Source organism: Phenylobacterium sp. (assembly GCF_044358365.1).
Classification (GTDB): Bacteria; Pseudomonadota; Alphaproteobacteria; order Caulobacterales; family Caulobacteraceae; genus Phenylobacterium.
The window spans coordinates 53375-107597 of the sequence record NZ_JBIKNZ010000001.1 but is presented as its reverse complement, the minus strand read 5'-3'; the positions used below and the strand labels follow the sequence as shown (position 1 = coordinate 107597).

Below are 54223 nucleotides of genomic sequence, written 5' to 3'. Positions count from 1 at the left end.
CAGTCCCCACCATTCCGCCAGCATGGCCGCACTCACTGGCGGCGGCCTGAAGGCCAAACCTGGCGAGGTAAGCCTGGCCCACAATGGCGTGCTGTTTCTCGATGAACTGCCCGAGTTCGGGACCCAGGCGCTGGACAGTCTGCGCCAGCCGCTGGAAACCGGTGAGGTGGTCGTGGCGCGCGCCAATGCTCACGTGCGCTATCCGTCACGGTTCCAGCTGGTGGCGGCCATGAACCCCTGTCGGTGCGGGCACGGCGGTCCAGGCAAGGGCGCCTGCGGCCGCGCGCCCCGCTGCCAGACCGACTACCAGGGCCGCATCTCCGGCCCATTGATGGACCGCATCGACCTGCAGGTTGAAGTGCCGCCCGTCACCGCCGCCGACATGGCTTTGCCGGCGCCGTCCGAAGGCACAGCGGAGGCCGCCGCGCGTGTGGCCCAGGCCCGGCGGTTGCAATCGGATCGCGCCAGGGCGTCAGGGCGCGAGGGTGTCGCAGTGATCAACAGCCTGGCCGAGGGCGACTGGCTGGAAACCATCGCCGACCTGGAGGCTTCTGCCCGGGCGCTGCTGTCCCGCGCCGCCGAGGCCGGGGGGTTGTCAGCGCGCGGCTGGACCCGGACCTTGCGGCTAGCGCGCACCATCGCTGATCTCGAGGGCGTCGAATCGATCCGTCGCGTCCATGTGGCGGAGGCGTTGATCTACCGGAGGGTCGCGCCGGGCGTAGCGTCAGCAGTCACGCCGGCCGCTCTCACGTAAGGCGCGGTCCACGCACCGTAGCCAATCGTGAGGAGGCTGAGGTAGCTCCAGATCAGCATGGCAGTGAGGTAGGCCCACCCGTTGACCCCGGTGTCCAGAGCGTGGGCAATGTGGGTCACGACTATCAACAAAGTAAACCCCGCCGAAAACAGCGGCCAGTAACGGTTGCTGCGCAGCGCCAGGCAGACCATCAGAACCAAAAGTACGGAGTCTACCGCCATCACAGCCCACTGAGTTTCCTCACTCAGCGGCCGGGACAATACAAGTGTGATCGCCCAGTTCGCCAGCGTGGCGGCCGCAGCCAGTCGCTCGTCGTCCTGGCCGCGACACAACGCCAGGCCGCAAACGATCATCATGGCCACAGGCCAGACCCAGACCGGAAGTTGGTTAGCAGGCAAGGAAAATGGCCCCCGGTTTCGCCAAGGGTCGCATTCTGACAGAGGCTGTCGTCAGTTGAAATGATTAGTGCGTCAGGAGGCGATCCTGAGAGCGCGCATGCGGATGCGCTCCGCGTGCACCGCTTGCGCCGGCGGCTTCGCACCGCTAGCGCCACCCATGGTGATGGCGCCGAGGCCAATCTGGCCCTGGACGATGCTGAGTTCCTTGTGGGTTTCGACAATGGCGCGGCGGGCCTCGGCCAGGGCCATCAGAGCCTGACTTGCGTGTTCCAGGGCATCCTGACCGACCGGCGCCGATGCGCCCCGGCCTGGCCTGGCGACGCATCGCGGGCATTGCACCGGCGAGATTTGCGGTTTGGGCGAGGGCGGCATCAATCGAAGCTTCTGCTTCGAACAGGGCCGCAGCGACTTGCTCGGAGACCATGCGGCGTTCTTTGAGCGTGAAGTCTCTCCACTCGCGACAATTCTCTTTCACACGAGAAAAGTCGCAGGGTAGCGTTACCAGCCCGTTCAGGCGCGCGCTAAATCTCGTGCCAAGTCGCTCAAGGCGTGCAAACCGACCAGCATGCCGCCAAACGCGACGGCAGTGATGGCGGCTATTCCCAGAATGGCGCCAAGCCGAACTGACGGCGTCAGTTCATTTCGGCGGAGCCAACCTCGGCTTCGCCCTTGAAGTTCTCGTCCAGGAGAATCCAGGTCAGGCACAGAATTTCCCGAAGCACCATCTCCGGCGGTTTGAAGGGCGCGAGCTTGCGGGTGGCCGAAACCAGGTGCCGCGCCATGTCCGCCTGCGCCGGAGTCGCCGAAAGATCCACCAGCTGCCGTTCCAGTTGGGACCAGGAGAAGCCCGGGAGCAATTCTTCCCGCTTCGCCAGAGCCGGCCACCGGGTTTCGAAGTCGTCGATTTCCCGACGCAGGCGCAGCGCACGACCGATCACCGCTCTGTTCTCGAAGTTCGGTTGCTGACCCATCAGAGCCTCCCGCTGTTGCAGGGGCACCGAGCCAGTTTCCGGAAGGTGCGTCTGTCCTCACTGTGTCGTGTCCCGATTCAATCAGGACAGGATCGAGACCTGCGTCGCGCAGCAATCGGGCGGCGGTGTAGCGATCAGTCACTCCCAGTTTCTTGCGGGCGCGGTCGCAATAGGTGTCAACGGACGTCTTGGACATGCCCAGTTCACGGGCGATCTGCTTGGAGCTGAAATGCCTGTCCACGAGGCTCAGGCATTCCAGTTCGCGCTGAGTCAGAAGCTCCAGAGCCTTCATCCAATCCTCGAGGCACCCTTGCGTAATCTGCCACAGTAAACAGCGCCGGGATCGTTTCGTCTATGGCAAGACGCCATAAGGCTGAGATTTCAGCCGGTTCCGGCTCGCATTTGACCCATCGTTAAGCGATTGGCGGTTAGGCAACGGCCCTATGTCCAGACACTCCATGCGCCCCTTATCGGAACGCCGACCGACTCGCGCCCAGATCGGCGCCGAACAACTGGCCTCGCTCAGCCATGAATTTCGCACGCCGCTGAACGGCGTCCTCGGCATGGCGCGCCTGCTTGAAGGCACCCGACTTACCGCCGAACAGAAGGCCTATGTTCACGCGTTGCACGACAGCGGCCAGCACCTGCTGACCCTGGTCAATGACGTTCTCGATTTCGCCAAGCTAGGGGCGGGGCGTGTGGAACTCCACGCTGACCGCACGAACCTGGAGGGCCTTCTGCAAGGCGTCGCCGAGCTGCTGTCGCCCCGTGCGCGCGAAAAGGACCTGGAGATCGCATGGACGGTGCCGGCCGCACTGAGCACGATCCACGCCGACGAAGGACGCCTGCGACAGATCCTGCTGAACTTCGCCGGAAATGCGGTGAAGTTTACAAGCGCCGGCGGCGTGCTGATCTCGGTCTGCCAGACTGGCGGCGGAACGATCCGCTTTGTCGTGGAAGACACCGGACCCGGCGTCTTGGAGGATGACCGCGATCACATCTTTGAGGCCTTCGCTCAGGCGGACCAGACACATGCAGATCTGGGGGGCACAGGTCTCGGGCTTGCCATCGCCCGGCGGCTTGCACACGCCATGGGCGGGGAAGTGGGAGTGGGTGAGACCTCAACAGGGGGCGCCAGCTTCTGGTTTGAAGCCGCCTTTCCGGAACTCCCGGGGACGCCGCGGGAGCAGCCCTTGAAGGGGCGACGGATCGGCATAGCGTCGCCCAGCCCCATCGTTCGCGAGGCCGCGAAACGTCAGGTCGAAGCTTGCGGCGGCGTGGCTATTGTCACCCACGACTTGCCCGAAGCGATTACGCGAACGCGGCCCGGCGATGTGGTGCTGGTGGATGCGCGACTGGCCGGACCCGGCGCCACGCTGCGCGCGCCGCTGCAGCGCGCAGCCATCGTATTGCTGGCGCCGGAGGAGCGGGACCAGATCGCCCGCTACCGGCGTTCGGGGTTTCAGGGCTATCTGATCAAACCTCTGCGTCGCGCCTCGCTCGCCGAACGCGTGTTGGTGGCGGCAGGATCCGCCCAGGCCGTCGCCACCCCGCGCGAGGATGACCGGATTGCCGCCGCTGCGGCGCCCGGCGCCCGGATCCTGCTCGTGGAGGACAACCCCATCAACGCCTTGCTGGCGCGCGCCCTGTTGACGCGGGAAGGCTGCGACGTTGAGCACGCCATCAGCGGCGAGGAAGCCCTGGTGGCCGCACGGCTGCGCGCCTTCGATCTTGTCCTTATGGATATGCGGATGCCGGGGCTCTCCGGAGAACAGACCGCGCGACAGATGCGCGCCGAGGGTATTGCGACGCCGATTGTCGCCCTGACCGCCAACGCCTTTGAGGACGATCGCCATGCCTGCCTCGCGGCTGGCATGAATGACTTCATGGTCAAGCCGGTCTCGCCCGACACCCTCCGGGCGGCGCTCACCCGTTGGGCAAGGCCGCGCAATACGCCGTTCCGGATGCCCGGCTTTCCAAAGGTCACGCGCACGTCCTGACGCGCCGCCTTTACCGAACCGCCGACACGGGCCAAGTTCGCCGCTCAAGTCGCCGCCGGACAGGAGAGGTCATGAGCGCAGAGGCCTCCGAAACCAAACGAGGTGCGCTGGCGGCCCTGGCGGTGTTCATTGAGCGCCGCGCACTGGTAATGCTGGCGCTTGGCTTTGCCTCCGGGCTTCCAAACCTGTTGATCTTCGACACCCTGTCGCTTTGGCTGCGCGAAGCCGGTTTGTCGCTGAAGGTGATTTCGATCTTCGCGCTGGCGACCCTGTCCTATTCACTGAAGTTTCTCTGGGCGCCACTGATCGACCGCACCCGGGTGCCCGGCCTGACAGGCCTGCTCGGTCACCGACGTAGCTGGATGATTGTGCTTCAAGTGTTGCTGATGATCGGGCTCTGGCTGATCTCAGGGACAGATCCGGCCAGCAATCTGGCCGTGATGGCTGCCTTTGCCGCCTTCGTGGCCTTTGTTTCGGCGACCCAGGACATCGTCATTGACGCCTGGCGGATCGAGGCGGCGGACATCGAGAAGCAGGGCGCCATGGCGGCCGCCTATCAATGGGGCTACCGGGTCGCGATGGTGGTAGCCGGGGCTGCGCCGCTTTTGCTGGCCGAGGCCTATAGCTGGAATTTCTCCTATGCCGTGATGGCCGGACTGATGTTGCTGGGCGTGGCCGGCGTCCTGTTCGCGCCCAGGGAACGGGAGCACGCCATCAGGCCGATCCACGCCGAAGGCGTTCCGAAGCGCCCCGCGCTGGAACTACCCGAGTGGGCCGGGCGCCTGGCGGTCTTTGCTCTGGGGGCGCTATTGCTGGGCTGTGGCCTTGCGGCTGACGCTTCACTTCTGGCGGCGGGCCTGCGAGGTGTCGGGCTGGCAGACGCCGGTGTCGCCATCACCGAGGCATGGGCGTTGAAGCCGGAAGGCATCTACCTTCAGCTTCTGGCCGTCGTCGCCGGGCTGGGGGTTATCGTCCTGGCCGTCTGCCCGATCCCCGGATTCCGGACCCGGCCAGGGGTCTATCTGTTTGCAGCACTGGGCGACCCCTTGCGCGATTTTTTCGTGCGCTATCGGGGGACAGCAGCTTTGATCCTGGCGCTGATCTGCCTCTATCGCCTCTCCGACTTCGTGCTGAACATCATGAACCCATTCTATGCGGACCTGGGCTTCAGCAAGGTCGAGATCGCTGAGGCGCGGAAGGTGTTCGGGGTCGTGATGACTGTGATCGGCGTCGGATTGGGCGGCTACGCGGTGGCGCGGCTAGGCCTGATGCGGGCGCTGCTGATCGGCGCCTTTGCCGGGCCGCTAAGCAATCTCGCTTTTGGCTGGCTGGCGGTGCAGGGGCCGGAACTCTGGGCCCTGTTTGTGGCCATCGGCATCGACAATGTCGCCGGCGGAATCTCGGGGACTTGCCTGATCGCCTACATGTCCAGCCTGACGTCAGCCGGTTTCACCGCCACACAGTACGCGCTGTTTTCATCGCTCTACGCCCTGCCCGGCAAACTGATCGCCTCGCAGTCCGGGCGGCTTGTGGAGGGTTCGGCGGCGGCGGCGGATCAGGGCGGTCCGATGGCGGCGCTCAAGACACTCTTCTCGGGTCTGCCTCCGCAGGCCTATGCAGGCGCCATCGAGAAGTCTCAGGTGACGCCGGCGGCGCTGGGCGCCGGCTATCTGGTGTTCTTCCTTTACTCTGCCGCGCTGGGCGTGGCGGCAGTGTTCCTGGCGTTCCTTGTGGCGCGCCGAACGCCGCCAATGAGCGAATAGGCGATCAGGTTCCGTCGAGACAGACGACCTGGGCGATCTGCAGTTCGCGACGCAGATCGTCGGCGACGTAGAAATAGTTCTGCGGCGTGATGGACTCGCCGATAGCGCCTCTATCCGGGCGGCGGCCGCTGGTGGCGAGGGTAGCGCTCACCACTTCCGGAGCGGTGGTATAGATGCGGCCCCGTCGCGGGCTTTCGGCAATGGTTACGCCCAGTACACGCCCGCTCGCGTCGAGCGCAGGAGCGCCGGACAGGCCGCCAAGCGTGCCCTTCAGGCCCTCGGTGCGTCCGGTCTCGGCCCAGACCAAGACCGGCTCGGTTCGGGCGCCATGGCCGCGCACCACGAGATTTTCGCGCCCCAGCAGCCGTGAGCTGGCCTCACCAGGCTCACCCTGCGGGAAACCCGGATGGAAGGCGCGCTGTCCGCGCCGCAGGGGTTCGCTGAGCGCCAGTGGCAGGGGAGCGGCGCCGCCCTCGGTGTAGAGCATGGCCGCCTCCCCCTTGGGGTCGACCAGCACCTTCACCGCAACCCCGGTTCCCGGGCCAACCACGATCGCTACGCGCTGGCAGCCATCCACGACATGCCGTGCGGTCAGCCAGACACCGGAGCGGGCTATGGAAAAGGCGGTGCCGGCCGAGGGGCCCGCCTTGGCAGGAACGTCCACCACCACAGCCGGATCGAACGGCGAAGCAGGTCCCAACGCCTCGCCCAACGGGTCGCTGCTGCGCGGCGGCGGCGGCGGCGCATCCGTACGCTCGTCGCGGCCGAGCGCTGCGAACAGCAACGCCACGACCACCGCCGCATAGACCACCCAGTCCGGCAGTCGTGGGAAACGCATTTCAGCCCAACGCCATTCTAGCTGCGCGCGGCCGCGATCACGAGCGCGGTGGCCAGCTTCGCACCCACCAGCAGGGCGGCGGCCGAGATCTCACCCTCCTGAATACGTTTAGGCAGACCTCGAAGGATCAGGTCCGTCAGCCGGAAAACAAGGAGCTGCACAACCACCGTGACGGCGCCCCAGAGCCCGATCTCGATGACATTGGTCGAGGCCTTCAGCGAGGCTGAGAGCGGGATCGCCAGGCCCACCAGCACCCCAGCCAGAGAAATCGCTGCCGCAGTATTCCCCTCACGGATCAGGGTGATTTCCTTATGCGGCGTGAGCAACACATAGAGTGCCGCTGCGGCAAACAGGATCACTACGGTAACGCCGGAGTGGGCCAGAAAGACCGGAAAACCGGCGGCAAAGGCCTGTATTTCGGGTGAGGGCGTCGGCATACGGTTTCCCCTTAACGGCGCGGCCAAGCGTTAGCACGGCTCGAATATCGGTGTGAGATCAGGCGTCTGCCACCGGCGCGGCGATCCTGCGTCGCGCGCTGGCGCGTAGTTTCTCACTCTCACTCTTGAGTTGACCGCAGGCGGCGAGGATGTCGCGCCCGCGCGGTGTCCGGATCGGTGAGGCATAGCCACCCCGGTTAAGGATCGCGGCGAACGCCTCGATGGTGGACCAGGATGAACATTCATAGGCCGTGCCCGGCCATGGATTGAACGGGATCAGATTGATCTTGGCCGGAATGCCCTTCAGCAGTTGCACCAACGCCTTAGCCTCGGCCGGGGTATCGTTGACGCCCTTCAGCATAACGTACTCAAACGTCACCCGTCTGGCGTTGGAAAGGCCAGGGTAGGCGCGGATGCCGGCTATCAGCTGCTCCAGCGGGTACTTCTTGTTCAGCGGCACCAGGACGTCACGCAAGGCATCGTTTGTGGCGTGCAGTGAGATAGCCAACATGGCCTGGGTCTTTTCCCCGAGGTCGTGCAACTCGGGCACAACGCCGGAAGTCGAGACGGTGATACGTCGCCGCGAGATCGCAATGCCTTCGTTGTCAGCGATGATGTCTATGGCCGCGGCCACATGGTCCAGATTGTAGAGGGGCTCGCCCATGCCCATGAAGACGATGTTGGTAAGCCGGCGGTCTTCCTTCGGACTTGGCCACTCTTCCAGATCGTCGCGGGCGACCTGGACCTGCGCCACGATCTCGGCGGCGGTCAGGTTGCGCACCAGCGCCTGGGTGCCGGTGTGGCAGAAGGTGCAATTCAGCGTGCAGCCCACCTGGCTGGAAACACAAAGCGCGCCCGCACGGCCCACGTCCGGGATATAGACGGTTTCGACCTCGATACCGGGAGCCAGCCGGATCAGGTATTTCCGGGTGCCGTCCTTTGACACCTGGCGCTCTACGATCTCGGGACGGGCCAGGGTGAAGGCCTCAGCCAGGGTAGTGCGGGTTTCCTTGGCCACGTCGGTCATCCGCTCGAAGTCGGTGACGCCGTAGTGATGGATCCAGCGCCAGAGCTGGGTGGCGCGCATCTTCGCCTTCGCCGCAGGGACGACGTCGGCCGCGACCAGCACCGCCGCCAGCTCAGCGCGCGTCATCCCGCAGAGATTCGGTCGCACGGTCGCCGGCGGTTGGGCCGCCGGGCGGCTGAGATCGAGAGTAACACCCAATGGATAGTCCCTGGCTGGAAGGGCTGCGAATATAGGCGAGCCGGGGCCACACTCCAAATGTCTGGCGTGGCGGCCGCTTTCGCACCCGCCACGCCGTCAGTGCGATCTAGTAGCGGTAGTGGCTCGGCTTGAACGGTCCCTCGGTGGGCACGCCGATGTAGTCGGCCTGCTCCTTGGACAGCACCGTCAGCTTCGCACCCAGCTTTTCCAGGTGCAGCATCGCCACCTTCTCATCGAGGTGCTTGGGCAGGACGTGGACGCCGATCTCGTAGTTGGCTCCATTCTGCCAGAGCTCCATCTGGGCCAGGGTCTGGTTGGTGAAGCTGGCGCTCATGACAAAGCTGGGGTGGCCGGTGGCGTTGCCCAGGTTCACGAGACGACCTTCTGACAGCACGATGATCTTCTTGCCGTCCGGGAATTCCACATGGTGGACCTGGGGCTTGATCTCGTCCCACTTGAAGTTGCGAAGACCGGCGATCTGGATCTCGGAATCGAAGTGGCCGATGTTGCAGACGATGGCATTGTTCTTCATCGCCCGCATGTGGTCGACGGTCAGCACGTCCTTGTTGCCGGTGGCGGTGACGAAGATGTCGCCCTTGCCGGCGACATCGTCCATGGTCTGGACGTCATAGCCTTCCATGGCCGCCTGCAGGGCGCAGATGGGATCGATCTCGGTGACGATGACGCGGGCGCCGCCGTTGCGGAGCGAGGCGGCTGAACCCTTGCCCACGTCGCCGTAGCCCAGGACCACCGCAACCTTGCCTGAGAGCATCACGTCGGTGCCGCGACGGATGGCGTCCACCAGGCTCTCACGGCAGCCGTAGAGGTTGTCGAACTTGGACTTGGTGACGCTGTCGTTGACGTTGATGGCTGTAAACGGCAGTTCGCCGCGCTCATGCATCTGGTACAGGCGATGGACGCCCGTCGTGGTCTCTTCCGACACGCCCTTGATGCTATCGCGGATCGCCGAATAGAAGCCGGGCTTCTCCTTCAGGTAGCGCTTCATCACGGTGTAGAGGGCTTCTTCTTCCTCGTTCTCCGGCCTGTCGAGGATGCTGGCGTCCTTCTCGGCCTTGGGACCCAGCACGCAGAGCAGGGTGGCGTCGCCGCCGTCGTCGAGGATCATGTTCGGATAGCCGCCGTCCGACCACTCGAAGATCTTGTGAGCATATTCCCAGTACTCGATAAGCGTCTCGCCCTTGATGGCGAACACCGGGGTGCCCTTGGCCGCGATGGCGGCGGCGGCGTGATCCTGGGTCGAGAAGATGTTGCACGATGCCCAGCGCACGTCAGCGCCAAGAGCCTGCAGGGTCTCGATCAGCACCGCCGTCTGGATGGTCATGTGCAGGGAGCCCGCGATCCGGGCGCCCTTCAGCGGTTGGGATTTGCCGAACTCGGCGCGCGTGGCCATCAGGCCCGGCATTTCGGTTTCGGCGATATTGATTTCCTTGCGACCGAAATCGGCCAGCGAAAGGTCCTTCACGATATAGTCGGTCATCGTCTGTCCTGAGGTCGAAGGGCTGTGATTGGCGGCCCCTATAGCCGTCGGACCATCTTCTAGCAATCGGATATAAAGAAATCCTTATGTTCCAATTTGGGGCGCGGCAGGCAGTTTTGGTCGCCCAGCCGTCGCAGGATGCTATGACCGCACTGCAGGAGACCCCGTGCCGCCGATCATCACCATCAACGCCCTGTCGAAGACCTATGCGGGCAGATTTCAGGCCCTGAAAGGCGTCGACCTGACCATCGCGCGCGGCGAGATCTTCGCCCTGCTGGGCCCCAACGGCGCCGGCAAGACCACCTTGATCGGCATCGTCTGCGGTCTGGTCAAGCTGACGTCAGGGACCGTGGTCGCCGATGGCCACGACATCCAGACCGACTACCGCGCCGCCCGGGCCAAGATCGGGCTGGTGCCGCAGGAGATTTCCACCGACGCTTTTGAGACGGTGTGGGACACGGTCCGCTTCTCGCGTGGTCTGTTCGGCAAGCCGCGTAACGACAGCTATCTGCAAAAAGTGCTGACCGACCTCAGCCTGTGGGAAAAGAAGGACGCCAAGATCCAGGCCCTGTCCGGCGGCATGAAGCGGCGGGTGATGATCGCCAAGGCCCTCTCCCACGAGCCCACGATCCTGTTCCTGGACGAGCCCACAGCCGGCGTCGACGTCGAGCTGCGGCGGGACATGTGGGAGATGGTTCGCAAGCTGCGCGACGATGGCGTCACCATCATCCTGACCACCCACTACATCGAGGAGGCCGAGGAGATGGCCGATCGGATCGGGGTGATCTCTGGCGGCGAACTCATCCTGGTGGAGGAGAAAGCCGCCCTGATGCGCAAGCTGGGAACCAAGCGGCTGACATTGCATCTTCAGGAACCGCTGGTCGCGTTACCGGGCGAGCTGGCCAGCGAGCCGCTGGAACTGGCGGCGGGCGGAGCGGAGCTGATCTACACTTTCGACGCCCAGGCCGAGCAGACCGGCATAGCCGATCTGATCCGGCAGCTGGCCGGTCACGGCATCGACTTCAAGGATCTGCAGACCCGCGAAAGCAGCCTGGAAGACATCTTCGTCAGCCTGGTGCGGAGCCGGCCATGAACGTCCACGCCATCCGCGCCATCTATCAGTTCGAGATGAACCGCTGGATCCGCACCATTGTGCAGTCGGTGGCCGCGCCGGTGATCTCGACGTCGCTCTATTTCGTGGTGTTCGGCGCTGTGATCGGGGCCCGCATGGCCTCGGTGGACGGCGTGAGCTACGGCGCCTTCATCGTGCCTGGCCTGCTGATGTTGTCGATCCTGACCGAAAGCGTTTCGAACGGTAGCTTCGGCATCTACATGCCGAAGTTTGCGGGTACGATCTATGAGGTGCTTTCGGCGCCGATCTCCTCGGCCGAGTTGGTGCTGGGCTATGTGGGTGCGGCCGCCACCAAGTCGATGGTGCTGGGAATGGTGATCCTGGCGACGGCGCGGATCTTCGTACCCTTTGAGATCAACCACCCGTTCGTGATGCTGGGCTTCCTGGCCCTGACCTCCGTGACTTTCAGCCTGTTCGGCTTCCTTATCGGGATCTGGGCCGACGGCTGGGAGAAGCTGTCGATCATTCCGACACTGGTGATCACGCCCCTGACCTTCCTCGGCGGCAGCTTCTATTCCATCGAGATGCTGCCTGGCGCCTGGAAGACGATCGCCCTGTTCAATCCCGTGGTCTATCTGGTGAGCGGCTTCCGCTGGAGCTTCTACGGCGTGTCGGATGTGGGCGTCGGCGTCAGCCTGGCGGCGACGCTGGGTTTCCTGGTCGTGTGCCTGGCGGCGGTAACCTGGATCTTCCGAACCGGGTGGCGGCTGAAGACGTGAAGGGCTGTTTCTTGCGATGAGCTTGATCGTGGCCGCCCCACCCTGCGCGCCTTTGGCGCGCTGTCCCGCCCCGTTAAGGGAGGGATTTGAGCGCTTGAAGTCCCTCCCTTAATGGGGAGGGACGGACCGCGCAGCGGTCAGGGTGGGGGAGGTGGGGTCAAGCTGGACGCTTGCAATGAGTACAAATCATAAACATACTTCTTCCATGAGACCCGAGATCACCAGAGCCCGTGCAATGCGAGGCCAGATGAGCGACGTGGAGGTGATCCTGTGGAGCCGGCTCAAGCGCCTTCGCGAGCGAGGATTTCACATCCGGCGGCAGGCGCCCTTCATGGGATATTTCCTGGACTTTGTCTGTTACGCGCGCCGGATTGTGATCGAGGTTGATGGCGGGCAACATGCCGATGCGGTCCAGGCCGATCACGACAGGATCAGGGATGCGATCCTTCGCCGTCACGGCTTTCGGACGCTCCGATACTGGGCTTCGGATGTTCGGTATGACACTGATTGGGTGATGGATCAGATCGTTCTGGCGCTTGAGGCGGCGATGCCAGTTGCGCGAGCAGGGCAGGCTTCAGGGAATGAGCTTGATCGTGGCCGCCCCACCCTGACCGCTTCGCGGTCTGTCCCTCCCCATTAAGGTAGGGACTACTCGTCCTCGTCGAACCGTGCGGCGACCAGCTGCACCAGGGCGTCGACAGCCTCTCCGGCCTGGTCGCCCTCGGCCTCGATGTCGATGGTGCAGCCTGTGGCGGCGGCCAGCATCATCAGGCCCATGATAGAGCGGGCGTCGACGGTCTGGCCCTCCCGGGAGACGCGGACTTCTGCATCAAAGGTGGCGGCCAGCTTGACGAACTTGGCAGACGCGCGGGCGTGCAGGCCGCGCTTGTTGACGATCTCGACGGTTCGGGAGGCTTCGCTCACTTCTCTCCGGCCAGAACATAGGACGCGACAGAAATGTACTTTCGCCCGGCTTCCTGAGCGGCGGCAACCGCTTCTTCAAGCGTTACGCGACTTCGCACGCTAGCCAGCTTGATCAGCATGGGCAGGTTAAGCCCGGCAATGACCTCGGCTCTGGTTTGCTCCATCACCGAAATCGCCAGATTGGAGGGCGTGCCGCCGAACATGTCGGTGAGGAGCACGACGCCCTGGCCCTGTTCCACCCGACCGCAGGCGGCCAGGATATCCTGACGGCGACGCTCCATATTGTCGTCAGGACCGATGCAGATGGCCTCGACCGCCAATTGAGGGCCAACCACATGCTCCATCGCGGAGATGAACTCCTGCGCCAGTCGGCCGTGCGTGACAATCACAAGGCCGATCATGCCTTATCTTCCAAGGGGCATCCCCACCCGATGGCGCCAGAACGACAGGCGCGCGCCGAGCTAAATACGCCTCTTGTGCGCCGCGTCAAAGGCCGAGAAAGCGAGAACGATCTTGTGTGGCGCCGATACCGCGAAAGGATCGACCCAAAGTTGCGGGATTTCTACGCCAAGGAGGATCGTGGACTCAGGGTCGGGCAGGCGTTCCGCCGCTCCCAGCCGGACCAGCAGCGTGATCTCGCTGAAGGCCAGCGGGGTGACCCGGGCGATTCCCTGGCCACGCGCCTCGATCTGTCCGGCCAGAATGTCCGGCGCCCTGCCGTAAAGCCGCCCTCCCGCCGACCAGAGCAGCACGCGGTCATCAGCGACCAGCCGGAAGCCGTGGTCCAGTGCGCGGATCGCCAGATCGCTCTTGCCCGCGCCCGATGGGCCCTCGATCAACACACCCCGCCACAGCCCGCCCCGTCGTCGCGCAATGAGGCCCGCGTGCTGGATCATCCGACGGCTTCGGGGAGCACCAGGGTGAAGATCGCCCCCGCAATCCGGCCGCCCGGATCCAACCGATTGGCCGCTGTCAGCCGCCCGCCGTGGGCTTCGGCGATCTGGCGCGCGATGGACAGGCCCAGGCCCGAGTTGCCGCCGAAGGCCGCGCCGCGCGGCCGCGACGTATAGAACCGCTCGAACACAGTCTCCAGGTTCTCCTGCGGTATGCCCGGTCCCTGATCGACCACGGATACCACGACCTCGCTGCGCGCCCGCTCAAGGCTCACCGTCACAGCGCTGCCCGGCGGACTGAAAGACCGCGCGTTGTCGACCAGATTGCGCACGATCTGGCTGAGCGGCCCCTCCCGACCCAGAACAGCGACTACGCCCTGATCGTCTGGAGCCGAGAACACAACGCCCACGTCGGCCGGTTTGGCGGTCGCCTGGTAGAGACCCACGATGTCCCCGATGAGTCGGCCGAAGTCGACCCGCTTCGGCGCATCCCGGGACAACTCGGCATCGAGGCGCGAGGCGTTGGAGATGTCGGTAACCAGTCGGTCCAGCCGCTGGACGTCGTTCTTGAGGATGCCCAGCAGCCGTTCGCGCGCCGGACCGTCTCCCACCAGGTCCAGGGTCTCTACCGCAGAACGGAGCGAGGTCAGGGGATTGCGGATCTCATGAGCCACGTCGGCAGCGAAGGACTCAATGGCGCCCATCCGCTCGCTGAGCGCCTGGGTCATGTCTTCGAGGCTACGGGTCAGGTCGCCGACCTCATCATCGCGACGGGCCAGATCAGGCAGGGAAATCTCACCGGCGCGGTTCTGCCGCACCCGGTCGGCGGCGCGGGCCAGTCGCAGGACGGGCTGGGCCACCAGACTGTTCAGCAGCAACGAAGAGGCAAGGGTCACCAGGATGGCGATCAGGATGAACGGGATCAGGGCGGCGCGTTCGCGCGCGATGATCGCGTCCACATCGCTGGCTTCCAGGGTCACGACCCCCAGCACCGCACGCACATGCTGGATGGGGATCGAGACCGAAACCACCCGCGCCCCACTTTCGCCGCGGCGCATCCCCGCGTGCCGTTTGCCCCGGAGCGCGGTCGCCACCTCGAGGGCCAGCTCCCTGCGTACCTCAGCCGCCGACGGCGGTGTCGGATGAAGCAACCGATCAAGGCCCATGCGAGGATTGTCGCGATCCTTGGCGGGCGGCAAGGAACGGGTTTCGACCTCGTCGGTCATCCAGTCGCTGTCAGCGACCAGGCGGCCCCGCGCATCGAACAGCCGGGCGCGCTGGGCCTTCGGGTTCGATAGGGTCTGCAGCAGTTCAGTGGCCAGCGCCGCGTCCATCTGCGGCTCTGGCTCGCCCACCGTGGCGGCCTGGTTCAGGATACTGGCGATCAGCTCGCCCTGGGTTGTCAGGCTGTCGATCCGGGCGTTCACCAGACCTCGGCGCAACTCATTGAGCACCAGGGCGCCGGAGATCAGGATCGCCAAGCCCAGCAGGTTCAACGCCAGGATCAGCCGCCCGAGGCGCGACCCCGGCAGACTGCGCAGACGCGACCGCCGGGCCGCCGGTTCAGGACTCGCGGTATCGGTAGCCGACGCCATAGAGGGTTTCGATCGCGTCGAACTCAGGGTCCACCTCGCGGAACTTTTTCCGCATGCGCTTGATGTGACTGTCGATCGTACGGTCATCGACATAGACCTGATCGTCGTAGGCCGCATCCATCAGGTTGTCGCGGCTCTTCACGAACCCCGGACGCTGGGCCAGCGACTGGAGCAACAGGAACTCCGTCACGGTGAGCTTCACCGACCTGCCTTCCCATAGGCTTTCATGGCGGGCCGGGTCCAGGGTCAGCTTGCCCCGTTTCAGCGCACGCGCCGCGACGTCAGCCGTCGCCATCGATGGGCCTTCAGAGCCGTCCATCTCGCCACGCCCGGCGCGGCGCAGCACTGCCTTGACCCTTTCGATCAGCAGGCGCTGGCTGAATGGCTTGTGCATGTAGTCGTCGGCGCCGAGGTTGAAGCCCAAGATTTCGTCAATCTCCTCATCCTTCGATGTCAGAATGATCACCGGCATGTCGGAGGTCCGGCGGAGGCGGCGGAGCACCTCCATGCCGTCCATCCGCGGCATCTTGACGTCCAGGATGGCCACATCCGGCGGATCGTTCTCAAGCGCAGCGAGGCCGGAGGCGCCGTCATAGTAGGCCTTCACGGTGTGACCGTGGCTTTCAAGTGCAAGGCTGACCGACGTCACGATATTCTCGTCGTCGTCCACCAGGGTGATTTTCGCCATCTTGGGTTGGTATCTCCATTGCCAAGCCTCTCCACGCTACTGAACCGTGACCGTGGCCTCAATGGGGCCGAGCCATTTAACCAGCAAAGTCAACGTGAGCTTAAACTTGGTGTGGGACTTTAGCCGATCTCGAGGCGACTCCGGCGACCCCATGGAAAGATATACTGTTCATTTCGAGGTGTTTGTCCGGAAAATCCCCGGCGCACCCTGGTCCTTGCTGCTGGCCACGGAAGATCGGGCCGGTGCGGTCAAGGCCGCCAATGAGGCGATGAACGAACGCCGTGTCGCTGCAGCCAAGGTCACCAAGGAGACACTCGACGAGGAAACCAAAGAGTTCCGGGCCGTCGAAATCCTGAAGCTTGGCGCTGCAGGGGTGGCCGTCAAGAGCCGACCGACCGTCGAAGCTCAGCCCCTGTGTGTGACGCCACAGGACCTCTACACCCTGCACGCCCGCGAGCGGATCGGTCGATTGCTGGAGACCTGGCTGGAACGCAACAACGCCACGCCGTTTGAACTTCTGCACAGACCCGACCTTGTCGACAGGCTGGAATCCTCCGGTGTCGATCTGCAAAACGCCGTCCAGAAGATTTCGATCCCCGAGGCTCACGCGCGCAACCGGTCCGTGCATGAGATCAAGCGGATCTTTCAGACTCTGATCGACCGCACCGTCGCTCGGTTGACGGAAGACTCGCGCAAGGGTGTCCTTCCCAATCTCGCAAAAGAAGGTTTTGCGGCGGCGGCGGAGCGCGTCGTGAGCGATCCGGAGCGTGTCTATCTGCTGGGCGCCGGCGTGGCGGCTGCGATCGCGCCGGCAAAGTCCTGGGCCGAGAAGGTCGAGCGCCTGATGGATCTTGCGGACGCCGCACCCAAACAGGGCCCGGCTCGGGGGCTGGCGTTCATGGTCCTGCAGCAGCCTCTGGCGGAGATACTGGAAACCAAACCGGGTATGATCGACATCATGGGCGGCGGTCGTCATCTCGGCGGCGCCCTCGCGGCGATGACTCGTCTGGCCGCCTATGAATCGGTCGATCGACTGATGAAGTTGGAACCATCCGTCGCCAAGGTGATGCCACAGTTGTCACCGCTGGCGCTGCGCCTGGCCATGTTGCTGGGGAGTGAAGCCTTCCAGGATACGCGCGCAGCGGTCGGGCGGCGCATCCTTCGCGAGTTGACCGTTGGGCGGCGGCTGTGCCCGGGTGATGCGGCAGGAGAGATTGACATGCTGCGGGCGCTGGGCATGTCGCTTACTGCGGCATCCGGAAAGTTGCTGCCTCTGGAAGAGGTGCAGTCGGCGTTCACGAACAGATCCAGAACCCTGGTCACCGGCGATTTTGTGGAAGCCTATCTCGTCCAAAAATCCACGGCGGGCGGGGAGTTCGAGGCCTTGGTCTGGCTTACAGAGAACGTGATCGGCGCTGCAAACAAACGCCAGGCTGGCGGTTGGTTGAAATCAACGGCCAACTCCCTGCGGTTCACCAAGGAAATGGAATCCCCGGACGAGTCACCAACGAAGCGCCTGGCCCGCCTGGCGGCTCTGCAGCGCTCGGCGGCACGATGCGGCCTCGCGCCGGAGGATTCCTTGCCCATCCAGGAGAAACTGGGTGAGATCGGCGGCGAGATTGAAGCCCGCGCGCGTATCACGCAGACCCTGGCCCGCGCAGAGGCGCCGATCCTGCAGCGACTGACCTGGCTGTTGAAAATGGCGGGCGGGGAGACCTCCCCTTCAGGCCCTGCGGCGAAACGGGCCCGCGTCGAGGCGATGACCCTTGTCAAGCAGGGTGGTATTCATACCGCCCTGACCTCTGAACCGGGGCAGGTTGAGACGTTCCGCGACCTGGTCCAGCAGGCAGGCTTGGCAGCCTAACCTTTAGGCCAGCGCAGCCCTCAACGCCGACGCGACGTGGTCGACATCCTCGTCAGCCATACCCGGATAGAGCGGCAACGACAGGCACCGGGCATACCACGCCTCCGCGCCGGGCAAACTCTGCTGGCCGTAGAGCTTCTGATAGTAGGGCTGGGTGTGCACCGGGATGTAGTGAACCTGGCTGCCCACGCCCTGCGCCTTGAGCGCCTCGACGACCTGCCGCCGCGAACGCCCCGTAGCGTCGAAGTCGATCAATACAGTCATAAGGTGCAGCACGGGATCGCTCCAGGCCGGCTGGGCAGCGATCCTGACGGTCGGCGCCATTGGCAAGAGCGCCTCATGATAGGCGACGGCCAATGCGCGGCGGCGCGCAGCAAAGCGGGGGAGTTTCTTCAGTTGGGAGTGACCGAGCGCGCAAAGGATGTCCGGCAGCCGGTAGTTGAAGCCGGGCTCCGGCATTTCGTACCACCAGGGGTCACCACCCTCCGGCCGCACCATCCCGTGGCTGCGCAGGGTGCGAAGCCGCACGGCCAGGGCTGCATCGTTGGTGGTCACCATGCCGCCTTCGCCTGTTGCGATGGTCTTCACCGGGTGAAACGAGAACGTAGCCATCGCGGAGTGGCGCACGTCGCCGACGGTTTCCGCGACATTGCCGTAGCGCATCGTTGTCCCGAGGGCGTGAGGCGCGTCTTCCACCAGAACAGCGCCAGCGGCGGCGGCCAGCCCTGCGAGGGCTGGAAGGTCGACGGAATCGCCCCGTAGATGCACCGGGAGAACAGCGCGCAGGCGCCGGCCACCGACTTTGGATAGAGCCGCTTCCAGGGTCGCAGGCGTCATCAGGCCGCTGTCTGGGTCCACGTCCGCGAAGATCACATCGGCGCCGACGTATCTGGCGCAATTGGCCGTGGCCAGGAAGGTAATCGAAGGTGCAATCACCACCTCTCCGGGCCTTACGTCCAGGGCCAGCATCGCCAGGTGCAGTGCCGCGGTACCATTCGAACAGGCCACGGCGTGTCGTGCGCCGACAGTGGCGGCGAAGGCGTCCTCGAACGCCTCCACTGCCGGGCCGGTGGTCAGAAAGTCGCCGCGCAATGCTTCAGCCACGACGGCGATATCATCGTCCTCGATGGTCTGGCGGCCGTATGGGAGAACCTGGCGCTCCATCCCTAGTCGTTGGCCCGCCGCCGCCGCTCGTAGGCGGCGCCGGCCTCCAGCATCCGGGTCAAGCCTGCGCCATCCAGCCAGTCGTCATTGGTGTCGCTGGCGTAGCTGAATTCCTCGGCCAGCCGACCCCCGGTCAGCGGGACCCGGGTGTACTCCACGAAGGCCGGCTCGATGGCGTAGCGATCCACGAGGTCGACGGTATTACGGGCGTCGTCGGCAGAGATCATCATCTCGTGCAGCTTTTCCCCGGGGCGGATGCCGACAAGTCTGGTGGCCAGATCCGGCGCCATGGTGGCGGCGATGTCGGTGATCTTCATGGACGGAATCTTTGGTACGAAGATTTCCCCGCCGTGCATGCGCTCCAACGACGACAGGACGAAGTCCACGCCCTCGTTCAGGGTGATCAGGAACCGGGTCATCCTAACATCTGTTATCGGCAGTTCCGTGGCGCCGCGTTTGATCAGTCGCTGGAAGAACGGGATCACTGAACCCCTCGATCCTACCACGTTGCCATAGCGGACCACCGAGAACCGCGTGCCGATGTCACCGGACAGGTTGTTGGCGGCCACGAAGGTCTTGTCCGACGCCAGCTTGGTGGCGCCGTAGAGGTTGATCGGGTTGCACGCCTTGTCGGTGGACAACGCCACGACCTGCTGGACTCGGTTGGCCAGGCACGCGCGCACCACGTTCTCCGCGCCCATGATGTTGGTATGGATGCATTCCGAGGGATTGTACTCCGCCGCAGGCACCTGTTTCAGGGCGGCGGCATGAATGACGATGTCGACACCACGAAAGGCCAGCGACAGGCGTTCGCGGTCCCGCACGTCGCCCAGGAAGAAACGCATGACCTTTAACTGTTCGGCGGAAAACCGCTCGGACATGTCGATCTGCATCTCGCTCTGTTTCAGCTCATCGCGGGAGTAGACGATCAGCTTTCGCGGCTTGCTCCGCTCCAGAACGGTTTCAATGAAGCGTCGACCGAACGAGCCGGTGCCGCCTGTGACCAGGATCACCTTGCCGTCGAGGTCGAGGTTGGTCGGTGCAAATCGGCCCAAGGGGCGCTCCCGTCTCGCTGCTTCAAACCCTGTTTTCGCAGGCGCACGTAAAGAGACCGCTAACCATGAGTCTACATATTGCGACCGATGGACCGCCGCCTTTTCCTCATTGCCTCGGTCGCCACAGCCGGCCAGCCACTCGCTGCACTGGCAGCGGGCGGCGAAAAGAAGGAATCGGACGGGGGCAATTATGTCCCGATCCAGACGCTGATGGGCACCACGCTTCGCGGCAACGGTCGGCGCGGCGTGCTTTCGGTGGACTGTGGGCTGGAGATACCGGACGCGGCATTGCGAACGCGCGCCGCGCAGTCGGCTCCGCGCCTTCGGGCGGCGTATCTGCAGACAGTGCAGGCCTATGCTGCGGGCCTTGGTCCCACGGCCCTTCCCAACGCCGACTATATCGCCAGCGCCCTTCAGCGTCAGACCGACGCCATCCTGGGCCGCCCCGGCGCCCGCCTGTTGCTTGGCGGGATCGTCGCGAACTAGGTTTGGCCCGAAGCCTCATCCATGAAGCGGGCCAATGTGACATCCAGCTCCGTAACGCCGTCGGCGTCGTGAGTGGTCAGAGTGACTTCGACGCGATTGTAGACATTGAACCACTCCGGATGATGATCCAGCTGATCCGCCCTCAAGGCGACGCGGGTCATGAAACCGAACGCCTCGTTGAAGTCCTTGAATCGGAAGGTGCGCTGGATGGCGTCCCGGGCCCCATCCATCGACTGCCAGCCTGGCAGATGGGCCAGAGCAGCCTTTGCACCGATCTTCTCGGGGCGGATCATGCCTGCGGACCGGTATCGAAAGTCAGGCCGGTAAGGACTGAAAGCTCGGCCAGGGTCTGTTCAACACTCATCACCTTGATCGCCTTCATGCCCAGAGCGGCTGCCGGCTTGCAGTTGATGCCGAGGTCATCGAGGTAGATGCAAGCCTGCGGCGTCACACCCAGTTGCTCGCACATCATCAAATAGATCTTCGGGTCGGGCTTGCGCACACCGGCCTTCGAGCTTTCGATGATGGCGTCGAATAGCGGCATCACCTGCGCCATCGCCCCGGCGGCGCGCTGACCGGCATCCTGCACGGGGCTGTGCATCGAGACCACGTTGTTGGTGATGCAGGCCACCTTGAAGTGCTGTTTGCAGGCCTTCAGCGCCGCCATCATCTGCGGGCGCAATGCTCCGTTCAGCAGAGGCAACACATCGGCGCCGCGCACCGGGTGACCCAGCGCGGTCGACTCTTCGAGGAACAGGGCGTCGAACCGGGTGGTGTCCACTTCGTTCCGCTCAAACAGAGCCCAGGCGTTGGTGTCGGGATTGGTGGCGTTGACGCGCCGGATCAAATCCTTCGGCAGACCCCTTTCGGCCTCGAACCGATTGAAGGCCTCGAACGGTGAGGTCGTGAATACCCCGCCGAAATCCCAGATCACCGCCTCGATCGTCAACACATCGCTCCTGCACCAGAACTGCGCTGCTACGACCTAGAGAGCAGCGGCGGGACGTGCAAGTAAGGGCGGATGCTACCTCATCGATTTGCGCGCCCGCTCCGCCTTTCGCTCTTCGCGCTGGCCGCTGCGATCCTGCTGGTGTTGTGCCTTCTGCCCTCCCGCGATCTGCCGGATACCGGCGTGGGCGACAGGTTTGAACATACGGCGGCCTGGTTTGTCCTGACGATCACCGGCTACATCCTGGCGCCAAATCGAACACTGGCGATCCCCGCTTTTGCACTGGCATATGGCGCAGCTATCGAGGTGATGCAGGGCTTTGTGGGTCGCCATCGCGATATTCAGGACCTTGTGGCCGACAGCGTTGGTGTGACGCTGGCGGTGGGCGTGTTCTTCCTGGCCAGGTTGGCTACACGCAGATGAGCCTGCGCCACGCCCCGTGGGAGGAGGCCGCCGAGTTCCGCGTCGGACTGAGGCCGATCCCGATCAGCGACTGGTTCGAAGGCGGCGACGCCGACCCGGCCAAAAGGAAAGATGGCCTGCTGGCCGCCCATCCGGCGGCCGTCTGGTCCGAGATCCCCGGATCCAGACCCGCGCAGACGGAGCTCCTGGCGATGCTGGCGGGGGCGTTGGGGCGAGAGATTTCGGCTGATGGGCGGCCGCCTCTGCTGGCGGCGGCCCAGGAGGTCGCCGATGATCTGTGCCTGATGGAAAAGCGCGGCGACGCGTGGCGGCTCACCGCTCTTTCGCTCTGCGCCGGCAGCTTCTTTACGGCATCCGAAGTGATCGGGCGCAGCCTGGCTGAGTTGCACCGGCCCGTCACCGGGTTCGAGGCCCGTCTGCTTCAGCGGGTCGAGCGGATATTCGACAATCTGCGGCCCGACACCATGCTGGAGCGCCGAAACTGGAGCCTGGTAAACTCGCCTGACCTCCACGCGCCGGACCCGACGCCAATGCGCGCCGCGATCCCGGATATCGACCCGAACCGCGCCGCAGACGCCCTTTTTGCGAGGATCGAGCGCCAGACCCTGCGCCGACTTCCGGAAACAGGCGCTGTCGTCTTCACGATCCGGGTCTGGATCGACCCGCTGAGCGCCATCGCTGCTGACACTGAGCGGCTGGCCCGCTTCGCCAGGGCCTGGCGAACTGCGCACCCTGAGTTCCGCGCCTACAAGCAGCTTCACCTCTATGACGCCCTGGTCAGTCGGGTGATCGACGGCGTTTGACCGGACGACTATGGTCGGTAGATGTCACAGCCCGCAGGACCGTCCCCGTTCATCTACCTCGCCGTGCCTTGCTATGGAGGCGGCCTGCATCTGCACTTCGTCAATTCGATGCTCGCCCTGCAGGACGCCTGCCGCGAACGCGGCATCGGATTGCATATCGACCTGATGGGCGGCGACGCCCTGATCACAAGAGCCCGATCCCGGCTGGCGGCACAGTTTCTGGCGCACCCCCAGGCGACCCACCTGATGTTCATCGACGCCGACATAGGGTTTCTGCCGCAGAACGTCTTCCGGTTGCTCGACGCCGACAAGGACGTGATCGCAGGCGTCTATCCGCTGAAGCGGGTGGATTGGGACAAGGCGCGCCGCGCCGCGAAGGCTGACGTCGCCGACATCATGGCCGCGTCAGTGGGCTATGTGGTTCGTTTCCTCCCCAACCCGAACAACAGCGTCAATGTGGAGGGGGGTTTTGCCCAGGTCGCCTATGTGGGAACCGGCTTTCTGATGATCCGCCGCGACGCGATGCAGCGGGTCTGCGACAGCCACCCGGAGCTACGGGCCAAGATGGGCGATATGGCCGACAGCATGGCAAAGGAAGCGGTGATGGTGTTCGACACCCTGATCGAGCCAGAAACCGGGCAGTACCTTTCCGAAGACTATGCCTTCTGCCGCCGCTGGCGCGACCTCGGCGGCGAGATCTGGGCCGACTTCGAAGCCCGCCTGACCCATGTGGGACACACGGCCTACAGCGGCAGTTTGCTACAGGCGTTGCAGTCCGGCGTCTGATCTACTCCGCAGGTTGAGGCGACCCGCCGGGGATCCGCCCCTGCTGTTCCGCCACCACGGCGGCGCGCGCTGTTGCGCGGTGCTCGGTCAGCGCAAGCTTGGTCGCTTCATAACTGTTCCGGTCGATCCGGTACTGGGCATAGAACACGATCGCAATCAGACCGGGAATAGACGCCAGGATACCGTCCCAAAGGGCAAGGTTGAACATCACGTGGGCGGGAACCTGCCCGGGAACCGCCTTGGCGGGGAAATTGATCATGGTGATCACAAAGCCGGCCAGCGCAGCGCCGATCGCCTGATCCATCTTGGCGGCGAACGCGCGGGTAGAATAGAGGATGCCCTCCTGCCGGATTCCGTAGCGCAGCTCGTTCTGGTCAGCGATATCGGCTAGCGCCGACATGACGCTGATCTGCAGGACGGCCACCGAAGCGTAGGCGACGGTCGCGAAGGCGATGACGATCGGCAGCAGATAAGGCGTAGACTGGCTGAGTACGCCCATCAAACCCAGACCCAGCGGGATCATTGGCACGATGCAATAGATCAGGCCCGAGATGATGATTGTGTTCTTCTTGTCGATCTTGCCGTGCAGGCGCGGTGCGAAAACGAATGCGGTCAGGTACCCGGCGAAGCTGCCGATGATGAACAGGCTGAGCTGCTCGCTGTTGAAGCCCCAGTAGAAGGTGTTGGTGTACATCCGCAGGCCTTCGCGAAGGCCCAGCATCATCGAGAGGAAAAAATAGGCCACCAGCAGCCACACATAGTTGATGTTGCTGAGCGCCTTGGCGATATCGCGACCGAACTCACGGACGCTGAACCCGGGGGTCTCGGCGGCGCGCTGGGGCAGGAAAGGAATTCGATCCCGGGTGAACCAGGCTGAGGCGAACAGTGCTGCGACCGCCGCAATCGACATGGCCAGTGCAAAGGTCGGCCAGGGTTCAGGGTTGAGGATGCCCCGCGGATACTCAGGGGTGGAGGGGAAGAAGATCCGTAGCGCGATCGTGGTCGTAAAGGCGCCGCCGACCCAGACAAAGAAGCTGTTGTAGGCCATCACCTTGGAACGCTCGGTGTAGTTGGGCGAAAGCTCTGCCCCCAGCGCCAGGTGCGGCGTGTGGAAGAAGGTCATGGCCTGGCGCAGCAGGATCACTGCCACACCGAACCAGATCAAAAGCCCGGTCTGGTCCAGGCCATCCGGCGGGTTGAAGATGGCATAGAGGCTGAGGCCGATCGGAATCGGGGCGGCGTACATGTAGAGATGGCGCCGCCCGAGGCGCGAGCGCGTCCGGTCCGACCAGGAACCCACGATCGGATCTGACATGGCGTCGAACACTAGGCTGGCTGACACTGCCAGCCCGGCCAGGTGCGCCGGGACCCCCAGCACCTGGTTGTAAAAGAGGATCGCGAAGCTGGATACCGACAGCAGGGCGATGGTCTCGGCGGCGCTGCCGATACCGAACGCCAGCTTGGTTCGGACCGGCAACCGGTCCGTCTCTGGGTTGGTCATCGCGTTTCCTCATATCGTTCTGAAGACGATTGGGGAGAGGAAGCCCTACCCACAGAGCGGCGTCAATCACTGCATACCCAAGTTTCGATCAGGGACCGGCGACTCCCGCGTCTTTTCTGGCCTTCCGGACTGGGCGAGGGGCTTGGGCTTTGTGTAGAATGCGCCAGTCGCGCACCCAGGCGCGACGGGGGGTCCGGCCTATGAAAAACCTGCTCTTGCTGACGGCTTGTGTGATCACGCTCGCGGCCTGCTCTCCTGGAAAGCCTGCGGGGCCGCAGATTGCCGCCAGCGCCAAGTTCAATACCGACCTGCCGATGGCCGAGTTCATGGGCCACTTCGTCGACCCGGCGGCGTTCATGTACTGGAAGGCGTCGGGCACTGAGATCACCGAGGCAGGAGAGCGGGACCTGTCGCCCACCACCGACGAGGGTTGGGACGTGCCGGTGTCGGGCGCGACCATGTTGATGGAAGCTGGAAACGCCATGCAGTTGCCTGGCCGCACCCGTGCGCCGGAGGCCGACTGGATCAAGTACGCACAGCTCCTGACTGAACGCGCCGCCATAGCTCGCGCCGCCGCCGAGAAGCGCGACAAGAAGGCCGTGTTCGACGAGGGAGGACGCGTCTACGAAGTCTGTGTCGCCTGCCATGCCCAGTTCGTGATCGAGCCTGAGCTTAAGACGAACGGTCCTGCTAAGGGCGATCCTCTGCCGGGTGCAGCGGCCGTGAAGTGATCAATCAGCGGGTCAAGCCGTCGCGACAGTGGCCGTGAGGCCCACCGATGCTGTCAGAGGGTCGTTCAGGTGTCATGGCTTCCAGATCGCACCTCTGGCGCTCACCCGCACCCGCCCACACGGGGCGGTAAGGCGGATCAAACCAACCGCCCGGACCGCCGGCGAGCCGGCCCTTACCGATGGCCACGCTCAGCCGTCCTCGCTCGCCCAGCGGGATATCCGTCCGGGCGTAGAAGCTGCGGTGCCCGCGCGTCCCGACGCCCACTGCGACCTCGCCGTGGGGACGTCGATCTTCACGGGCGCTATCGAGCCGGGCGTCTTCAGCCTCCTGCGCGGCGACGGGCGAGGTCTTGAGGTAGTGGTCGATCTGATCCGCCACGCTCATGGGGGGTGAGGCCGTCGCAGTCGCCACCGGCACGTTGGGCGCCAGGATTTCTGCGGCCGCCGGGGCGGCGGCCAGTAGACCAAGCAGAGACAGGGTCAGACGCATGGGACGGGCCTCCAGTCCTGACACCTTGGCGCGTCAATTACGGCGAAGTTGTTGCGGGTCGGGCCTCGGCGGCCTGAACATTGGCCCGGATACCGGCTTCGTTTCCGGGCTGGCCCGGTGGAATCAACGCGTAGAAGCCGGACAGCCGAAGCCGAACAACCACCGGCCTTTCGCTTGAATTGGAGAACTGCCAGCCCTGGATCCCATCGAACGGGGCGGTCAGCGCGCCCTGCTGCCGCAGGCCGAACGCCTGTTTGTAGGTAGCCACGGTCATCGGCTGGCCCGGCGCAGGGGTGGTGTGGCCATGCTGATCGTAGCGGAAGTCACGCGGCTCGGAGGTTCCGATCACTTCCCAGGAATAGATCAGGGTGGCGTCCTTCTGCATGCGGACCTTGTACTCAAGTTCGGATTTGTCAGCGCCGGCCAGAAAGTCTCCCAGTGGGATCTCCACAACATCCGTCCTGAAGGGCAGGTCATACTCCCGCGCCCGCGCGGCGCCCTCACTGGCAGGATCGACCACCGTTTCATCCGGCGCCCAGAGGCGGCTTAGACCTGAGAGCTTGCCCACACCCAGTGGGTCGCGATTGAACTCGGCCGGCAGAATCGCGCCCAGTACGATCAAGACCGCCAAGACCGCCGCGCCAAGGACGGCCAGGATCAGACGTCCGCGCGGCATCGGTCGTACAGGCTCCCTACTCATGTGACAGCTCCATCAAAGACGTAGCTCGCGATCTGATGGCCGGCCAGGACGAAGCCCGCCAGCATCAGCAGAACATTGACCCCCTGGGCCATAGGCTCGAACGTGCGCGTTCGACGCCACAGGACCATGGCGACCAGGATCACGGCGAGCGCCAGCCCCTGGCCGATCTCGACCCCGACATTGAACGCCAGCAGATTTGCCAAAAGTCCGTCAGGATTCAGATCGAGGGCCTGCAGCTTGGTGGCCAGGCCGAAGCCATGGATCAGGCCGAAACCGAACACAGCAGCGCGGGGGTCGGGCTGAACGCCGAAGAGCGTGCGGAAACCGCCCAGGTTCTCCAGCGCCTTCCAGGCCACCGACAGCCCGATCACCGCGTCGACCAGATGCGGTTCGACCCTGATCTGGAAATAGACCCCTGTCAGCAGAGTGATGGAGTGGCCCAGCGAGAACAGGCTCACGTAAAGCGCGATGTCTCGCATCCGGAACAGGAAGAAGATCACGCCCACCAGGAACAGCAGGTGATCGTAGCCGGTCACCATGTGTTTGGCGCCGAGATACAGGAACGGGACAGGGTCGGGGCCGCGGGTCGCCGCAACGAAGGCCGCGTCTGTGCCGCCAATGTTGTGGGCCAGAGCCGCAGTAGCGAAGACCACGACCGACAGGGAGACGAACGCCGCAATTCCCTGAGTGCGCGCTTGCCCCCTCAAAGTTTCAACCCGAACCGGGGCCCGATCAGCGTCAGCGCGGCGTAGAGCAGGATGGTCAGCACGCAGCCCGACAGCAGCGCGACAAAGAAGGGAACCTCCCGCTTGAGAAGCAGGGGGATCAACAGGAACATCGGCAGCGACGGCAGCACGTACCAGAAGGTAGCGTCGGCGTGCGCTGCCAGACGCGCCACATCCTGCGTATCGCGCCATAACCAGATCATCGCCAGGATGGAGACCAGCGGCAGGGATACCACCAGGGCGCCAACCCCCGGACTACGCCGGGCAATCTCGGAAACGGCGGCGACAATGATCCCCGATATCGCCGCCTTGATCACAAGGTACCACATGGCGACCCCCAGATGACGCAAGCGCCACGCTGGCGCACCCGACACGATTCGAACGTGTGACCTTTGCCTTCGGAGGGCAACGCTCTATCCAGCTGAGCTACGGGTGCATCCTGAGCGGTTCGTGTCTCTAGCTGAAAGGACGCGGAGCCGCAAACGCGGTGATCGGATTTCAGGCGGGCAATCCGGAGATGACGCACCTGACTTAGATTTGGGAATATCACACCGGCGTAGACAGCCGGTAAGGCCGGGGGAAATCGATGCGCGTCTGGAAGCAGATCACACGGGGCGGGGTCGCCGCGGCGGCCATGGTGTTTACGGGTCTTGCGGTCGGAAACCTGGCCCAGGCGCAGGCGACAGACGAGGCGCCGCACCCGGGAAAGCTGGTCTATGATCAGTTCTGCGCAGCCTGCCACAACGCACCGCCACCCGGAGACCGCGCCGCGCCCGTGGCGTCACTGCGCAAGATGAACGCCCAGGTGATCGTGGCCGCCCTCACGACCGGGGTCATGAAACCCATTGGCGATGGGATGGATCGCCGGCAGATCCGCGATGTGGCGGCCTACCTGGCGCCGCCGGAAGCGCCCGCAGGCACCGGCTGGATAGACAACAACATGTGCGCTACAGACAAGCGCGGTGTAGATCTGTCTAGTAAACCGGCACAGGTCGGCTTCGGTGTCGACACCGACAACAGCCGCCGCATGACCGCCGCGCAGGCGGGACTTACCACGGCCCAGGCCGCCAATCTGGAGATCGCCTGGGCCTTCGCCATGCCCAAGACCTCCGGCCTGCGTGGCCAGGGCGTGATCGTTGGCTCAACGCTGTTTTATCCGGCCAGCCAGGCCGGCTACCTGCTGGCGCTCGACACAAAGACCGGCTGTGTGAAGTGGGCGACGGCCACGCCAGCCAGCATCCGGGCCAGTCTGGCCTACGGGCCGTTGGGGCAAGGGGGCCCGATGGCCCTGGTCGGTGGCGATGCGTCCGGTAATCTCACGGCCTTTGATGCGGCAACCGGCAAGGTCGTTTGGCGGGCCGATCCGCGCCATGACAAGACGACGCCACTGTCTGGCACGCCATTGTTTGCGGGCGACAAGATTCTGGTCCCGATCTCGGCGGGTGACGTCGCCGCAGCCATGCGACCCACGCACCCCTGCTGCAAATCGCACGGCGCGCTCTCCGCGGTCGACGCGGCCACCGGCAAGGTTCTTTGGACCTGGCGCACCATGGAGGACGCCAAGCCGCTGGGCCGCAAGAATTCCGTAGGCATCGACATGTTCGGCCCGTCCGGCGCACCAATCTGGTCCAGCCCGTCAGTCGATCTGAAAGCAGGCGTGGCCTATGTATCGACGGGGGAGAACACCTCGCCGCCGGCCACCGGCACCAGCAATTCCATCATCGCGATCGATCTGGCGACGGGAAAGCAGAAGTGGGTGTTCCAGGCGCTGGCCAACGACGTGTGGAACATGTCCTGCCCGATTGGCCAGGCCGGAGGCAGCGCGCGCCCGCCTGGGCCGAACTGTTTCTTCGCCGGCGAAGGCAGCGTGCTGCTGGATCACGACTTTGGCGGCGGCCCGGTGATCTGGCGCGGCAAGGGCAGAACCCTGATCCTCGGCGGCCAGAAGTCCGGCGATGTCTGGGCCCTCGACTCCACCAATGGCAAGCCGGTCTGGCGCCACCAGTTTGGCAAGGGCTCGCCGCTGGGTGGGGTGCACTGGGGTATCGCAACGGACGGCGCGCGGGTGTTCGCGCCCATCGCTGACCCAAATGTTCCCGAACCGCTGAACGCCGCGGGTCTCTATGCCGTGGATATCGCCAGCGGCAAGGTCGCCTGGTCCTGGAAGGCCTCGGCCGATTGCGCGGGCGGCCGCCAGGCGCGCGTGCCCATCTGCGCCGGAAAGTTCGGGCTGTCGGCGCCGCCGGTGGTGGTGGATGGCGCGGTGATCGTTGGCGGGCTGGACGGTCGGCTCTATGTGTTCGACGCAAAGACCGGAAAGCTGCTGGCGACCCACGACACGGCCGTTCCGTTCGAGACTGTGAACAAGCTCAAGGGCGCCGGCGGTACGATTGACGCCGCTGGTCCCTTCGCCGGGGACGGGATGGTGTTCGTGGGATCAGGCTACGCTTCGTTCGGGCAAGCCGGGGGCAATGTGCTGGTGGCGTTCCGACCGAAGAGGTGACAGGTCAGGCGGCGCCTGTAATGTCTTCCCAGAAGCGCTTGGCCTTGCCGGTGAATCCCGCAGACTTCGGATGCTGCTGGTCGCCGCACAGCCCGGCCAGTTCACGCAGCAGTTCCTTCTGACGCGCGGTGAGCCGTGTGGGCGTCTCGACGTAGAGCTCCACGACGAGATCGCCCCGCTCGCGGGACCGCAGGGAGGGCATGCCGCGCCCCTTGACGCGCAATGTCCGGCCCGTCTGGGCGCCCTCGGGCACCTTGACCGTGATCTTGCATTCGCCGTCGCAGTCTTCGCCGCCCATGAGGCAGGGGGCGTCAAGATCACCGCCCAGCGCCGCGGTGGCCATCGGCACCGGCACGGTGCACAGCAGGTCGAGTCCGTCGCGCTCGAACAGTTCGTGGGGCTGGACGGACAGGAAGATGTAGAGATCACCCCGCGGGCCGCCGCGCTGTCCGGCATCGCCCTCCCCCGCAAGCCGGATCCGCGCGCCATCATCGACACCCGCCGGAATCCGCACCGCCAGGGTCCGCTGCGTGCGGACCTGGCCGTGGCCGCGGCACTGGGTGCAGGGGTCGGTGACCATCTGCCCGGTGCCGCCGCATCGCGGGCAGCTGCGCTCGATGGAGAAAAAGCCCTGGCTGGCGCGCACACGGCCCTGGCCGTTGCAGGTGGTGCATTGGGTGGGGCTGGTGCCCGGCTTGGCGCCCGAACCGTCGCAGGTCTCGCAGGTAAGTGTTGCCGGGACCGATATCTCGACCTCGGCGCCAGCGTAGGCCTGCTCGAGGCTGATCTCCATGTCATAGCGCAGGTCCGCTCCGCGCGCCGGACCGCTACGCTGACGGCCGCCGCCGCGACTTCCGAAGATGTCGCCGAACACCTCGTTGAAGATGTCGTGCACGTCGTGAAACTGCCCGCCGCCACCACCGCCCTGGCCATTCACGCCTGCGTGGCCGAACCGGTCGTAAGCAGCGCGCTTCTGGGGGTCAGACAGGATCGAATAGGCTTCGTTGATTTCCTTGAAGCGCCCTTCGGCTTCCTCGCTGCCGCCATTTCGGTCGGGGTGGTGCTCCATGGCCATCTTGCGGAAGGCCGCCTTGAGCCCTGCGGCGTCACAGCCACGATCGACGCCCAGGATGTCATAATAATCGCGCATGAGCCGTCAGACGATCAGTTGAGTTGCTGGAGGGCGGGAGACCCGCACATCCTGATCCCGAAAGACCCTGCAGCGAACGAACCGCTTTGCGCGCTCGCCGCCGCAGGGGATTTCATCAGGCCGACTTCTTTCCGTCGCCGTCGACTTCCTCGAACTCGGCATCAACGACATCGTCAGACGCCGCGCCGGGCTCGGCCTCGCCGCCTTCACCTTCGGCCTGCTGCGCCTTGTACATGGCCTCACCCAGCTTCATCGAAGCCTGGATCAGCGTCTGGGTCTTGGTCGAGATCAGGTCCGCGTCACCGCTCTCCAGAGAACCCTTGAGGTCGTCGATGGCCGCCTGGATGGCGTCCTTCTCATCCGATGCGACCTTGTCGCCATGCTCCGCCAGCGCCTTTTCGGAGGAGTGCAGGACGGCGTCGGCCTGGTTCTTGGCTTCGACCGCGGCCTTGCGCTTCTCGTCATCAGCCTTGTTGGTCTCGGCTTCCCTGACCATGGCCTCGATGTCGGCGTCGGAAAGCCCGCCGTTGGCCTGGATGCGGATCGACTGTTCCTTGTTGGTCGCCTTGTCGCGGGCCTGGACGTTGACGATGCCGTTGGCGTCGATGTCGAAGGTGACCTCCACCTGCGGCACACCGCGCGGCGCCGGCGGGATGCCCACCAGGTCGAACTGGCCCAGCATCTTGTTGTCCGCCGCCATGGGCCGCTCACCCTGGAACACGCGGATGGTGACCGCCGACTGGCTGTCTTCCGCCGTGGAGAACGTCTGGCTGCGCTTGGTCGGGATGGTGGTGTTGCGTTCGATCAAGGGTGTGAACACACCGCCCAGCGTCTCGATGCCCAGCGTCAGCGGGGTGACGTCCAGCAGGAGCACGTCCTTGACCTCGCCGCCCAGGACCCCGGCCTGAACCGCCGCGCCCAGCGCCACGACCTCATCCGGGTTCACGCCCGTGTGCGGCTCGCGACCGAAGAAGGCCTTCACGGTTTCGACCACCTTGGGCATGCGGGTCATGCCGCCGACCAGGATCACCTCGTCGATGTCGCCTTTCTTCAGGCCAGCATCCTTCAGCGCCTGCTCGCAGGGGCCGACGGTCTTCATGATCAGGTCTTCAACCAGAGCTTCGAGCTTCGCGCGGCTGAGCTTGATATTCAGGTGCAGCGGGCCCGACGCGTTCATCGAGATGAAGGGCAGGTTCACCTCGTACTGGGTGGTGAAGCTGAGTTCCTTCTTGGCCTTCTCGCCCTCTTCCTTCAGGCGCTGAAGGGCCAGCTTGTCCTTGCGCAGGTCGACGCTGTTTTCCTTTTTGAACTCGTCGGCCAGATAGTCGACGATGCGCATGTCGAAGTCCTCACCGCCCAGGAACGTATCCCCGTTCGTCGACTTCACCTCGAAGACGCCATCGCCGATTTCGAGCACGGACACATCGAACGTGCCGCCGCCCAGATCATAGACCGCAATCTTCTTGCCTTCGTTCTTGTCGAGGCCATAGGCCAGCGCCGCCGCCGTCGGCTCATTGATGATCCGCAGCACTTCCAGGCCCGCGATCTTGCCCGCGTCCTTGGTGGCCTGACGCTGAGCGTCGTTGAAGTAGGCCGGAACGGTGATGACCGCCTTGTCGACCTTTTCGCCGAGGTGCTGCTCGGCAGCTTCCTTCATCTTCTGCAGCGTGAAGGCGGAGATCTGCTGGGGCGAATAATCCTTGCCGTGCGAACGCACCCAGGCATCGCCGTTCGGGCCCTTGACGATCTCATAGGGCACCATGCCCTTGTCCTTCTCGACCATCGGGTCATTGAACTGGCGACCGATCAGCCGCTTGATCGCAAAGAAGGTGTTGGTGGGGTTGGTGACCGCCTGACGCTTGGCCGGCTGGCCGACAACGCGCTCGCCGTCCTCCATGAACCCGACAACCGAGGGTGTGGTCCGCGCGCCTTCCGCGTTTTCAATCACCTTCGGCGTCTTGCCGTCCATGATGGCGACGCACGAGTTGGTCGTGCCGAGATCGATACCGATGATCTTGCTCATGATAGGCTCTTGTATGCTCCTGGTTGGCGGACGGCGCGGGTGGGCCTTCTGATGAAGCGCCCGGTAACAAGCGACGCCCCCGGTTCGTTTACGTCCTGGCCAGCTTTCCGTTCAGGGAAACCAGCTTCGAAAGCTCGATATGGGGAAATTTGAGGGCCCTGCAAGGGTGAATCTCCCCAACCTGCACATGGATCTGGATTCAGACCTGCCGCCAGGCCGTCCGGATCGCTGCGTAAAGCTCGGGCGCATGGGGCGCGTGGCCGCCTCTGGACGCCCTGAAGGCGTCCTCGACCACCATGGCCTGCTGCTCGATGTTCATGGCCTGGAAACCGGGGCCCTGCATCAGGTCATAGTGATAGGACGCCGCGCTGTCCCCGGCGTGAAGTTTGCCCAGGATCAGCGAAACACCGTTCTGCGCCTGCCAGATGTGGGTGAGCTCATGAACAAACACCGCCTGCTCATCGAGCGGCGTGCCCGCTGCCGAAAAATCGGCACGCGCGCTTGGCGCCGGCCATACGATCAGACCAGGACCCGCCACAAAGGCCCGGCGCCATAGGGGAATGCTCAGGATCCGGACGCGCTCAGGCCGCAGACCGCCACCAAAGACCTCCCGGGCCAAGGCTCTTTCCCCGTCGGTGAGACGGCGCAGCCCCAGGGACACACCACCTTGTTGAGCCGCATCGGGCACGGATCAGGTCGCTCGTCGCCAGACCATCAGAACAGCGGCTCTTCTGGCTTGGCGGCGGCTGGCGCCTTTTCAAGAACTTCGCCGATCCTGTCCGGCGTCGAGGGTGCGGCGACTGGCGACGTTGGCGCCGGGCCGGCGGGCGCCCCGTTTTCGGCCTCGGCTTTGGCCAGCGCCAGCGCCTCGGCCTTGGCCAGCTTCTCCGCCTCGAGTTTCGCCTTTTCTTCTTCAGTCAGCTCGACCGGCGGCGCGGCGCCCTGAATGCGTTCGTCGACCAGCGGCGTGGCGTCCTGGGCCTGAATCGGCTGGCCGGTTACACCGTCAAGGCGTTCGCCGGGTAGCCGGCCCCGTGACGGCGCGGTCACCACGCCCAGAGTGAAGGCGCCGAGACTGACGGCCACCAGCAGGAAAGCGACGGCCTTCAGGACGGGGCGGGGCATGGTCCAGTTCATGCTGCGAGCCTAGTGCCTTTTCAGAAGAGATGAAATCATCTGGTCCGTAGGAGCAGGGCCGTCCTGGTTCGCCCCGCGATCCGGAGCGGTGAACGCCAAATTCGCCCGCGCGCCGGGTCACGGTAAACGCCCGATTAACGGTCCCTGCGCCAAACAGGGCCGGGCATCTATTCGGAGACATCGGGCGCATGGCGCGAGTGGCGCGGAAAACGGGTATGGAGCTCGCGCTTCACATCGCGAGGCTCATGTGGAGCCACGCCGCGACTGCCCGGTTGCGTGGGGGACTGGTGGCCGCGTTCGGCGTCGCGCTGGCAACCGCGTTCATCACCTACAATCCCGATGACCCAAGCCTGAATGTCGCCAGTGCGCAGGCTCCGGAAAATGCGCTGGGCGGCAGCGGCGCGGTTCTGGCCGACATCGGCCTGCAATCACTTGGCATGGCCGCGGCCCTGGCCGCATTGCTTCTGGTGGTATGCGGCCTGAGCCGCGTGGCGGATCCGGAGCCCCAGGTCTCGCGTGGCCGCTTGCGCCTGCGGGCGCTGTTCGGTGGACTGGGCTTGTTGGCCCTGGCCGGCGCCCTGGCCTTCGCGCCGACACCGGCCATATGGCCGCTCGTCAAGGGGCTGGGCGGTTTCTGGGGTGAGGCTCTGCTGGGTGGCCTGGCCGGTGTTGTGGCCTATGCCCGACTGCCGTTTGGCGCACCGATCGCGGCCAGCCTGCTGGGTGTCGCAGGCCTCGTGGCATACGGCTACGGGCTGGGGCTTTCGCGCCTTGATCTTCGCACTGCGGCCGACGCACTCAGCCATGCCCTGGCGCCCAGGCCGCGCCTGAAAGCCGCCCGGCCGGAGCCGGCCACGCGTGTGGCCCGGCGCAAGGCAGCCGAGGCTGCGGAGCCTGAGATCGCAGCCGCCAGCCCGGAACCGTTTGTCGCAGCAGGCGACGGCCCCACCCTGAAGGTCAAGCCGCCGAAAATGTCCTCCAGGGAAAGCGTACGCGAGCAGAAAGAAGCCCAGAGCACCTTCGAGTTTGTCAGCGAGGGCGGGTTCAAGCTTCCCGAACTGGCCATGCTGACCAAGGCGCCGCCCCGCGCGGCCCAGTATGACGAGGGCGCGCTGCGCCAGAACGCCCAGCTTCTGGAGAGTGTTCTGGCCGAGTTTGGCGTTCGCGGGCAGGTCGACCAGATCCGGCCTGGTCCAGTGGTCACGCTGTACGAACTGGTGCCCGCAGCCGGCGTGAAGTCGGCACGGGTCGTGGCGCTGGCCGATGATATCGCGCGGTCCATGAGTGTGGCCTCGGCCCGGGTCTCGGTGGTGCCCGGCCGCAACGCCATCGGCATCGAACTGCCCAACCAGCGCCGCGAGACCGTCTATCTTCGCGACCTGCTGGCGGCGCCGGAATATGAGCGCGGCGGCCAGGTCGTGCCCGTGGCCCTGGGCGAGACCATCGGCGGCGAGCCCTATATCGCTGATCTGGCCAAGATGCCCCACCTGCTGATCGCCGGCACCACCGGTTCGGGCAAGTCGGTGGGCGTCAACGCGATGATCCTGTCGATCCTCTACAAGCTGACGCCTGAGCAGTGCCGGCTGATCATGATCGACCCGAAGATGCTGGAGCTCAGCGTCTACGATGGCATTCCGCACCTGCTGGCGCCGGTCGTGACCGATCCCAAGAAGGCGATCGTCGCGCTGAAGTGGACCGTGCGCGAGATGGAAGACCGCTACCGCCGGATGTCCAAGATCGGCGTGCGGAATGTTGCCTCGTTCAACGAGCGGGCGCGTGAGGCCATCGCCAAGGGCGAACACTTCGAGCGCACCGTTCAGACCGGCTTCGACGACGCCGGCCGCGCCACCTATGAGAGCGAAAAGATCCGCCCCGAGCCAATGCCCATGCTGGTGGTGATCATCGATGAGGTCGCTGACCTGATGATGGTGGCCGGCAAGGACATCGAAGGCGCTGTCCAGAGACTGGCCCAGATGGCCCGCGCCGCCGGTATCCACCTGATCATGGCCACGCAGCGGCCGTCGGTGGACGTCATCACCGGCACCATCAAGGCCAACTTCCCGACCCGGATCAGCTTCCAGGTCACCTCCAAGATCGATTCTCGAACCATCCTGGGCGAACAGGGCGCCGAGCAGCTGCTGGGCCAGGGCGACATGCTCTATATGGCCGGCGGTGGCCGCATCACCCGCCTGCACGGTCCGTTTGTATCCGACGGCGAGGTCGAGGCGGTGGCCAAGTTCCTGCGTGACCAGGGCACGCCAAGCTATCTGGACGAGGTCACCGCCGGCGGCGACGAGGATGGCGAGGACGGCGACCTGGGCCTGGGCGGCGGCGACGGCGAGAGCAACGACCTGTATGATCGCGCGGTGTCCGTGGTCACCCGCGACGGCAAGGCCTCGACCAGCTACATCCAGCGACGCCTTCAGATCGGCTACAATCGTGCCGCCTCACTGATCGAGCGGATGGAGCAGGAAGGCGTGGTCGGCCCCGCCAATCACGCCGGCAAGCGCGAAATCCTGGTCAGCGCCGCGCCTTAGGGACGGGCGCGTGTCGAGCCCCATTGCTGCCGTGGTGGCGTGACAATCTGATTGCGGTAGATGGAGCGCCCATGACCCGCAATTCCTCCGACTTCAACCGCCGCCGCCTGGCATTGCTGCTTGCCGCATCGGCTGCTTCGACACCGGCCTGGGCCCAGACGACGACGTCAGGCCCAGCTGATCAGGCGCTTGTCGCGCGCGCGGTCGCCTATCTGGAGGGCCTCACCGAGGCGACATCGCGGTTTGAGCAGACCGACGCCCGGGGCCGGAGGAGCACCGGGGCCCTGTTCCTGAAGCGGCCAGGCAAGGCGCGCTTTGCCTATGATCCTCCCTCGGGCCTGCTGGTGGTGTCTGATGGGGGCGTGGTTTCGGTTCAGGACAATCGGCTGAAAACCTTCGACGCCTACCCGCTCGGCGCGACGCCGCTGTCACTGTTTCTGGCGAAGAGCATCCGGCTGGATCGCGGCGTTGCGGTAACGCGCGTCACGCGCATGACGGACGGGTTCTCGATCACCGCCCGCGACGGCCGCAAGGAAACCGCCGGTACGATCACCCTGACCTTCGCCGACGCCCCGCTTGCGCTTACGGGCTGGACGGTGACCGACGCCCAGAGCCGCCCGACCCGGATTCAGCTTCTGGACCTCCAGCGCGTTTCGGGGCTGGATAAGTCCTTGTTTATCCTGAAGGACCCTCGACCGAAGAACCTGGGCCGAGGAAAGGTCTAGACGGGAAACTGTTGTAAATCTGCAATATGCAAGAGATTGTCTATTGTCATTTGACAAAAATCCGGGATGTGACGATAAAGCCACTACGTCGTCGGCGCGCCGGTCGCGCCGGCGAAATCCGCACCGGAACCTATCCCCTCCCGGCAGCGGCATGAGAGACAACTCACACAGCCCGGACGCCCGCCATGGCGTCCGGGCTTTCTTTGTCGGGGAAGGTTGGCCGGACGCCCGCCATGGCGTCCGCGCGTTCTTTGTCTAAAAGACCCCATGCGCCTTCGAATCTGCACCTGGAACGTCAACTCCGTACGGCTGCGCGCCGAACAGGCGGCCCGCTTCGTCGGCGAGCAGGCGCCGGATGTGCTTTGCATGCAGGAGATCAAGTGTCGCGAGGGCGAGTTTCCGGTGAACGCCTTTCGTGAGATGGGCCTGCCTTACCTGAAGATCTCAGGTCAGAAGGGCTGGCACGGGGTTGCGATCGCCTCACGCCTGCCCATCGAAGACCCGGAGCCGCTGGACGTCTGCCGTGAAGGCCACGCCCGCTGCGTCGGTGTGAGGGTCGCCGGGGTGGAGATCCAGAACTTCTATATCCCGGCCGGGGGCGACATCCCCGACCGCGTGGAGAACGCCAAGTTCGACCACAAGATGGACTTCTACGAAAAGCTCACCGCCGAGATGGCCCGTAGGGACCCGAAGGCGCCCCTGGCCATTGTCGGCGACCTGAACGTGGCGCCGGGCGAATTCGACGTCTGGAACCACAAGCATATGTCGAAGGTGGTCAGCCACACACCGGTCGAGATCGAGGCGTTCCGCGCCCTGGAGGCCTCGCTGGGCTTCATCGACCTGATGCGCGAGGCCAGGCCGGAGCCGGAGAAACTGGCCTCATGGTGGAGCTACCGCGCCCAGGATTTCCGACAGTCAGCCCGTGGCCTGAGACTGGATCATATCCTGGTGACGCCGGGTTTGCGCGACGCGGCGTTCCGGCTTGGCGCCCCGGCGGTGCGTATCCATGAAGACGTGCGGGCGTGGGAGCGGCCCAGCGACCATGCGCCGGTCAGCGCGGATCTGGTGCTTTAAGGCGACAGTTTGTACCCGCCCGCCTCGGTCAACAGCAGGCGCGCATTGGCGGGATCGGGTTCGATCTTCTGGCGCAACCGGTAGACGTGGGTTTCAAGCGTGTGCGTGGTGACGCCGGCATTATAGCCCCAGACCTCGGCCAGCAGCTCCTCGCGCGAGATGGCCTTTTCGCCGGCGCGGTAGAGATACTTCAGAATGTTGGTCTCTTTCTCCGTCAGGCGGATCTTCTTGCCCTTTTCGTCAAGCAGCACCTTGGCGGCAGGTCGGAACTCATAGGCGCCGAGCCGGAAGACCGCGCCTTCGGAGTGCTCATGGTCGCGCAACTGGGCCCGGATCCGCGCCAGCAGGACAGCGAATTTGTAGGGCTTGGTGACATAGTCGTTGGCGCCGGAATCCAGCCCGCGCACGGCATCGTCATCCGTGGCCGCCGCCGTGAGCATGATCACCGGGGCCGAGACGCCGTCCTGACGCATGCGCGCGCAGGCATCGCGGCCGTCCATGTCCGGAAGATCCACATCCAGGAGGATCAGGTCGGGTTTCGCCTCGCGGGCCAGTCGAACGCCGTCACCCGCCGTGGCCGCCTCGACGATGTCGAACTGTTCGGCCTGGAGCTGTTCAGCGATCGCGCCCCGGAGGTCCAGATCGTCGTCGACGATAAGCAGAGTCTTGCGTTGCGCCATACGCGGCAACAAACACTATCTCAACGGTTTGCGCCAAAGGGTTTCGAGGGTTTTGTGATCTTCAGGGCGACGGGAGATGGCTTTCTGGATGTGGGCGGGCGCCGGGTTCGGTGCGCGCTGGGTCCTGCAGGTGTGGTCCCGGCGGCGATGAAGCGGGAGGGCGACGGGGCCTCACCGGCGGGCATCTGGCCGATTCGCGAGGTGCTTTATCGCGCTGACCGGGTTGCGGCGCCGCGCACGCGGCTCGCCGTTCGCCCTATCGGTCAGGATGATGGCTGGTGCGATGATTCGGCGGATCCAGCCTACAATCAGCCGGTACGATTGCCCTATCCCGCCAGCGCGGAGGCGTTCTGGCGGGACGATCACGTCTACGACATCATCGTGATCCTGGGCCACAATGACAGCCCACCGGTCGCCGGCATGGGCTCGGCGATCTTCCTGCACATCTGTCGGCCTGACTATTCGCCGACCGAGGGTTGCGTGGCCGTGGCGCGCGCAGATCTGGAAGAGCTGCTGACGACGGCGCAACCGGGCGACGCCCTGGAGATCGCCCCTTAGCTGCGGGCGCCGAATACCGCCGAGCCAACGCGCACGCTGGTGGCGCCAAACCGGATGGCGGTCTCGAAGTCGCCGCTCATGCCCATGGACAAACACTCCAGGCCGTTTCGCGCGGCGATCTTGCCCAACAGGGCAAAATGGGGGCCGGGCGGCTCGTCAGCGGGCGGAATGCACATGAGCCCTTCGATCTTCAGGCCATAGGTCGTTCTGCAGGCGGCGATGAAGCTGTCGGCCTCAGCCGGGACCACGCCCGCCTTCTGGTCCTCCTCGCCGGTATTCACCTGGATGTAGAGGCGCGGCGCCCTGCCCTGTTTCAGGATCTCGTCAGCGAGGGCGCGGGCCAGACGTTCACGGTCCAGGGTCTCGATCACATCAAAGAACTGGACCGCCTCCCGGGCCTTGTTGGTCTGCAAGGGGCCGATGAGATGCAGGGTGAGGTCGTCCGCCTTGCCGTCCCAGCGGGCCATGGCCTCCTGAACGCGGTTTTCGCCGAAGACCCGCTGGCCCGCCGAGAGCACGGGCTCGATGGCGTCCCAGGCCTGGGTTTTCGACACCGCCACCAGGGTGACAGACGACGGATCGCGCCCGGCGGCTTGCGCGGCGCTGGCGATCCGGGCCACGACATCGGTATAGGCTTGTGGAGGCGTGGCCATTTCCGGTTTCTGGACCTTGCAGAGGACGGCGCGGTTGTTACCCGCCCGGCGAGGCCTGCGAAAGGCCTTGCCCGCGCTTCTGTTCTTTACTGACCCGGTCCGGACACCGGAGCCCGAGGTGATCGCCGAGCGTCTGCCGCCCGGAAGCGCCATCGTCTATCGGGCCTTCGGCGCGACCGGCGCGCTGGAGCGGGCCAGGAGCCTCAAGCAAGTGGCGCTGCGGCGCGGTCTGAAACTGATCATCGGTCGGGATGTGGCGCTGGCCCGGCGGGTGGGCGCAGACGGGGTCCATCTACCGGAAGCGCTCGCTCATCGCGCACTGGCGGTCCGTCGGATGAACCCTGGGTGGATCGTGACGAGCGCCGCACACTCTTTCGCCGCCGCCCGTCTCAGCCGCGCCGACGCCGTGGTGATGTCGGTGGCCTTTCCGTCACGCAGCGCCTCGGCCGGTCCGGCCATGGGCCCGATCCGGCTCTCGCTCCTGATCCGGGGCTCGGGTCGCGCTGTCTATGCGCTTGGGGGGATCAACGACGTCACGGCCTCTCGCCTGCTGGCGACGGGTGCGATCGGCATTGCGGGGGTAGACGGCCTGGCCGGTTAGAACCGGAACGCGGTCTGCAGTGTCACCTTGGGGGCGTCCGCCGGTCGCGCGGCATACGGAGGCACCTTCAGGTCCTGTTCGCCGAGCGCCACAGAGCCGCCGACCCGCAGCGAGGGGGTGATACGGAAATAGGCACCGGCCTGAACGTCATTGGCCACGGCAGGCCGCTCGCGCGGCTGCTGGATATCCAGGGTGACACCGAAGCGGCCCCTGCTGGCGTCCCACTTCAGGGCTCGCCCGGCATTGGGCGCGGCGGTGGTCGGTTCCGACTTCACCGTGAAATCCACGACCTTGCCCTTATCAGCGGCCATGGCGCTCCCGCCCGACACGCTGAGAAGCGCGGCGGCGGCGAGCGCAAGGCTGATGTGAGGGAGGTTCATCTTGAGGTCTATATGGTCCCAACGATTGCAGACCGCCATACTCAACAGCATTACGATTGCAATCTGTTTAAGGGTCGCCCGGATAGTGCGGTCAACATGAGTCGCCTTGGACTCGCCAAGATCGGTCGATATGCCCGGGGTCTGTGGCGCTTCCGCCACGCGATTCCTGTTTGGCCCGCCGGATCGCATTGATATAGAGGGCGCCGGCGCGGGGCGGCGCCGTGGTGTGCAAACACCGCGGAAACTGGTGGAGACCGATACATATGCCGTTTGAGCGTGGATTCCGGATGCGCGGTTTGGCAGTCGCGGCGGCGGCGATCAGCCTTGTGGGGCTGAGCGCTTGCAGCAGCGTGCCCCTGATCGGCGGCAGCCCCAAGGTCCAGGCGTCTGGCGACAACGCCGCGGCGATCGGGGTGAACGGCTATCTGTGGCGCGCTTCGCTGGATACGCTGTCCTTCATGCCGCTGGCCTCGGCCGACCCCTATGGCGGCGTGATCGTCACCGAGTGGTACATCAATCCGGAAAAGCCGGACGAGCGGTTCAAATGCACCGTCTATATTCTGGACGCGCGTCTGCGCGCCGACGGCCTGAACGTGGCGGTCTTCAAGCAGAACCGCGACGCCAGCGGCGCCTGGATTGACGCTCCGCATTCCGGCCAGACCGAGACGGACATCGAGAATTCCATCCTGACCCGGGCGCGCCAGCTTCGACTTTCGAACATCAAGGGCTGATAACCCCTCCGTTCGAAGGTTGGCGCCTGATCCACCAGGCCGTTGACCGGATGTCCAACTCCAGTCCAAAGGCCGACGGCAATGGCCCGATATAATCCCAAGGAAACCGAACCGCGCTGGCGCAAGGCCTGGACGGAGGCTGACGCCTTCCGTGCGGTGATCGATCACGACAAGCCCAAGTACTATGTGCTGGAGATGTTTCCCTACCCCTCCGGGCGCCTGCACATGGGCCATGTGCGCAACTATGCCCTGGGCGACGTCATTGCCCGGTTCAAGCGGGCGCGGGGCTTCTCCGTTCTGCACCCGATGGGATGGGATGCGTTTGGCCTGCCGGCTGAAAATGCGGCGATGGAGCGCGGCGTCGATCCGAAGCTCTGGACCTATGAAAACATTGCGCGGATGCGTGATGAACTGAAGGAGCTGGGCCTCAGCATCGACTGGTCGCGGGAATTCGCGACCTGCGACCCGGGGTACTACGGCAAGCAGCAGGCGTGGTTTCTGGACCTGTTTGCGGCGGGGTTGGTCTATCGCAAGGAGAGCGTGGTCAACTGGGATCCGGTGGACCAGACGGTGCTGGCCAATGAGCAGGTGGTCGATGGCAGGGGCTGGCGCTCGGGCGCTGTTGTGGAAAAACGCAAGCTTAATCAATGGTCTATGCGGATCACGGACTACGCCGGGCAACTGACTGATGACCTGCAGACCCTGGATCGCTGGCCCGAAAAGGTGCGGGTGATGCAGGAGAACTGGATAGGGCGCTCGAAGGGCCTGAAGTTCCGGTTCCACTTGGCCGGTGAGGCCCCGGCCGGGGATACCCTCGAAGTCTACACAACGCGGCCGGACACGCTGTACGGCGCCAGTTTCGTGGGCATAGCGCCCGACCACCCGCTGGCCGAAGTCGTGGCGGCGCGCGACCCCGCGGCCGCTGCCTATATTGCGGAATGCCGCAAGGGCGCGGCCACCCAGGCCGGGATCGATACGGCCGAGAAGACCGGCTACGACACCGGCCTGAAGGTGAAGCATCCGTTTGACCCGAGCTGGGAGCTGCCGGTCTGGATCGCCAACTTCATCCTGATGGATTACGGAACCGGCGCGATCTTCGCCTGCCCGGCCCATGATCAGCGGGACCTGGATTTTGCGCGCAAGTACGGCCTGCCGGTCAGGCCTGTGGTGCTGCCGCCCGGCGAAGACGCGGCCGCCTATCGGATCGACAAAGAGGCCTATGTGGGGCCCGGCGCCATCTATAGTTCCGATTTTCTGACCGGTCTGGACATCGAGGCCGCCAAGGCGGTCGCCATCGCCCGCATTGAAGCCCAGGGCGACGGGGACGGCGCCACGGTCTATCGCCTGCGCGACTGGGGCGTTTCGCGGCAACGGGCCTGGGGGTGCCCCATTCCGGTGGTGCACTGCGCCGCCTGTGGCGTGGTGGCGGTTCCCAAGGACCAGCTGCCCCTCACCCACCCTGCGGATATCGAGTTTGGCAAGTCCGGCAACGCCCTGGACCGCCACCCGACCTGGAAGCATGCGCCCTGCCCGACCTGCGGCGGTCCGGCCACGCGCGAGACCGACACCCTGGACACCTTCGTGGACTCGTCCTGGTACTTCGCGCGATTTGCCAATCCGGATGCGGCCGAACCTATCGACAAGGCCGCCGCCGACTACTGGCTGCCAGTGGATCAGTACATCGGCGGGATCGAGCACGCCGTACTGCATCTGCTGTATGCCCGCTTCGTCACCAAGGCGCTGGCCGACCAGGGGATGCTGAGCGTTCGCGAGCCCTTTGCCGGTCTGTTCACCCAGGGCATGGTCACGCACGAAACCTATCGCCGTCAGAACGGCGACTGGGTGGAGCCGGGCGAGGTCGAGGTGACTGTCGAGGGCTCGTCTCGCCGGGCAAAACTGCTGGCGACCGGCGAGCCGGTGGTGATCGGCGACAGCGAGAAGATGTCCAAGTCCAAGCGCAACACGGTGGCGCCCGGCGACATCTTCGAGGCCTACGGTGTGGACGCCGCGCGCCTGTTCGTCCTGTCCGATAGCCCACCCGAGCGCGACAGCCTGTGGTCCAGCGCGGGTGTCCAGGGCGCCTGGCGGTTTGTGAACCGGGTCTGGGACGAATTTGACAGCCAGCCGGCTGGGCCGCCACCCGGCGTGGCTCTGGATCCGGACCTGCAGCGCGCCACGCACAAGCTGGTGAAGCAGGTGACGGAAGCCATCGACACCTTCCGCTTCAATTCCGGCATCGCCCGCCTTTACGAGTTCCTGAACCTTCTGAAGGCGAACCCCGCGCAGGGCGCAACCGCCGGCGTGCTGGCGGCCCGCCATGAGGCGCTGGGCGCATTTGCGCGCCTGATCGGCCCGTTCACCCCACATCTGGCCGAAGCGTGCTGGGAGCGTATCGGCGGCGCGGGCATGGTGGTCGCCGCCGCCTGGCCAACGTTTGATCCCGCCCTGACGGAAGACGCGATGAAGATCCTGCCGGTGCAGGTCAACGGCAAGCGTCGGGGCGAGATTTCGGCGCCTGCGGGGGCCGAGCCGGCGGACGTCGAGAAGATGGTGCTTGACGATCCGGAGATCGCAAGGCGCCTTGAGGGCCTGACCATTCGGAAGGTGATTGTCGTGAAGGACCGCATCGTGAATATCGTCGCGGCATGAGACAGCTCCTCGCCCCCGCATTGCTCGTTGCCGGCCTGCTGCTCAGCGGCTGCGCCGGCTTCCAGCCGCTCTATGCCCAGCCAGGCGTTACCCGCGATCTCGGGGCGATCGAGGTGACGGCCCCGGCGGGCCGGACCGGCTATCTGATGCGCCAGCACCTGGACGATGCGTTCGCCAAGAACCACTCCGTGGCGCCGCGCTACACCATGGACCTGGCGCTGGCCGAGGCGCGCTATCCGCGCGGCGTGCGGATCGACAATGTGGCGACGCGCTATGAGTACGTGCTGACCGTGACCTATGTGCTGAAGGATCTGCCATCGGGCGCGGTGGCCAGGCGCGGCCGGGTACGGGTCGAGCTGACCTATGACAGTGCCGACCAGCCCTATGCCTCGATCTCGGCGCAGCAGGATGCTCAGGATCGGGCTACCGATGAGGCGGCGCGGCGGATCGAGCTGGAACTCGCGGCCTGGCTTGGCACCACGGCAAAGGTGGCCGCAAAGTAGGTTTTTGCGCGCATCCCGGCGAGGGGCCATGCACAAGCGGCGGTACAGGGCATCGCCCGTCGCCCCTCGCAGGAGAGGCATTTTGGGGTTGCATCCATGATCCTCGGCAAACGACCGGACATCGAGCGGTTCCTGTCGCGGCCGGACGCGGGTATCCGCGCGGCGCTGATCTATGGTCGCGACATGGGCGTGGTGCACGACCGGGGCCATCAACTGGCGGCGAAGCTGGTCGCCAATCCGGACGATCCCTTTGATGTGGCCATCCTGACCGAGGTTGACCTGGCCGACGACGGCGGGCGGCTTGAAGGGGAGCTGGCGGCCCAGTCCCTCATGGGGGGGCGGCGCCTGGTCCGGCTGCGCCTCACCGCCGAGAAGCCCGCCGCGGACAAGCTGGCCGCCGAGGCCCTGACGCGACATGCGGCGGGAGAGTTGAACCCCGACGCCTTTTTCCTGATCGAGGCCGGAAACCTCGGACGGGATTCGGCCCTTCGAAAGGTGGCCGAAAAGGTCCCGGCCGCCGCGACCATCCCCTGTTACGAGGATGAACCGGGTGACGTGGCCAGGCTGGTTCGCGAGACCCTGGCCAAGGACAATGTGAGCCTGAGCCAGGAGGCTCTTTCGCTGTTTGTGGCGCGTATGCCCAAGGAGCGCGGCGTGGCTCGCCAGGAGATCGAGCGGCTAGCGCTCTATCTGGGCCAGGGCGCCACGGCGGGGCCGGCCGATCTTGAGCCCTTCCTGGGCGTAGAACCTGAGGCTTCCCTGTTTGACGCGGCGTCTGACGCCTTCGGCGGTCGGCTGGGCGAGGCGCAGGCCGGCCTGAGGCGGGCCGCCCAGGAGGGTGAGAGCGGTCCTGCGGCAGTGCGGGCCGTGGGCATGCATCTGGCCAAGCTTCGTCGCGTGCTGACGCTGGCCAAGGCCGGCGCCGGCCTGCAGGAGGCGGCCAAGGCGTCGGGCGTATTCTGGAAACAGGAGCGGGAGTTTCTGCGGCAGGCGCGTTCCTGGACGCTGGCCGAACTTGATCGCATACAGCCGGAGGTGCTGGCGGCGGACAGGGCCTGCAAGACCGCGGGCTCGCCGGATCGGCTGATCGCCGAGCGGCTGGCGTTGACCGTGGCAGGCCGGGCGCGGCGTCTGGGCCTGTAGCGGTTGAGCCCGGGCTCCGGCGGCGCTAGCTTGTCTGCGGCCCCCTGGAGACGCACTGAAGTTGCGCGCGGGCCATGCGCTGGGGAGGCGCCGGGGATGTTCAGATCTGTTCTTGTGGCCATTGCGGCCCTGTCGCTGGCGACAGCCACACATGCGCAGGACCAGGCGCCGCGCCCGGTGACTACCTACAAGGCGCCGCGCGCGGCTGATGGCCACCCCAGTCTTGAGGGTGTCTGGACCAACGCATCGATCACCCGGCTTGAGCGCAATTCCAGGCACGGCGCGACGCTTTCCTTGACCGAGATGGAGGTCGGGAAGATCGAGGCTCGTAATCAGGCGCTTATCGACCTTGGCAACCGCCCCACAGCGCCCAACGCCACGGTGACGGACCTCCCGGCGGACTGCTCCGACGGTCGCGGCACCGATTGCAACTACAACGCCGCCTGGACAGATCCCGGCAGCGTGGTGATGCGGGTGGGTGGTCAGGGACGAAATGGCTTCATCACCTCAACGCCCGACGGGCGCGTGCCGATGCGCCCCGGCCTGAAACCCCGGCCCCGCAACGGCGGACCCAGCGATCACCCCGAGAGCCGGGCGCTGGGCGAGCGCTGCCTGCTGTCGTTCGGGACGTCCTCCGGACCGGTGATGACGCCGGGCCTCTACAACAACACCTACCAGATCGTTCAGACACGCGACCACGTGGCGATTGTGGTGGAGATGGTCCATGACGCGCGGATCATTCGCATCGGGGGCAAGCATCAGACTGCCGCTATCCGGCCCTGGATGGGCGATTCCATCGGGCGCTGGGAAGGCGAAACACTGGTGGTCGAGACGGTGGGCTTCCACCCCCAGCAGGTCTTTCGGGGCGCCTCGGAGCATCTGAAGGTGACCGAACGATTCACGCCGGTGTCTGCCGACCGGATGCACTACGGCTTCTGGGTGGAGGACCCCACTGTGTTTCGCCAGCCCTGGGGCGGGGAATACGAGTTCTCGCGGCTCAACGGCATGATCTACGAATACGCCTGCCACGAGGGTAACTATGGTCTGGCCAACATCCTCTCCGGCGCGCGCGAGGAGGAACGGACGGGGGTCAAGACCGCGCCTACCAACATCGACCAGGTGGCGGCGCAGGGTGAAGAGGGCGGCGAGGAGAACTGAGGGCCGGCGATAGACGCTGGTCGCGGGCCATCACGGCCTCGGGCAGGCTATTGCATCGGCAAGAAGCTACTCAGGGCTGCGACTTTCCTTCGCTGCCACCTCCTTCCCCCCTTGTGGGAGAAGGTGGCCGCCGCAGGCGGTCGGATGAGGGGTCGCACCGACCTATGACAGGGGTGGCGGCGTCCCGACCACCTCGAAAATGCGCGCGCTGACCTGCCATTCCCTGAGCTGGATGTCATAGGGTGATCTATCCTGAGCCGGTTTTCGACCCCTCATCCGTCAGGCTTCGCCTGCCACCTTCTCCCACAGGGGGAGAAGGTACGTGAGAGCACAAACGACGATGCATGAAACCCATGACTCCGCGGGGGAGAAACGGGCACGCCACCTCTTCCCGCCCTACCGTCGCATCAGGCGGCGGCAGAGTTCGTCGAGTTGTTCCAGCGACGCATACTTGACCCGAACCTCGCCCGTGCCACCGCGGTCATCGACGGCGACATACATGCCGAGCGCATCTTCCAGGTCTGACTCGAGCGAGGCCGTATCTGCGTCCCTGGATTTTCGGGGGCCTGAGGCCTTACGGGGCTTTGGCGCCTTGCCGCGAACCATCGCCTCGGCTTCGCGAACGGAGAGCTGTTTTTCCACCACGAGCTCGGCGACCTGACCCGGGTTGTCCGCCGTCAGAAGAGCCCGGGCGTGGCCGGCGGTCAGACGACCGTGGATCACATGCTGCTGCACCGCCTCTGGTAGCTGAAGCAGGCGGATGGTGTTGGCGACGTGGCTGCGGCTCTTGCCCACGGCGGTAGCCGCCTGATCCTGGGTGTGGCCAAAGCGCTGCATCAGGGCGCGATAGGCCTGAGCCTCTTCCATGGCGTTCAGGTCTTCCCGCTGGACGTTCTCGACGATCGAGATTTCCAGGGCGCGTTCGTCGTCGAGGGTGCGGACGAGGGCCGGGATAACCCCCAGACCCACCCGCTGGGCCGCGCGCCAGCGGCGCTCACCGGCGACGATTTCATACTCGCCCGGCCTTCGGGGTGAAGGGCGCACCAGGATCGGCTGCAGAATGCCCTTGTCGCGGATGGAGTCGGCCAGGGTGGCGATCTCTTCCTCGCGGAAGTTCTGGCGTGGCTGATCCGGGTTTGAATGGACCAGTTCGATGGGGATCTCGCGCACGCCATCGGCTGGCTCGCCTGCGTGGGCGATCTCCTCGGCCTCGCCGAGCAGGGCCGAAAGACCCCGGCCCAATCCTCTGCGGTTTTCCGCCATCAGCTGACTTCCAGTTGCGTATTGCGACGGCGGCGCTCGCGGAGCACCACCTCGCGGGCAAGCCTGAGATAGGCCTGGCTGCCCGCGCACTTCAGATCATAGACAAGCACCGGCTTGCCGAAAGACGGCGCCTCGGACACCCGTACATTCCGCGGGATCACGGTCTGGTAGACGGTCTCGCCGAAGTGGGTGCGGACATCGCCGGCGACCTGCTCGGACAGGGAATTCCGGCGATCGTACATGGTTAGGACGATGCCCTGGATCTCCAACCGTGGATTGAGACTGCCGCGCACCAGATCGATGGTGCGCATCAGCTGGCTGAGGCCTTCCAGTGCAAAGAACTCGCACTGCAAGGGGACGAGAACTGCGTCAGCGGCCGCCATGGCGTTGACCGTCAACAGATTCAGAGACGGCGGGCAGTCAATCAGCACGTAGGTGTAGCGGCGACCATCACGCAGGGGCTCAAGCGCATCACGCAACTTGAAGGAGCGACGCGCGTGTTGGCCCAGCTCCAGCTCAACTCCCGATAGATCCGGATCAGACGGGATCAGGTCCAGACCCGGCACCGTGGTGGTCACCACCGACTCGGTAAGGCGTTTCTCGCCCATCAGGACGTCATAGAGGGTGTGCCGGCGTTGCGCCCGACCCACACCCAGGCCGGTGGAGGCGTTGCCCTGTGGATCGGAGTCGATCAGCAGCACCTTCTCGCCGACGGCGGCCAGAGCTGTGCCGAGATTGATCGCGGTTGTCGTCTTGCCGACGCCGCCCTTCTGGTTGGCGACGACAAGGACACGTAGGGCCGGGTCAGACTTTTCGGGCACGGCCAAGCCTCTTCACGCGCACGATACGGCCCCCTGGATCACTGAGGGAGGGGACCACATCGGCCTCATACTCCCAATATCTTGCGGCCTCGGTCATATCTGCCACCACATCTTGTCCCTTCAGGAACAGCCCCTGCGCATCCATGGCCAAGTATGACCGAGCATAACCGAACAGGCGATGGAGCGGGGCGCAGGCGCGCGCGGTTACAACGTCCACGGCCAGGGTCAGGGTCTCGGCGCGGGCGTTGTGAACGGTCGCGGGAAGGCCCAGATCGGCGACGACTTCCGAGAGAAACCGGCACCGTTTCGTCATGCTTTCCACCAGATGCACGTGAAACCCGGGGCGGTCCTTGCCGAGGATCGCCAGCACCAGGCCCGGGAAGCCGGCGCCGGCGCCGAGATCGGCCCAGGTGAGGGCGTCCGGGGCCAGACGGATCAGCTGGGCCGAGTCCCACGCGTGGCGGTTCCAGAAATCCGGCAGGGTGGCTGGGCCAACCAGGTTCATGTTCTCGTTCCAGGCCGTGAGGAGCTCGAGGAACCGGGTGAGATCGGCGACCTGGTCGGGCGTGGCCTTTGCAACGCGGGCGAAGCTGGCCGCGTCCGTGACACGGCGGCGCTCTTCTCCTCCCCCCTCCCCCGATGGGGGAGGAGAAGGGCTTGCCGACAGTTTCCGGTGTTTCTCCGCCACGTCAGGCCGCCCGACGTCGCACGTGCGCCAGCAGGGCGGTCAGGGCTCCGGGGGTGACGCCTTCGATGCGGCCGGCCTGGCCGAGGGTGGCGGGGCGGACCGCGATCAGCTTCTCGCGAACCTCATTGGAGAGGCCGCCAATGCCGGCGTAGTCAAGTTCGGCGGGGAGCCGCAGGTTCTCGTCGCGTCGGAAGGCGTCGGCGTCGGCGACCTGGCGGTCGAGATAGCCGGCGTAGGCCGCGTCGATCTCCACCTGTTCGCGCACGTCAGCCCGCCAGGCTGCAACCTCCGGCCAGATCGCCGCCAGATCCTCGAAGCTGATGGTGGGATAGGCCAGAAGCTCGATGAGGTTGCGCCGTTGCCCATCAGCCTTGACGGGCAGGCCCGTGCGGGCGGCGGCGGTCGAGGTCAGGGTCAGGGTGCGCGCATGATCACGGGCCCGGGTGAGGGCGTCAGCCTTTTCCATGAAGACGGCCGCGCGGCGCGGACCCACTAGGCCCAGCGCAACCCCTCTGGCGGTCAGACGCTGATCGGCGTTGTCGGCCCGCAGCGTCAGGCGAAACTCGGCGCGACTGGTGAACATCCGGTAGGGTTCGGTGACGCCCTTGGTGACGAGGTCGTCGATCAAAACGCCGATATAGGCCTCATCGCGGGCGAATTCGGCGGGGTCCGCGCCTGAAGCTGCGCGGGCGGCGTTGAGACCGGCCACCAGACCCTGGGCGGCGGCCTCCTCATAGCCCGTGGTGCCGTTGATCTGGCCGGCCAGATAGAGGCCGGGCAGCCGCTTGACTTCCAGGGTGGGGGCGAGCTCGCGCGGATCGACGTAGTCATACTCGATGGCGTAGCCGTGGCGTTTGACCACCACGTTCTGGAGCCCCGGAATGGTGCGCAGAAACAGGTCCTGCGTCTCGGCGGACACAGAGGTGGATATGCCGTTGGGATAGACCGTCGTGTCGTCCAGGCCCTCCGGTTCCAGGAAGATCTGGTGGGCGGTCTTGTCGCGGAACCGGACCACCTTGTCCTCGATGGAGGGACAGTAGCGTGGGCCGATCCCGGTGACGCGGCCGCCATAGACGGCGGATTCGCCCAGACGCTCGGCGATGATCTGATGCGTGGCCTCAGTCGTCCAGGTGATGCCGCACTGAACCTGGGGGGTCGTGATGGTGTCGGTGAGGAACGAGAACGGCACGGGCGCGGCGTCTGCGTCCTGCATCTCCAGTCCGTCCCAGGCGATCGTCGCGCCATCCAGGCGGGCAGGGGTGCCGGTCTTCAGTCGGCCCATCTTCAGGCCTGACGCGTAGAGCCTGTCCGAGAGGCCGATGGCCGGGGCGTCGCCGATGCGGCCCGCGGGGATGCGCTGATCGCCCTGATGGATCATGCCCTTGAGGAACGTGCCCGTGGTGAGCACCACGCGGCCAGCGCGGTAGGTCTGGCCCGCCGCGCTGACAACCCCCTGAACGGCGCCATGGACGACCACGAGGTCCTCCACAGCGGCAGCCTCGATGGTCAGGTTGGGCGTAGCGGCCAGTTCGGCCTGCATGGCCTGGCGATAGAGGCGGCGGTCGATCTGGCTGCGGGGCCCCCGGACGGCGGCGCCCTTCGAGCGGTTGAGCATCCGGAACTGGATGCCCGCGATGTCGGCCAGGCGACCCATGATCCCGTCCAGGGCGTCGATCTCGCGGACCAGGTGACCCTTGCCGAGGCCGCCGATGGCGGGATTGCAGCTCATTTCACCGATGGTTTCGAGCTTGTGGGTCAGCAGCAGGGTGCGCGCGCCGAAGCGCGCGGCTGCGGCTGCGGCCTCACAGCCGGCGTGTCCTCCACCGATGACGATCACATCCCAGGTCATGCGGCCGCTGATATAGGCGATCAGAGGCTCCGGGTCACCCGCCAGAGGAATCCTTCCCGGGGAAGGCGAAGCGGCCAGCGCAGGGTGACGCCGCCGGCATAGCCAAGACCCACGATGGGGAAGGCCGCGCCGACCACGCCGAACAGGCCCATCAGGTTCTGGGCCTTGGCCCCGTCGCTCAGCGCCGGGAAGGCGCCTACCAGCACCAGAAGGCCGAAACCGAAGACGCCGCCAGCCTCGAGGATGAACGCCCGGATCGAAGCCGTTCGGCCGAGCACGAAGCCCAGCACGAGGTGGGGTAGCAGAAGTATGGCGAGGATGGCCGGGATCATGGAGCGTCTGTCTGTTTCACGTGAAACACCTACTTGCCGATGCAGAAGGTGGAGAAGATGCGACCTAGCACCTGCTCGGGGTCAATGCGCCCTGTAATGCGGTCCAGGGCGCGGGCGGCGAGGCGCACGTCCTCGGCGGCGAGCTCGAGGTTTTCATCCTGGGTCAGGGCCTGGCGCAGACGGTCGGCGGCTTCGGTCAGGAGATCGCGGTGGCGCAGGCGGGTGGCGGCGGCGGGCTCGGACCCGCTCAGCGCCTCGACCACAGTGGCCGTGAGCACGCGCTCCAGCCAGGCGACGTCGTTGGGACTGCGGACCGTAAAGGGTTCACCGCGCAGGTCGGCGACGCCTTCGCCAAGATCACGCTTGGTGATCAGGCAGATATCGCCTGGTGTGGCCTGGTCGAAACTGGCCTCCGGATCCATGCCATCCGCCAGCCAGATCCGCAGGTCGGCCTCGTCACCCCAGGCGCGGGCGCGGCGGACCCCCTCGGCCTCGATGAGGTCGTCGGTATCGCGAAGACCGGCGGTATCGGCGACGATCACCTTATAGCCGCCCAGCACCATGGGGGCCTCAATGATGTCTCGCGTAGTTCCCGGGGTGGCGGTGACAATGGCGGCGTCGCGGCCGGCCAGTGTGTTCAGCAGCGTGCTCTTGCCAGCGTTAGGCGCGCCCAGCAGGGCGATCCGGAAGCCCTCACGCACACGCTGACCCCTCCCGGCGTCGGCCACCGCGAGGTCGAGCTCGGCGATCAGGGCCTCGATGACGGGCCGGGCGCGGGACGCGACGTCGGCCGGCACTTCCTCGTCCGGGAAATCGACGGCGGCTTCCAGCATGGCCAGGGCCTGGGTGAGCGCCTCGGTCCAGCGCGCCTGAACATCAGAGAGCCGGCCGCCCAACTGCTGCAGCGCCTGGACACGCTGGGCCGCTGTCTCGGCCTCAATCAGATCGGCGACGCCCTCGGCCTGGGCGAGATCCAGTTTGCCGTTCTCGAAAGCGCGGCGGGTGAATTCGCCTGGGCCCGCAAGCCTCAGACCCTGGCCGTCGAGCGCCGTCAACAAAGCCTCGATGACGGCAGCACCGCCGTGCACGTGAAACTCTGCGGCGTCTTCCCCGGTATAGCTGCCGGGGCCCGGGAACCAGAGCAGGAGCGCGCGGTCGATCATCCCGCCGGAAGCATCGCGCAGGGTGCGGAGCCTGGCAAAGCGTGGCCGCGGCAAACGTCCCGCCAGCGCTCGAACCGCCGCGCCGGTTCCGGGGCCTGATAGACGCACCACCGCCACCGCCGCCCGGCCGGCCGCCGTGGCCGCGGCATAGATCGTGTCGGTCATTTGCGGACGGCGGTTTCCATGAACTTGCGGAACTGCTCCTGGGCGCCGGTCCCGAAGCTCATCCAGTTTTTCATGAAGTCCTCGGGATTCAGCAGATTGATGTTGGCATCAACCCGCTTTGTCATCTCGCTGACCATGTGATCATTGAGCGCGCTGACGTCCGGCAGCCCCATGAAACGGCGAGCTTCCTCGGGTGTGCAGTCAACCTCGATGGTCATCTTCATG

Annotated in this window: 58 protein-coding genes, 1 tRNA gene and 1 pseudogene (1 of these 60 only partly in view); 23 read left to right on the top strand and 37 right to left on the bottom strand. The window is 65.3% G+C overall.

Annotated features, from left to right (window positions below; genetic code table 11):
- Positions 1-754: the 3' end of a YifB family Mg chelatase-like AAA ATPase gene (locus tag ACIQ3B_RS00605; protein WP_397399097.1), read on the top strand. Its footprint begins 797 nt before the window's first position; only the last 754 of its 1551 coding nucleotides appear in the window; its start codon lies off the left edge, out of view; its stop codon occupies positions 752-754.
- Here ACIQ3B_RS00605 and ACIQ3B_RS00600 read toward each other — a convergent pair.
- From ACIQ3B_RS00600 to ACIQ3B_RS00585, 4 genes and pseudogenes are all read right to left on the bottom strand, one after another.
- Entirely contained in the window at positions 697-1110 is a 414-nt protein-coding gene (locus ACIQ3B_RS00600; protein WP_397399095.1) for a hypothetical protein, read from the bottom strand. The genes ACIQ3B_RS00605 and ACIQ3B_RS00600 overlap by 58 nt on opposite strands.
- Before the next feature lie 114 nt (positions 1111-1224).
- Positions 1225-1524, bottom strand: a complete 300-nt coding sequence (locus tag ACIQ3B_RS00595) for a hypothetical protein (RefSeq protein WP_397399093.1) — start codon at positions 1522-1524, stop codon at positions 1225-1227.
- Between the two features lie 260 nt (positions 1525-1784).
- Entirely contained in the window at positions 1785-2123 is a 339-nt protein-coding gene (locus ACIQ3B_RS00590; RefSeq protein WP_397399091.1) for a hypothetical protein, read from the bottom strand.
- Positions 2124-2247: 124 nt separating this feature from the next.
- A pseudogene (locus ACIQ3B_RS00585) lies at positions 2248-2415 on the bottom strand (response regulator transcription factor); the annotation flags it as partial.
- A gap of 166 nt (positions 2416-2581) precedes the next feature.
- Here ACIQ3B_RS00585 and ACIQ3B_RS00580 point away from each other — a divergent pair.
- Positions 2582-4123, top strand: coding sequence for a response regulator (locus ACIQ3B_RS00580; RefSeq protein WP_397399089.1), 1542 nt, complete (start codon positions 2582-2584; stop codon positions 4121-4123).
- A gap of 71 nt (positions 4124-4194) precedes the next feature.
- Entirely contained in the window at positions 4195-5886 is a 1692-nt protein-coding gene (locus ACIQ3B_RS00575; protein ID WP_397399087.1) for an AmpG family muropeptide MFS transporter, read from the top strand.
- 4 nt (positions 5887-5890) lie between these two features.
- On the opposite strand, the gene ACIQ3B_RS00570 is transcribed toward ACIQ3B_RS00575, so the two are convergent.
- From ACIQ3B_RS00570 to ahcY, 4 genes are all read right to left on the bottom strand, one after another.
- Entirely contained in the window at positions 5891-6724 is an 834-nt protein-coding gene (locus ACIQ3B_RS00570; RefSeq protein ID WP_397399085.1) for a serine protease, read from the bottom strand.
- A 17-nt stretch (positions 6725-6741) separates the two neighbouring features.
- Complete coding sequence (locus ACIQ3B_RS00565; protein ID WP_397399083.1) at positions 6742-7161, bottom strand: DUF350 domain-containing protein; 420 nt, start codon at positions 7159-7161, stop codon at positions 6742-6744.
- Between the two features lie 58 nt (positions 7162-7219).
- Positions 7220-8386 carry a 23S rRNA (adenine(2503)-C(2))-methyltransferase RlmN gene (gene rlmN / locus ACIQ3B_RS00560; RefSeq protein ID WP_397399081.1) on the bottom strand — a complete coding sequence of 389 codons (1167 nt, stop codon included), beginning with the start codon at positions 8384-8386 and terminating at the stop codon, positions 7220-7222.
- 106 nt (positions 8387-8492) lie between these two features.
- Positions 8493-9884, bottom strand: a complete 1392-nt coding sequence (gene ahcY, locus ACIQ3B_RS00555; protein ID WP_397399079.1) for an adenosylhomocysteinase — start codon at positions 9882-9884, stop codon at positions 8493-8495.
- Positions 9885-10050: 166 nt separating this feature from the next.
- Between ahcY and ACIQ3B_RS00550 the strand changes: the two genes are divergently transcribed.
- The 3 genes from ACIQ3B_RS00550 to ACIQ3B_RS00540 all read left to right on the top strand — a co-directional run bounded on the left by ACIQ3B_RS00550 (position 10051) and on the right by ACIQ3B_RS00540 (position 12375).
- Positions 10051-10977: an ABC transporter ATP-binding protein gene (locus ACIQ3B_RS00550; protein ID WP_397399077.1), complete on the top strand. Its 927-nt coding sequence runs from the start codon at positions 10051-10053 to the stop codon at positions 10975-10977.
- Positions 10974-11735 carry an ABC transporter permease gene (locus tag ACIQ3B_RS00545; RefSeq protein ID WP_397399075.1) on the top strand — a complete coding sequence of 254 codons (762 nt, stop codon included), beginning with the start codon at positions 10974-10976 and terminating at the stop codon, positions 11733-11735. Before ACIQ3B_RS00550 ends, ACIQ3B_RS00545 begins: the two co-directional genes overlap by 4 nt.
- 175 nt (positions 11736-11910) lie before the next feature.
- The gene (locus ACIQ3B_RS00540; RefSeq protein WP_397399073.1) at positions 11911-12375 is read left to right on the top strand and encodes an endonuclease domain-containing protein; all 465 of its coding nucleotides are present in this window, start codon (positions 11911-11913) and stop codon (positions 12373-12375) included.
- Between the two features lie 8 nt (positions 12376-12383).
- Here ACIQ3B_RS00540 and ACIQ3B_RS00535 read toward each other — a convergent pair whose 3' ends face one another.
- Genes ACIQ3B_RS00535 through ACIQ3B_RS00515 form a run of 5 tightly spaced genes read right to left on the bottom strand, consistent with a single transcriptional unit; the run spans position 12384 to position 15835 of the window.
- A complete protein-coding gene (locus ACIQ3B_RS00535) occupies positions 12384-12659 on the bottom strand; it encodes an HPr family phosphocarrier protein (protein WP_397399071.1) in 276 nt (91 codons plus the stop codon).
- On the bottom strand, positions 12656-13060 hold the full coding sequence (locus tag ACIQ3B_RS00530) for a PTS sugar transporter subunit IIA (protein ID WP_397399069.1): 405 nt from the start codon (positions 13058-13060) through the stop codon (positions 12656-12658). The genes ACIQ3B_RS00535 and ACIQ3B_RS00530 overlap by 4 nt, the downstream gene beginning before the upstream one ends.
- A 60-nt stretch (positions 13061-13120) precedes the next feature.
- Positions 13121-13555: an HPr kinase/phosphorylase gene (locus ACIQ3B_RS00525; RefSeq protein WP_397399067.1), complete on the bottom strand. Its 435-nt coding sequence runs from the start codon at positions 13553-13555 to the stop codon at positions 13121-13123.
- Positions 13552-15147, bottom strand: coding sequence for a stimulus-sensing domain-containing protein (locus tag ACIQ3B_RS00520; RefSeq protein ID WP_397399065.1), 1596 nt, complete (start codon positions 15145-15147; stop codon positions 13552-13554). The genes ACIQ3B_RS00525 and ACIQ3B_RS00520 overlap by 4 nt, the downstream gene beginning before the upstream one ends.
- Entirely contained in the window at positions 15116-15835 is a 720-nt protein-coding gene (locus ACIQ3B_RS00515; RefSeq protein ID WP_397399063.1) for a response regulator transcription factor, read from the bottom strand. Before ACIQ3B_RS00515 ends, ACIQ3B_RS00520 begins: the two co-directional genes overlap by 32 nt.
- A 151-nt stretch (positions 15836-15986) precedes the next feature.
- On the opposite strand from ACIQ3B_RS00515, the gene ACIQ3B_RS00510 reads away from it, so the two are divergent.
- A complete protein-coding gene (locus tag ACIQ3B_RS00510) occupies positions 15987-17699 on the top strand; it encodes a hypothetical protein (RefSeq protein WP_397399061.1) in 1713 nt (570 codons plus the stop codon).
- Positions 17700-17702: 3 nt separating this feature from the next.
- Here ACIQ3B_RS00510 and pseC read toward each other — a convergent pair whose 3' ends face one another.
- Positions 17703-18863 carry a UDP-4-amino-4,6-dideoxy-N-acetyl-beta-L-altrosamine transaminase gene (gene pseC / locus ACIQ3B_RS00505; protein WP_397399059.1) on the bottom strand — a complete coding sequence of 387 codons (1161 nt, stop codon included), beginning with the start codon at positions 18861-18863 and terminating at the stop codon, positions 17703-17705.
- A gap of 2 nt (positions 18864-18865) precedes the next feature.
- The gene (pseB, locus tag ACIQ3B_RS00500; protein ID WP_397399057.1) at positions 18866-19918 is read right to left on the bottom strand and encodes a UDP-N-acetylglucosamine 4,6-dehydratase (inverting); all 1053 of its coding nucleotides are present in this window, start codon (positions 19916-19918) and stop codon (positions 18866-18868) included.
- An 87-nt stretch (positions 19919-20005) separates the two neighbouring features.
- Here pseB and ACIQ3B_RS00495 point away from each other — a divergent pair, with 87 nt between their 5' ends.
- Positions 20006-20404 (top strand): Tat pathway signal protein, encoded by a 399-nt coding sequence (locus tag ACIQ3B_RS00495; protein WP_397399055.1) that lies wholly within the window; start codon positions 20006-20008, stop codon positions 20402-20404.
- Here ACIQ3B_RS00495 and ACIQ3B_RS00490 read toward each other — a convergent pair.
- Positions 20401-20697, bottom strand: a complete 297-nt coding sequence (locus ACIQ3B_RS00490; RefSeq protein WP_397399053.1) for a 4a-hydroxytetrahydrobiopterin dehydratase — start codon at positions 20695-20697, stop codon at positions 20401-20403. The genes ACIQ3B_RS00495 and ACIQ3B_RS00490 overlap by 4 nt on opposite strands.
- Positions 20694-21353, bottom strand: coding sequence for an HAD-IA family hydrolase (locus ACIQ3B_RS00485; protein WP_397399051.1), 660 nt, complete (start codon positions 21351-21353; stop codon positions 20694-20696). The genes ACIQ3B_RS00490 and ACIQ3B_RS00485 overlap by 4 nt, the downstream gene beginning before the upstream one ends.
- A 72-nt stretch (positions 21354-21425) precedes the next feature.
- Here ACIQ3B_RS00485 and ACIQ3B_RS00480 point away from each other — a divergent pair, with 72 nt between their 5' ends.
- From ACIQ3B_RS00480 to ACIQ3B_RS00470, 3 genes are read left to right on the top strand one after another with little or no spacing between them, the layout of a single operon-like run.
- Positions 21426-21776 carry a VanZ family protein gene (locus ACIQ3B_RS00480; RefSeq protein ID WP_397399049.1) on the top strand — a complete coding sequence of 117 codons (351 nt, stop codon included), beginning with the start codon at positions 21426-21428 and terminating at the stop codon, positions 21774-21776.
- Positions 21773-22579, top strand: coding sequence for a heme-dependent oxidative N-demethylase family protein (locus tag ACIQ3B_RS00475; protein WP_397399047.1), 807 nt, complete (start codon positions 21773-21775; stop codon positions 22577-22579). Before ACIQ3B_RS00480 ends, ACIQ3B_RS00475 begins: the two co-directional genes overlap by 4 nt.
- Positions 22580-22600: 21 nt before the next feature.
- Positions 22601-23365, top strand: coding sequence for a hypothetical protein (locus tag ACIQ3B_RS00470; RefSeq protein ID WP_397399046.1), 765 nt, complete (start codon positions 22601-22603; stop codon positions 23363-23365).
- Position 23366: 1 nt separating this feature from the next.
- Here the strand turns inward: ACIQ3B_RS00470 and ACIQ3B_RS00465 are convergent, their stop codons facing one another.
- The gene (locus ACIQ3B_RS00465) at positions 23367-24866 is read right to left on the bottom strand and encodes an MFS transporter (protein WP_397399044.1); all 1500 of its coding nucleotides are present in this window, start codon (positions 24864-24866) and stop codon (positions 23367-23369) included.
- Positions 24867-25066: 200 nt separating this feature from the next.
- Here ACIQ3B_RS00465 and ACIQ3B_RS00460 point away from each other — a divergent pair, with 200 nt between their 5' ends.
- Complete coding sequence (locus ACIQ3B_RS00460; protein WP_397399042.1) at positions 25067-25597, top strand: hypothetical protein; 531 nt, start codon at positions 25067-25069, stop codon at positions 25595-25597.
- Positions 25598-25601: 4 nt separating this feature from the next.
- On the opposite strand, the gene ACIQ3B_RS00455 is transcribed toward ACIQ3B_RS00460, so the two are convergent.
- From ACIQ3B_RS00455 to ACIQ3B_RS00435, 5 genes are all read right to left on the bottom strand, one after another.
- Positions 25602-26087 carry a hypothetical protein gene (locus ACIQ3B_RS00455; RefSeq protein WP_397399040.1) on the bottom strand — a complete coding sequence of 162 codons (486 nt, stop codon included), beginning with the start codon at positions 26085-26087 and terminating at the stop codon, positions 25602-25604.
- Between the two features lie 37 nt (positions 26088-26124).
- The gene (locus ACIQ3B_RS00450; protein ID WP_397399038.1) at positions 26125-26787 is read right to left on the bottom strand and encodes a hypothetical protein; all 663 of its coding nucleotides are present in this window, start codon (positions 26785-26787) and stop codon (positions 26125-26127) included.
- Positions 26784-27494: a HupE/UreJ family protein gene (locus ACIQ3B_RS00445; protein ID WP_397399036.1), complete on the bottom strand. Its 711-nt coding sequence runs from the start codon at positions 27492-27494 to the stop codon at positions 26784-26786. The genes ACIQ3B_RS00450 and ACIQ3B_RS00445 overlap by 4 nt, the downstream gene beginning before the upstream one ends.
- Positions 27491-27841: a DUF3147 family protein gene (locus ACIQ3B_RS00440; protein WP_397399034.1), complete on the bottom strand. Its 351-nt coding sequence runs from the start codon at positions 27839-27841 to the stop codon at positions 27491-27493. The genes ACIQ3B_RS00445 and ACIQ3B_RS00440 overlap by 4 nt, the downstream gene beginning before the upstream one ends.
- 30 nt (positions 27842-27871) lie before the next feature.
- Positions 27872-27948, bottom strand: a tRNA-Arg gene (locus ACIQ3B_RS00435).
- 150 nt (positions 27949-28098) lie between these two features.
- Between ACIQ3B_RS00435 and ACIQ3B_RS00430 the strand changes: the two genes are divergently transcribed.
- On the top strand, positions 28099-30015 hold the full coding sequence (locus ACIQ3B_RS00430; protein ID WP_397399032.1) for a PQQ-binding-like beta-propeller repeat protein: 1917 nt from the start codon (positions 28099-28101) through the stop codon (positions 30013-30015).
- 4 nt (positions 30016-30019) lie between these two features.
- Here ACIQ3B_RS00430 and dnaJ read toward each other — a convergent pair whose 3' ends face one another.
- From dnaJ to ACIQ3B_RS00410, 4 genes are all read right to left on the bottom strand, one after another.
- Entirely contained in the window at positions 30020-31165 is a 1146-nt protein-coding gene (gene dnaJ, locus ACIQ3B_RS00425; RefSeq protein ID WP_397399030.1) for a molecular chaperone DnaJ, read from the bottom strand.
- 115 nt (positions 31166-31280) lie between these two features.
- Complete coding sequence (gene dnaK, locus ACIQ3B_RS00420; protein ID WP_397399028.1) at positions 31281-33188, bottom strand: molecular chaperone DnaK; 1908 nt, start codon at positions 33186-33188, stop codon at positions 31281-31283.
- Positions 33189-33387: 199 nt separating this feature from the next.
- Positions 33388-33807, bottom strand: a complete 420-nt coding sequence (locus ACIQ3B_RS00415; RefSeq protein ID WP_397399026.1) for a hypothetical protein — start codon at positions 33805-33807, stop codon at positions 33388-33390.
- Positions 33808-33902: 95 nt separating this feature from the next.
- Positions 33903-34313 carry a hypothetical protein gene (locus tag ACIQ3B_RS00410; RefSeq protein WP_397399024.1) on the bottom strand — a complete coding sequence of 137 codons (411 nt, stop codon included), beginning with the start codon at positions 34311-34313 and terminating at the stop codon, positions 33903-33905.
- Between the two features lie 200 nt (positions 34314-34513).
- On the opposite strand from ACIQ3B_RS00410, the gene ACIQ3B_RS00405 reads away from it, so the two are divergent.
- The 3 genes from ACIQ3B_RS00405 to ACIQ3B_RS00395 all read left to right on the top strand — a co-directional run bounded on the left by ACIQ3B_RS00405 (position 34514) and on the right by ACIQ3B_RS00395 (position 38661).
- Positions 34514-36862: a DNA translocase FtsK 4TM domain-containing protein gene (locus tag ACIQ3B_RS00405; protein WP_397399022.1), complete on the top strand. Its 2349-nt coding sequence runs from the start codon at positions 34514-34516 to the stop codon at positions 36860-36862.
- 71 nt (positions 36863-36933) lie between these two features.
- Positions 36934-37587, top strand: a complete 654-nt coding sequence (locus ACIQ3B_RS00400) for an outer membrane lipoprotein carrier protein LolA (protein WP_397399020.1) — start codon at positions 36934-36936, stop codon at positions 37585-37587.
- Positions 37588-37854: 267 nt separating this feature from the next.
- Positions 37855-38661: an exodeoxyribonuclease III gene (locus ACIQ3B_RS00395; protein WP_397399018.1), complete on the top strand. Its 807-nt coding sequence runs from the start codon at positions 37855-37857 to the stop codon at positions 38659-38661.
- Here ACIQ3B_RS00395 and ACIQ3B_RS00390 read toward each other — a convergent pair.
- On the bottom strand, positions 38658-39341 hold the full coding sequence (locus tag ACIQ3B_RS00390; RefSeq protein ID WP_397399154.1) for a response regulator transcription factor: 684 nt from the start codon (positions 39339-39341) through the stop codon (positions 38658-38660). The genes ACIQ3B_RS00395 and ACIQ3B_RS00390 overlap by 4 nt on opposite strands.
- A 54-nt stretch (positions 39342-39395) precedes the next feature.
- Between ACIQ3B_RS00390 and ACIQ3B_RS00385 the strand changes: the two genes are divergently transcribed.
- Positions 39396-39899: a L,D-transpeptidase gene (locus tag ACIQ3B_RS00385; RefSeq protein WP_397399016.1), complete on the top strand. Its 504-nt coding sequence runs from the start codon at positions 39396-39398 to the stop codon at positions 39897-39899.
- On the opposite strand, the gene ACIQ3B_RS00380 is transcribed toward ACIQ3B_RS00385, so the two are convergent.
- Entirely contained in the window at positions 39896-40552 is a 657-nt protein-coding gene (locus tag ACIQ3B_RS00380; protein WP_397399015.1) for a YggS family pyridoxal phosphate-dependent enzyme, read from the bottom strand. The two genes, ACIQ3B_RS00385 and ACIQ3B_RS00380, sit on opposite strands and share 4 nt — an antisense overlap.
- 67 nt (positions 40553-40619) lie before the next feature.
- On the opposite strand from ACIQ3B_RS00380, the gene ACIQ3B_RS00375 reads away from it, so the two are divergent.
- Complete coding sequence (locus tag ACIQ3B_RS00375) at positions 40620-41153, top strand: thiamine phosphate synthase (protein WP_397399013.1); 534 nt, start codon at positions 40620-40622, stop codon at positions 41151-41153.
- Here the strand turns inward: ACIQ3B_RS00375 and ACIQ3B_RS00370 are convergent.
- Positions 41150-41533 (bottom strand): NtrZ family periplasmic regulatory protein, encoded by a 384-nt coding sequence (locus ACIQ3B_RS00370; protein WP_397399011.1) that lies wholly within the window; start codon positions 41531-41533, stop codon positions 41150-41152. The two genes, ACIQ3B_RS00375 and ACIQ3B_RS00370, sit on opposite strands and share 4 nt — an antisense overlap.
- 287 nt (positions 41534-41820) lie before the next feature.
- On the opposite strand from ACIQ3B_RS00370, the gene ACIQ3B_RS00365 reads away from it, so the two are divergent.
- The 5 genes from ACIQ3B_RS00365 (at position 41821) to ACIQ3B_RS00345 (ending at position 47717) form a co-directional block, all read left to right on the top strand.
- A complete protein-coding gene (locus ACIQ3B_RS00365; protein WP_397399009.1) occupies positions 41821-42264 on the top strand; it encodes a DUF3576 domain-containing protein in 444 nt (147 codons plus the stop codon).
- A gap of 81 nt (positions 42265-42345) precedes the next feature.
- The gene (gene leuS / locus ACIQ3B_RS00360) at positions 42346-44913 is read left to right on the top strand and encodes a leucine--tRNA ligase (RefSeq protein ID WP_397399007.1); all 2568 of its coding nucleotides are present in this window, start codon (positions 42346-42348) and stop codon (positions 44911-44913) included.
- The gene (lptE, locus tag ACIQ3B_RS00355; protein WP_397399005.1) at positions 44910-45416 is read left to right on the top strand and encodes an LPS assembly lipoprotein LptE; all 507 of its coding nucleotides are present in this window, start codon (positions 44910-44912) and stop codon (positions 45414-45416) included. Before leuS ends, lptE begins: the two co-directional genes overlap by 4 nt.
- 96 nt (positions 45417-45512) lie before the next feature.
- On the top strand, positions 45513-46559 hold the full coding sequence (gene holA, locus ACIQ3B_RS00350; protein ID WP_397399003.1) for a DNA polymerase III subunit delta: 1047 nt from the start codon (positions 45513-45515) through the stop codon (positions 46557-46559).
- Positions 46560-46655: 96 nt separating this feature from the next.
- Positions 46656-47717, top strand: a complete 1062-nt coding sequence (locus tag ACIQ3B_RS00345) for a hypothetical protein (RefSeq protein WP_397399001.1) — start codon at positions 46656-46658, stop codon at positions 47715-47717.
- Positions 47718-48113: 396 nt separating this feature from the next.
- Here the strand turns inward: ACIQ3B_RS00345 and ACIQ3B_RS00340 are convergent, their stop codons facing one another.
- From ACIQ3B_RS00340 to ACIQ3B_RS00310, 7 genes are read right to left on the bottom strand one after another with little or no spacing between them, the layout of a single operon-like run.
- Positions 48114-48980: a ParB/RepB/Spo0J family partition protein gene (locus ACIQ3B_RS00340; RefSeq protein ID WP_397398999.1), complete on the bottom strand. Its 867-nt coding sequence runs from the start codon at positions 48978-48980 to the stop codon at positions 48114-48116.
- Complete coding sequence (locus ACIQ3B_RS00335) at positions 48980-49801, bottom strand: ParA family protein (protein ID WP_397398997.1); 822 nt, start codon at positions 49799-49801, stop codon at positions 48980-48982. The genes ACIQ3B_RS00340 and ACIQ3B_RS00335 overlap by 1 nt, the downstream gene beginning before the upstream one ends.
- Positions 49785-50468: a 16S rRNA (guanine(527)-N(7))-methyltransferase RsmG gene (gene rsmG, locus ACIQ3B_RS00330; RefSeq protein ID WP_397399152.1), complete on the bottom strand. Its 684-nt coding sequence runs from the start codon at positions 50466-50468 to the stop codon at positions 49785-49787. The genes ACIQ3B_RS00335 and rsmG overlap by 17 nt, the downstream gene beginning before the upstream one ends.
- A gap of 22 nt (positions 50469-50490) precedes the next feature.
- Positions 50491-52338, bottom strand: a complete 1848-nt coding sequence (gene mnmG, locus ACIQ3B_RS00325; RefSeq protein WP_397398995.1) for a tRNA uridine-5-carboxymethylaminomethyl(34) synthesis enzyme MnmG — start codon at positions 52336-52338, stop codon at positions 50491-50493.
- 20 nt (positions 52339-52358) lie between these two features.
- A complete protein-coding gene (locus ACIQ3B_RS00320; RefSeq protein ID WP_397398993.1) occupies positions 52359-52670 on the bottom strand; it encodes a hypothetical protein in 312 nt (103 codons plus the stop codon).
- A gap of 29 nt (positions 52671-52699) precedes the next feature.
- Complete coding sequence (mnmE, locus tag ACIQ3B_RS00315; protein WP_397398991.1) at positions 52700-53998, bottom strand: tRNA uridine-5-carboxymethylaminomethyl(34) synthesis GTPase MnmE; 1299 nt, start codon at positions 53996-53998, stop codon at positions 52700-52702.
- On the bottom strand, positions 53995-54222 hold the full coding sequence (locus ACIQ3B_RS00310; RefSeq protein ID WP_397398989.1) for a DUF6489 family protein: 228 nt from the start codon (positions 54220-54222) through the stop codon (positions 53995-53997). The genes mnmE and ACIQ3B_RS00310 overlap by 4 nt, the downstream gene beginning before the upstream one ends.
- Between the last annotated feature and the right edge of the window lies 1 nt (position 54223).

Coding starts and splice junctions, on each gene's coding strand:
- ACIQ3B_RS00600 (WP_397399095.1), bottom strand. CDS start 1,110: ATGATGATCGTTTGCGGCCTGGCGTTGTGTCGCGGCCAGGACGACGAG.
- ACIQ3B_RS00595 (WP_397399093.1), bottom strand. CDS start 1,524: ATGCCGCCCTCGCCCAAACCGCAAATCTCGCCGGTGCAATGCCCGCGA.
- ACIQ3B_RS00590 (WP_397399091.1), bottom strand. CDS start 2,123: ATGGGTCAGCAACCGAACTTCGAGAACAGAGCGGTGATCGGTCGTGCG.
- ACIQ3B_RS00580 (WP_397399089.1), top strand. CDS start 2,582: ATGCGCCCCTTATCGGAACGCCGACCGACTCGCGCCCAGATCGGCGCC.
- ACIQ3B_RS00575 (WP_397399087.1), top strand. CDS start 4,195: ATGAGCGCAGAGGCCTCCGAAACCAAACGAGGTGCGCTGGCGGCCCTG.
- ACIQ3B_RS00570 (WP_397399085.1), bottom strand. CDS start 6,724: ATGCGTTTCCCACGACTGCCGGACTGGGTGGTCTATGCGGCGGTGGTC.
- ACIQ3B_RS00565 (WP_397399083.1), bottom strand. CDS start 7,161: ATGCCGACGCCCTCACCCGAAATACAGGCCTTTGCCGCCGGTTTTCCG.
- ahcY (WP_397399079.1), bottom strand. CDS start 9,884: ATGACCGACTATATCGTGAAGGACCTTTCGCTGGCCGATTTCGGTCGC.
- ACIQ3B_RS00545 (WP_397399075.1), top strand. CDS start 10,974: ATGAACGTCCACGCCATCCGCGCCATCTATCAGTTCGAGATGAACCGC.
- ACIQ3B_RS00540 (WP_397399073.1), top strand. CDS start 11,911: ATGAGTACAAATCATAAACATACTTCTTCCATGAGACCCGAGATCACC.
- ACIQ3B_RS00530 (WP_397399069.1), bottom strand. CDS start 13,060: ATGATCGGCCTTGTGATTGTCACGCACGGCCGACTGGCGCAGGAGTTC.
- ACIQ3B_RS00525 (WP_397399067.1), bottom strand. CDS start 13,555: ATGATCCAGCACGCGGGCCTCATTGCGCGACGACGGGGCGGGCTGTGG.
- ACIQ3B_RS00520 (WP_397399065.1), bottom strand. CDS start 15,147: ATGGCGTCGGCTACCGATACCGCGAGTCCTGAACCGGCGGCCCGGCGG.
- ACIQ3B_RS00515 (WP_397399063.1), bottom strand. CDS start 15,835: ATGGCGAAAATCACCCTGGTGGACGACGACGAGAATATCGTGACGTCG.
- ACIQ3B_RS00510 (WP_397399061.1), top strand. CDS start 15,987: ATGGAAAGATATACTGTTCATTTCGAGGTGTTTGTCCGGAAAATCCCC.
- pseC (WP_397399059.1), bottom strand. CDS start 18,863: ATGGAGCGCCAGGTTCTCCCATACGGCCGCCAGACCATCGAGGACGAT.
- ACIQ3B_RS00495 (WP_397399055.1), top strand. CDS start 20,006: ATGGACCGCCGCCTTTTCCTCATTGCCTCGGTCGCCACAGCCGGCCAG.
- ACIQ3B_RS00490 (WP_397399053.1), bottom strand. CDS start 20,697: ATGATCCGCCCCGAGAAGATCGGTGCAAAGGCTGCTCTGGCCCATCTG.
- ACIQ3B_RS00480 (WP_397399049.1), top strand. CDS start 21,426: ATGCTACCTCATCGATTTGCGCGCCCGCTCCGCCTTTCGCTCTTCGCG.
- ACIQ3B_RS00475 (WP_397399047.1), top strand. CDS start 21,773: ATGAGCCTGCGCCACGCCCCGTGGGAGGAGGCCGCCGAGTTCCGCGTC.
- ACIQ3B_RS00470 (WP_397399046.1), top strand. CDS start 22,601: ATGTCACAGCCCGCAGGACCGTCCCCGTTCATCTACCTCGCCGTGCCT.
- ACIQ3B_RS00465 (WP_397399044.1), bottom strand. CDS start 24,866: ATGACCAACCCAGAGACGGACCGGTTGCCGGTCCGAACCAAGCTGGCG.
- ACIQ3B_RS00460 (WP_397399042.1), top strand. CDS start 25,067: ATGAAAAACCTGCTCTTGCTGACGGCTTGTGTGATCACGCTCGCGGCC.
- ACIQ3B_RS00455 (WP_397399040.1), bottom strand. CDS start 26,087: ATGCGTCTGACCCTGTCTCTGCTTGGTCTACTGGCCGCCGCCCCGGCG.
- ACIQ3B_RS00450 (WP_397399038.1), bottom strand. CDS start 26,787: ATGAGTAGGGAGCCTGTACGACCGATGCCGCGCGGACGTCTGATCCTG.
- ACIQ3B_RS00440 (WP_397399034.1), bottom strand. CDS start 27,841: ATGTGGTACCTTGTGATCAAGGCGGCGATATCGGGGATCATTGTCGCC.
- ACIQ3B_RS00430 (WP_397399032.1), top strand. CDS start 28,099: ATGCGCGTCTGGAAGCAGATCACACGGGGCGGGGTCGCCGCGGCGGCC.
- dnaJ (WP_397399030.1), bottom strand. CDS start 31,165: ATGCGCGATTATTATGACATCCTGGGCGTCGATCGTGGCTGTGACGCC.
- dnaK (WP_397399028.1), bottom strand. CDS start 33,188: ATGAGCAAGATCATCGGTATCGATCTCGGCACGACCAACTCGTGCGTC.
- ACIQ3B_RS00410 (WP_397399024.1), bottom strand. CDS start 34,313: ATGCCCCGCCCCGTCCTGAAGGCCGTCGCTTTCCTGCTGGTGGCCGTC.
- ACIQ3B_RS00405 (WP_397399022.1), top strand. CDS start 34,514: ATGGCGCGAGTGGCGCGGAAAACGGGTATGGAGCTCGCGCTTCACATC.
- ACIQ3B_RS00400 (WP_397399020.1), top strand. CDS start 36,934: ATGACCCGCAATTCCTCCGACTTCAACCGCCGCCGCCTGGCATTGCTG.
- ACIQ3B_RS00395 (WP_397399018.1), top strand. CDS start 37,855: ATGCGCCTTCGAATCTGCACCTGGAACGTCAACTCCGTACGGCTGCGC.
- ACIQ3B_RS00390 (WP_397399154.1), bottom strand. CDS start 39,341: ATGGCGCAACGCAAGACTCTGCTTATCGTCGACGACGATCTGGACCTC.
- ACIQ3B_RS00380 (WP_397399015.1), bottom strand. CDS start 40,552: ATGGCCACGCCTCCACAAGCCTATACCGATGTCGTGGCCCGGATCGCC.
- ACIQ3B_RS00370 (WP_397399011.1), bottom strand. CDS start 41,533: ATGAACCTCCCTCACATCAGCCTTGCGCTCGCCGCCGCCGCGCTTCTC.
- ACIQ3B_RS00365 (WP_397399009.1), top strand. CDS start 41,821: ATGCGCGGTTTGGCAGTCGCGGCGGCGGCGATCAGCCTTGTGGGGCTG.
- leuS (WP_397399007.1), top strand. CDS start 42,346: ATGGCCCGATATAATCCCAAGGAAACCGAACCGCGCTGGCGCAAGGCC.
- lptE (WP_397399005.1), top strand. CDS start 44,910: ATGAGACAGCTCCTCGCCCCCGCATTGCTCGTTGCCGGCCTGCTGCTC.
- holA (WP_397399003.1), top strand. CDS start 45,513: ATGATCCTCGGCAAACGACCGGACATCGAGCGGTTCCTGTCGCGGCCG.
- ACIQ3B_RS00345 (WP_397399001.1), top strand. CDS start 46,656: ATGTTCAGATCTGTTCTTGTGGCCATTGCGGCCCTGTCGCTGGCGACA.
- ACIQ3B_RS00340 (WP_397398999.1), bottom strand. CDS start 48,980: ATGGCGGAAAACCGCAGAGGATTGGGCCGGGGTCTTTCGGCCCTGCTC.
- mnmG (WP_397398995.1), bottom strand. CDS start 52,338: ATGACCTGGGATGTGATCGTCATCGGTGGAGGACACGCCGGCTGTGAG.
- ACIQ3B_RS00320 (WP_397398993.1), bottom strand. CDS start 52,670: ATGATCCCGGCCATCCTCGCCATACTTCTGCTACCCCACCTCGTGCTG.
- mnmE (WP_397398991.1), bottom strand. CDS start 53,998: ATGACCGACACGATCTATGCCGCGGCCACGGCGGCCGGCCGGGCGGCG.
- ACIQ3B_RS00310 (WP_397398989.1), bottom strand. CDS start 54,222: ATGAAGATGACCATCGAGGTTGACTGCACACCCGAGGAAGCTCGCCGT.